At 75.1% G+C, this 56,387-nt stretch carries 52 protein-coding genes and 1 pseudogene (1 of these 53 running past the window's edge); 24 read left to right on the forward strand and 29 right to left on the reverse strand.

Going from position 1 to position 56,387, the window contains the following annotated elements; all coding sequences use genetic code 11:
- Positions 1-303: 303 nt before the first annotated feature.
- The 3 genes from QK440_RS18900 (at position 304) to QK440_RS18910 (ending at position 3,333) form a co-directional block, all read left to right on the forward strand.
- Complete coding sequence (locus tag QK440_RS18900) at positions 304-834, forward strand: response regulator (protein WP_282794306.1); 531 nt, start codon at positions 304-306, stop codon at positions 832-834.
- 515 nt (positions 835-1,349) lie between these two features.
- Entirely contained in the window at positions 1,350-2,645 is a 1,296-nt protein-coding gene (locus QK440_RS18905; protein ID WP_282794307.1) for a sensor histidine kinase, read from the forward strand.
- Positions 2,646-2,667: 22 nt separating this feature from the next.
- A complete protein-coding gene (locus QK440_RS18910) occupies positions 2,668-3,333 on the forward strand; it encodes a response regulator transcription factor (protein ID WP_282794358.1) in 666 nt (221 codons plus the stop codon).
- Here the strand turns inward: QK440_RS18910 and QK440_RS18915 are convergent.
- The gene (locus tag QK440_RS18915) at positions 3,294-3,632 is read right to left on the reverse strand and encodes a DUF6332 family protein (RefSeq protein WP_282794308.1); all 339 of its coding nucleotides are present in this window, start codon (positions 3,630-3,632) and stop codon (positions 3,294-3,296) included. The two genes, QK440_RS18910 and QK440_RS18915, sit on opposite strands and share 40 nt — an antisense overlap.
- Positions 3,633-3,724: 92 nt before the next feature.
- Positions 3,725-5,263 carry an MFS transporter gene (locus QK440_RS18920; protein ID WP_282794309.1) on the reverse strand — a complete coding sequence of 513 codons (1,539 nt, stop codon included), beginning with the start codon at positions 5,261-5,263 and terminating at the stop codon, positions 3,725-3,727.
- Between the two features lie 86 nt (positions 5,264-5,349).
- On the opposite strand from QK440_RS18920, the gene QK440_RS18925 reads away from it, so the two are divergent.
- Entirely contained in the window at positions 5,350-5,769 is a 420-nt protein-coding gene (locus QK440_RS18925; protein ID WP_282794310.1) for a MarR family transcriptional regulator, read from the forward strand.
- Between the two features lie 133 nt (positions 5,770-5,902).
- Here QK440_RS18925 and QK440_RS18930 read toward each other — a convergent pair whose 3' ends face one another.
- Together QK440_RS18930 and QK440_RS18935 are read right to left on the reverse strand one after the other, a co-directional pair.
- A complete protein-coding gene (locus QK440_RS18930) occupies positions 5,903-6,631 on the reverse strand; it encodes a maleylpyruvate isomerase family mycothiol-dependent enzyme (protein ID WP_282794311.1) in 729 nt (242 codons plus the stop codon).
- 450 nt (positions 6,632-7,081) lie between these two features.
- Positions 7,082-8,305 (reverse strand): MFS transporter, encoded by a 1,224-nt coding sequence (locus QK440_RS18935; RefSeq protein WP_282794312.1) that lies wholly within the window; start codon positions 8,303-8,305, stop codon positions 7,082-7,084.
- A 266-nt stretch (positions 8,306-8,571) separates the two neighbouring features.
- On the opposite strand from QK440_RS18935, the gene QK440_RS18940 reads away from it, so the two are divergent.
- A complete protein-coding gene (locus tag QK440_RS18940; protein ID WP_282794313.1) occupies positions 8,572-9,792 on the forward strand; it encodes an ROK family protein in 1,221 nt (406 codons plus the stop codon).
- A gap of 32 nt (positions 9,793-9,824) precedes the next feature.
- Here the strand turns inward: QK440_RS18940 and QK440_RS18945 are convergent, their stop codons facing one another.
- From QK440_RS18945 to QK440_RS18965, 5 genes are all read right to left on the reverse strand, one after another.
- On the reverse strand, positions 9,825-11,021 hold the full coding sequence (locus QK440_RS18945; RefSeq protein ID WP_282794314.1) for an MFS transporter: 1,197 nt from the start codon (positions 11,019-11,021) through the stop codon (positions 9,825-9,827).
- A gap of 141 nt (positions 11,022-11,162) precedes the next feature.
- The gene (locus QK440_RS18950; protein WP_282794315.1) at positions 11,163-11,762 is read right to left on the reverse strand and encodes a TetR/AcrR family transcriptional regulator; all 600 of its coding nucleotides are present in this window, start codon (positions 11,760-11,762) and stop codon (positions 11,163-11,165) included.
- A gap of 93 nt (positions 11,763-11,855) precedes the next feature.
- Positions 11,856-12,797 (reverse strand): phosphotriesterase, encoded by a 942-nt coding sequence (locus tag QK440_RS18955; protein WP_282794316.1) that lies wholly within the window; start codon positions 12,795-12,797, stop codon positions 11,856-11,858.
- Entirely contained in the window at positions 12,791-13,375 is a 585-nt protein-coding gene (locus tag QK440_RS18960; RefSeq protein ID WP_282794317.1) for a DUF4865 family protein, read from the reverse strand. Before QK440_RS18960 ends, QK440_RS18955 begins: the two co-directional genes overlap by 7 nt.
- Before the next feature lie 41 nt (positions 13,376-13,416).
- Positions 13,417-13,998 carry a TetR/AcrR family transcriptional regulator gene (locus QK440_RS18965; RefSeq protein WP_282794318.1) on the reverse strand — a complete coding sequence of 194 codons (582 nt, stop codon included), beginning with the start codon at positions 13,996-13,998 and terminating at the stop codon, positions 13,417-13,419.
- A gap of 243 nt (positions 13,999-14,241) precedes the next feature.
- Here QK440_RS18965 and QK440_RS18970 point away from each other — a divergent pair, with 243 nt between their 5' ends.
- The 3 genes and pseudogenes from QK440_RS18970 (at position 14,242) to QK440_RS18980 (ending at position 18,091) form a co-directional block, all read left to right on the forward strand.
- Positions 14,242-14,538 carry an SHOCT domain-containing protein gene (locus QK440_RS18970; RefSeq protein ID WP_282794319.1) on the forward strand — a complete coding sequence of 99 codons (297 nt, stop codon included), beginning with the start codon at positions 14,242-14,244 and terminating at the stop codon, positions 14,536-14,538.
- A pseudogene (locus tag QK440_RS18975) lies at positions 14,535-15,296 on the forward strand (ABC transporter ATP-binding protein); the annotation flags it as partial. The gene QK440_RS18970 and the pseudogene QK440_RS18975, both read left to right, overlap by 4 nt.
- A gap of 233 nt (positions 15,297-15,529) precedes the next feature.
- Positions 15,530-18,091 (forward strand): FtsX-like permease family protein, encoded by a 2,562-nt coding sequence (locus QK440_RS18980; RefSeq protein WP_282794359.1) that lies wholly within the window; start codon positions 15,530-15,532, stop codon positions 18,089-18,091.
- 198 nt (positions 18,092-18,289) lie between these two features.
- On the opposite strand, the gene QK440_RS18985 is transcribed toward QK440_RS18980, so the two are convergent.
- A complete protein-coding gene (locus QK440_RS18985) occupies positions 18,290-18,799 on the reverse strand; it encodes an ATP-binding protein (protein ID WP_282794320.1) in 510 nt (169 codons plus the stop codon).
- Positions 18,800-18,988: 189 nt separating this feature from the next.
- Positions 18,989-19,315, reverse strand: a complete 327-nt coding sequence (locus QK440_RS18990) for a hypothetical protein (protein ID WP_282794321.1) — start codon at positions 19,313-19,315, stop codon at positions 18,989-18,991.
- Positions 19,316-19,700: 385 nt separating this feature from the next.
- On the opposite strand from QK440_RS18990, the gene QK440_RS18995 reads away from it, so the two are divergent.
- Positions 19,701-20,828 (forward strand): PLP-dependent cysteine synthase family protein, encoded by a 1,128-nt coding sequence (locus tag QK440_RS18995; RefSeq protein ID WP_282794360.1) that lies wholly within the window; start codon positions 19,701-19,703, stop codon positions 20,826-20,828.
- Between the two features lie 17 nt (positions 20,829-20,845).
- On the opposite strand, the gene QK440_RS19000 is transcribed toward QK440_RS18995, so the two are convergent.
- Both QK440_RS19000 and QK440_RS19005 read right to left on the reverse strand, forming a co-directional pair.
- Positions 20,846-21,325, reverse strand: coding sequence for an SRPBCC family protein (locus tag QK440_RS19000; protein WP_282794322.1), 480 nt, complete (start codon positions 21,323-21,325; stop codon positions 20,846-20,848).
- Between the two features lie 86 nt (positions 21,326-21,411).
- The gene (locus QK440_RS19005) at positions 21,412-22,245 is read right to left on the reverse strand and encodes a DeoR/GlpR family DNA-binding transcription regulator (RefSeq protein ID WP_282794323.1); all 834 of its coding nucleotides are present in this window, start codon (positions 22,243-22,245) and stop codon (positions 21,412-21,414) included.
- Between the two features lie 312 nt (positions 22,246-22,557).
- Between QK440_RS19005 and QK440_RS19010 the strand changes: the two genes are divergently transcribed.
- Positions 22,558-24,834: a hypothetical protein gene (locus tag QK440_RS19010; RefSeq protein WP_282794361.1), complete on the forward strand. Its 2,277-nt coding sequence runs from the start codon at positions 22,558-22,560 to the stop codon at positions 24,832-24,834.
- Here QK440_RS19010 and QK440_RS19015 read toward each other — a convergent pair.
- From QK440_RS19015 to QK440_RS19025, 3 genes are all read right to left on the reverse strand, one after another.
- Positions 24,794-27,190, reverse strand: a complete 2,397-nt coding sequence (locus QK440_RS19015; RefSeq protein ID WP_282794324.1) for a right-handed parallel beta-helix repeat-containing protein — start codon at positions 27,188-27,190, stop codon at positions 24,794-24,796. The two genes, QK440_RS19010 and QK440_RS19015, sit on opposite strands and share 41 nt — an antisense overlap.
- A gap of 132 nt (positions 27,191-27,322) precedes the next feature.
- Positions 27,323-27,928: a hypothetical protein gene (locus QK440_RS19020; protein ID WP_282794325.1), complete on the reverse strand. Its 606-nt coding sequence runs from the start codon at positions 27,926-27,928 to the stop codon at positions 27,323-27,325.
- Positions 27,929-28,295: 367 nt separating this feature from the next.
- The gene (locus QK440_RS19025; RefSeq protein WP_282794326.1) at positions 28,296-28,757 is read right to left on the reverse strand and encodes a DUF6643 family protein; all 462 of its coding nucleotides are present in this window, start codon (positions 28,755-28,757) and stop codon (positions 28,296-28,298) included.
- Between the two features lie 314 nt (positions 28,758-29,071).
- On the opposite strand from QK440_RS19025, the gene QK440_RS19030 reads away from it, so the two are divergent.
- Positions 29,072-30,382: a TerD family protein gene (locus tag QK440_RS19030; RefSeq protein ID WP_282794327.1), complete on the forward strand. Its 1,311-nt coding sequence runs from the start codon at positions 29,072-29,074 to the stop codon at positions 30,380-30,382.
- Positions 30,383-30,422: 40 nt separating this feature from the next.
- Here the strand turns inward: QK440_RS19030 and QK440_RS19035 are convergent, their stop codons facing one another.
- A complete protein-coding gene (locus QK440_RS19035; RefSeq protein WP_282794328.1) occupies positions 30,423-31,637 on the reverse strand; it encodes a glycosyltransferase in 1,215 nt (404 codons plus the stop codon).
- A 58-nt stretch (positions 31,638-31,695) separates the two neighbouring features.
- On the opposite strand from QK440_RS19035, the gene QK440_RS19040 reads away from it, so the two are divergent.
- Both QK440_RS19040 and QK440_RS19045 read left to right on the forward strand, forming a co-directional pair.
- A complete protein-coding gene (locus tag QK440_RS19040) occupies positions 31,696-32,496 on the forward strand; it encodes an aspartate/glutamate racemase family protein (protein WP_282794329.1) in 801 nt (266 codons plus the stop codon).
- Between the two features lie 145 nt (positions 32,497-32,641).
- Positions 32,642-33,196, forward strand: a complete 555-nt coding sequence (locus QK440_RS19045; protein WP_282794330.1) for a hypothetical protein — start codon at positions 32,642-32,644, stop codon at positions 33,194-33,196.
- Between the two features lie 228 nt (positions 33,197-33,424).
- Here the strand turns inward: QK440_RS19045 and QK440_RS19050 are convergent, their stop codons facing one another.
- On the reverse strand, positions 33,425-34,468 hold the full coding sequence (locus QK440_RS19050; protein WP_282794331.1) for an O-antigen ligase family protein: 1,044 nt from the start codon (positions 34,466-34,468) through the stop codon (positions 33,425-33,427).
- Positions 34,469-34,679: 211 nt separating this feature from the next.
- Here QK440_RS19050 and lnt point away from each other — a divergent pair, with 211 nt between their 5' ends.
- From lnt to QK440_RS19075, 5 genes are all read left to right on the forward strand, one after another.
- Positions 34,680-36,272: an apolipoprotein N-acyltransferase gene (gene lnt / locus QK440_RS19055; RefSeq protein ID WP_282794332.1), complete on the forward strand. Its 1,593-nt coding sequence runs from the start codon at positions 34,680-34,682 to the stop codon at positions 36,270-36,272.
- Between the two features lie 10 nt (positions 36,273-36,282).
- Positions 36,283-36,798, forward strand: a complete 516-nt coding sequence (locus QK440_RS19060; protein WP_282794333.1) for an NUDIX domain-containing protein — start codon at positions 36,283-36,285, stop codon at positions 36,796-36,798.
- Between the two features lie 74 nt (positions 36,799-36,872).
- Entirely contained in the window at positions 36,873-37,646 is a 774-nt protein-coding gene (locus QK440_RS19065) for a hypothetical protein (RefSeq protein ID WP_282794334.1), read from the forward strand.
- A 12-nt stretch (positions 37,647-37,658) separates the two neighbouring features.
- Positions 37,659-38,816, forward strand: coding sequence for a methyltransferase (locus tag QK440_RS19070; protein ID WP_282794335.1), 1,158 nt, complete (start codon positions 37,659-37,661; stop codon positions 38,814-38,816).
- Positions 38,813-39,538: an alpha-ketoglutarate-dependent dioxygenase AlkB gene (locus QK440_RS19075; RefSeq protein WP_282794336.1), complete on the forward strand. Its 726-nt coding sequence runs from the start codon at positions 38,813-38,815 to the stop codon at positions 39,536-39,538. Before QK440_RS19070 ends, QK440_RS19075 begins: the two co-directional genes overlap by 4 nt.
- Positions 39,539-40,090: 552 nt before the next feature.
- Here QK440_RS19075 and QK440_RS19080 read toward each other — a convergent pair.
- Positions 40,091-40,768, reverse strand: coding sequence for a 2OG-Fe(II) oxygenase (locus tag QK440_RS19080; protein WP_282794362.1), 678 nt, complete (start codon positions 40,766-40,768; stop codon positions 40,091-40,093).
- A gap of 134 nt (positions 40,769-40,902) precedes the next feature.
- Positions 40,903-41,400 carry a methylated-DNA--[protein]-cysteine S-methyltransferase gene (locus QK440_RS19085; protein WP_282794337.1) on the reverse strand — a complete coding sequence of 166 codons (498 nt, stop codon included), beginning with the start codon at positions 41,398-41,400 and terminating at the stop codon, positions 40,903-40,905.
- Between the two features lie 362 nt (positions 41,401-41,762).
- On the opposite strand from QK440_RS19085, the gene QK440_RS19090 reads away from it, so the two are divergent.
- From QK440_RS19090 to QK440_RS19100, 3 genes are all read left to right on the forward strand, one after another.
- On the forward strand, positions 41,763-42,296 hold the full coding sequence (locus QK440_RS19090; protein ID WP_282794338.1) for a hypothetical protein: 534 nt from the start codon (positions 41,763-41,765) through the stop codon (positions 42,294-42,296).
- A gap of 360 nt (positions 42,297-42,656) precedes the next feature.
- Positions 42,657-44,687, forward strand: coding sequence for an NADPH-dependent 2,4-dienoyl-CoA reductase (locus QK440_RS19095; protein ID WP_282794339.1), 2,031 nt, complete (start codon positions 42,657-42,659; stop codon positions 44,685-44,687).
- A gap of 52 nt (positions 44,688-44,739) precedes the next feature.
- Complete coding sequence (locus QK440_RS19100; protein ID WP_282794340.1) at positions 44,740-45,318, forward strand: PadR family transcriptional regulator; 579 nt, start codon at positions 44,740-44,742, stop codon at positions 45,316-45,318.
- A gap of 59 nt (positions 45,319-45,377) precedes the next feature.
- Here the strand turns inward: QK440_RS19100 and QK440_RS19105 are convergent, their stop codons facing one another.
- From QK440_RS19105 to QK440_RS19120, 4 genes are all read right to left on the reverse strand, one after another.
- Positions 45,378-46,508: a Gfo/Idh/MocA family oxidoreductase gene (locus tag QK440_RS19105; protein ID WP_282794341.1), complete on the reverse strand. Its 1,131-nt coding sequence runs from the start codon at positions 46,506-46,508 to the stop codon at positions 45,378-45,380.
- On the reverse strand, positions 46,505-47,248 hold the full coding sequence (locus tag QK440_RS19110) for a sugar phosphate isomerase/epimerase (RefSeq protein ID WP_282794342.1): 744 nt from the start codon (positions 47,246-47,248) through the stop codon (positions 46,505-46,507). The genes QK440_RS19105 and QK440_RS19110 overlap by 4 nt, the downstream gene beginning before the upstream one ends.
- 248 nt (positions 47,249-47,496) lie before the next feature.
- Positions 47,497-48,036, reverse strand: a complete 540-nt coding sequence (locus QK440_RS19115; protein ID WP_282794343.1) for a hypothetical protein — start codon at positions 48,034-48,036, stop codon at positions 47,497-47,499.
- A gap of 196 nt (positions 48,037-48,232) precedes the next feature.
- Positions 48,233-49,231 carry a LysR family transcriptional regulator gene (locus QK440_RS19120; protein ID WP_282794363.1) on the reverse strand — a complete coding sequence of 333 codons (999 nt, stop codon included), beginning with the start codon at positions 49,229-49,231 and terminating at the stop codon, positions 48,233-48,235.
- A gap of 236 nt (positions 49,232-49,467) precedes the next feature.
- Here QK440_RS19120 and QK440_RS19125 point away from each other — a divergent pair, with 236 nt between their 5' ends.
- Positions 49,468-50,139, forward strand: coding sequence for a helix-turn-helix domain-containing protein (locus QK440_RS19125; RefSeq protein WP_282794344.1), 672 nt, complete (start codon positions 49,468-49,470; stop codon positions 50,137-50,139).
- Between the two features lie 11 nt (positions 50,140-50,150).
- On the forward strand, positions 50,151-51,503 hold the full coding sequence (locus QK440_RS19130; RefSeq protein ID WP_282794345.1) for an aldehyde dehydrogenase family protein: 1,353 nt from the start codon (positions 50,151-50,153) through the stop codon (positions 51,501-51,503).
- A 37-nt stretch (positions 51,504-51,540) separates the two neighbouring features.
- On the opposite strand, the gene QK440_RS19135 is transcribed toward QK440_RS19130, so the two are convergent.
- The gene (locus tag QK440_RS19135; RefSeq protein ID WP_282794346.1) at positions 51,541-51,993 is read right to left on the reverse strand and encodes a nuclear transport factor 2 family protein; all 453 of its coding nucleotides are present in this window, start codon (positions 51,991-51,993) and stop codon (positions 51,541-51,543) included.
- Between the two features lie 237 nt (positions 51,994-52,230).
- On the opposite strand from QK440_RS19135, the gene QK440_RS19140 reads away from it, so the two are divergent.
- Positions 52,231-52,812, forward strand: coding sequence for a PadR family transcriptional regulator (locus QK440_RS19140; protein ID WP_282794347.1), 582 nt, complete (start codon positions 52,231-52,233; stop codon positions 52,810-52,812).
- A gap of 138 nt (positions 52,813-52,950) precedes the next feature.
- On the opposite strand, the gene QK440_RS19145 is transcribed toward QK440_RS19140, so the two are convergent.
- The 4 genes from QK440_RS19145 to dhaK all read right to left on the reverse strand — a co-directional run.
- Entirely contained in the window at positions 52,951-53,874 is a 924-nt protein-coding gene (locus QK440_RS19145) for a fibronectin type III domain-containing protein (RefSeq protein ID WP_282794364.1), read from the reverse strand.
- Positions 53,875-54,224: 350 nt separating this feature from the next.
- On the reverse strand, positions 54,225-54,656 hold the full coding sequence (gene dhaM, locus QK440_RS19150) for a dihydroxyacetone kinase phosphoryl donor subunit DhaM (RefSeq protein WP_282794348.1): 432 nt from the start codon (positions 54,654-54,656) through the stop codon (positions 54,225-54,227).
- On the reverse strand, positions 54,653-55,270 hold the full coding sequence (dhaL, locus tag QK440_RS19155; RefSeq protein ID WP_282794349.1) for a dihydroxyacetone kinase subunit DhaL: 618 nt from the start codon (positions 55,268-55,270) through the stop codon (positions 54,653-54,655). The genes dhaM and dhaL overlap by 4 nt, the downstream gene beginning before the upstream one ends.
- A 145-nt stretch (positions 55,271-55,415) precedes the next feature.
- A protein-coding gene (gene dhaK / locus QK440_RS19160; RefSeq protein WP_282794350.1) for a dihydroxyacetone kinase subunit DhaK crosses the window boundary here: on the reverse strand, positions 55,416-56,387 show its 3' portion. It continues 21 nt past the right edge of the window; only the last 972 of its 993 coding nucleotides appear in the window; its start codon lies off the right edge, out of view; it ends in the stop codon at positions 55,416-55,418.

Genomic DNA, 56,387 nt, shown 5'->3' on the forward strand with positions numbered 1-56,387 from the left:
TGGGCGCAATCCGATCCCATGCCGCATCCGTCAACTCACCACGACCCACCACAAGATCAATTATCAGACAGGACCTAGCCCGGCGCGGGCCGCAGCGGGGGCGGCGGCCCGGCCGTCGCCCCGGCAGGCCGTGCCGGGCCGTGCAGGGCCGTGCCGAGCCGTGCCACCGGGCCGGTACGCGTGGGGCCGCAGTGACGCCCACGCCCACATGTGGTCAAAGAGGGACCCCCTTGCGCGGAGCATAAAGGTTTCTCCAACTCGCCAGGGGCATAGGCTGGTTACTCGGACGAGGGGACTCCATCCATGCCGTCGAACGCGAAGATCCTCGTCGTCGACGACCACGAGGACTACTTGTTCGCGCTCGAGAGCGCGCTGGCTCCGCTCGGGTACGAGACGACGTGCGTGACCAACGGGGACGACGCCCTCAAGGAGATCCTGCGGGGGCAGGTAGCGGTGGCGCTGCTCGACGTCCGCATGCCCGGCATCGACGGCCTGGACGTGGTGCGCTACGTCCGCGGCGTGGAGCAGACGCACCACCTGCCGATCATCCTCCTGACCGGCTTCGACGTGAGCCACGACCTGGCGATGACGGCCCTCCGGCTCGGCGTGGCCGACATCGTCGTCAAGCCCATCGACCCGTGGACCCTGCGCACCAAGGTGCGCTACCTGTACGACACCCAACTGCGGATGCGCGCGCTCCAGGCGGAGCTCGACGGCTACCGCAGCCACCGCGTGGACGGCGCGCCCGCCGCCCCGGCGGACAGGGGGCGGCTGCGCGTTCCGCCCCGGCAGCGGACGCCGTCACCGAGCCCGAGCGGACTGCCCGGGGACTGACGCCGGGGCCGGCCGGGGTGGGGCGTAGGGCGCGTGCTGCCGGGTGGCGGGGGTTGGTCGGCCCCGGCCCGGCCGGTCCGGTGTGGGGCTCAGGGTTGCCGGGAGGCAGCCGGGGTCCGGTCGCGCGGGCGCGGCCCGTCCGGTCCGGGGTTGCTGGGAGGCGGGCGGCCCGTCGCAGGGGCCTGTCCGGTCCGGTGCGGGGCCTGGGGCGCTGCGAGGCAGCCGGGGTCCGGTCGCGCGGGCGCGGCCCGTCCGGTCCGGGGTTGCTGGGAGGCAGGGGGCCCGTCGCACCGGCCCGCCGGGTCCGGGCCGGGGCCCAGGGTCGCTGCGAGGCAGCCGGGTTCCGGTCGCACCGGCCCGTCCCGTCCGGGGCCCAGGGTCGCTGCCAGGCGGGAGAGGCCCGGTCGCACCGGCCCGGCCCTCCTGGCCGCCCGCCCGCCTACTCCCCGGGGAGTACACCTGATCGCCACGTCCGGCGGACGCCCGGCGCCCGGCCTCCCCTTAGCGTGACCGGCATGGACGAGCAGCGCGGACGCGCGAGCACGGGAGCGCCCCCGGGCCGGACACCGGGGGGCTGGCAGGGCGCGCCGTGGTGGCGCTTCCCGGAGGGGGCACCGCGTCGCCCGCCCTGGCTGACGACCCTCGCCCTGGTGGCGTTCATCCAGGTCGGGACCGGCTTCGCGGCCCACGGCCAGCCCGAGCGGGAGCCGGTCGACGCCTTCGCCCGGGTGCTCCTCCTCGCCGCCTCGGGCGCCCTGCTGCTGCGCCACCGCCACCCCGTGGCCGTCGCCTACGCCACCGCTGGGACGACCGTGGTGTACCTCGGCGCCGGCTACCCGTACGGGCCGGTCCTGCTCGCGGTCGCCGTGGGCGTCTTCGCGGCGGTCGTCGCCGGGCACCGGCACGCCGCGTGGGGCGCCGTCGGCGTCTGGTGGGCCGGGCAGATCCTGGTCACGCAGGTGCTGTACCGGTGGCTGCCGCCCGGCGGGGACGGGGCGCGCGCCTGGGGCGAGGAACTCGTCGTCGCCGTCTGGGTGGTGGCCACCATGGCGGTCTCCGAGCTGGCCCGCACGCGCCGCGAGCAGGGGGCCAGGGAGCGCGCCGAGCGGGCGCTCGCCGCCCGGCGCCGCGCCGACGAGGAGCGGCTCCGCATCGCCCGCGAGCTGCACGACGTCCTGGCCCACAGCATCTCCGTGATCAACGTCCAGGCGGGCGTCGGCCTCGCCCTGCTCGACTCCGACCCCGAGCAGGCCCGCACCGCCCTGACCACCATCAAGGCCGCCAGCAAGGAGGCGCTCGGCGAGGTCCGCCAGGTCCTCGACACCCTGCGCCCGCCCGCCTCCCGCGACCCCGGGGGCGGCACCCCGCTCGACCCCGGGGCCGCGCCGCGCGCCCCCGCCCCGGGCCTGGCCCGGCTCCCCGAACTCGTCGAGCAGGCCGGGGCCGCCGGCCTGGCGGTCACCGTCGCCACGGAGGGCCGCCGCGCTCCGCTGCCGCCGGGCACCGACCTCGCCGCCTTCCGCATCGTCCAGGAGGCCCTGACGAACGTCGTACGCCACTCCGGCTCGCGGCGGGCCCGGGTCCTGGTGCGGTACGCCCCGGGGGCGGTGACCCTGCGCGTCGACGACGACGGACCGGCCACCGGCGCGGACGCGGGCGGCAGCGGCAACGGCCTCGCCGGAATGCGGGAGCGCGCCGCGGCCCTCCGGGGCACCATTGAGGCGGGCCCGCGCCCCGACGGCGGCTTCCGGGTCACGGCGGTGCTGCCCACGGCGGGCGCCGCGCCGCGGGACCGGCATGACGACGAGTGAACACCGCACACCGGGAGGCCCCGTGATCCGCGTCCTGCTCGCCGACGACCAGTCCTTGGTGCGCGCGGGTTTCAAGGCGCTGCTCGACGCCCAGGCGGACATCGAGGTGGCGGGGGAGGCGGCGGACGGCGAGGAAGCGGTGCGCGAGGTGCGGCGGCTGCGGCCCGACGTCGTCCTGATGGACATCCGCATGCCGCTGCTCGACGGCCTGGAGGCCACCCGCAGGATCACCGCCGAGGCGGACCCGGACGGCGTGCGGGTGGTCATGCTCACCACGTTCGAGCTGGACGAGTACGTCTTCGAGGCGATCCGCGCCGGCGCCTCGGGCTTCCTGGTCAAGGACACCGAGCCCGAGGAACTGCTGCGCGCGGTACGGGCGGTGGTCGCCGGTGACGCGCTGCTGTCGCCCGGTGTGACCCGGCGTCTCATCGCGGAGTTCGCCGCGCGCTCCAAGGAGCCGGCGGCCGCCGCGCCGCTCGCCCGGCTCACCGAGCGGGAGCGGGAGGTGATGGCGCTGGTCGGCATCGGCCTGACCAACGAGGAGATCGCGCGCCGCCTCGTCCTCAGCCCGCTCACCGCGAAGACCCACGTGAGCCGGGCGATGGTGAAGCTGGGCGCTCGCGACCGCGCCCAACTGGTCGTGCTCGCCTACGAGTCGGGGTTGGTGCGCCCCGGCTGGCTGGGCTGAGGGGGCACGCGCGCGGCGGCCGTGCGGCGCGCGCGCAGCCGGTCGGCGAACCGCCACAGGACGGTGACGAGGCGTACGAGGAAGACGACGGCGGCGAGGGTGACGCCCGCGCCCGTGAGCGTCGCGGCAAGACCGCCCGAGAGGCCGAAGACGAGGATGGGGCCGCCCGCCAGGGCCATGAAGACGAGGACGGCTGACGCCGTCGCGCTCGCGAGTGCGTACCCGATCTCCACCGTGATGGCGTCCCGCTCCGCCTGGCTTCGCCGCCCTTGCCCGGCGGTGGCCCCCATGTCGTTCATACGGGGAGTGTCACAAACCGGAGGCCCGGCGGGCAAGGCCCGACGGGCCGAGCGGGCCCGCCGGGCCTCCGGAGCCGTGGCTCAGCCGTGGCTCAGTCGCCGACGGCGACCTTCTCCCGGTCCGCGGCCGCCGACGGCGTCCCGCTGCCGAGGGCGTCCACCCGGGGCCGCGACCCGGTCACCGTCAGCGTGCGCCGGGCGCGCCGCCCCCGCAGTCCGGTGAGGTTGATGAGCAGGCCGGCGACCGCGAACACCGTCACCAGGACAAGGCCCGGGCGGTAGCTGTCCAGGACGGCCTGGGGCGAGGCGCCGGACTCCGCGGAGCCGTCGCCGGAGGCCGTGATGACGGCGGTGGTGATCGCCAGGATGACCGCGCCGCCCACCTGGATCGAGGTGTTGAGCAGACCCGAGACCATGCCCTGCTCGTGGTCGGCCACGCCGTTGGTGGCCTGGATGTTGAGCGAGGGGAAGACCAGCGCGCAGGCGAGGCCGAGCAGGATCATCGACGGCAGGATGACGGCGACGTACGCGGGGGTCAGGTCGATGCGCAGGAACAGCCCGTACGACGCCACGAGCAGCGCGAAGCCGGTCACGATGACGCGCGTGGTGCCGAACCGGTCGACGACACCGGCGATCTTCGTGGCGGACAGCGCCACGATCACGCCCGCGGGCAGGAAGGCGAGCGCCGTCTCCAGCGCGGACCAGCCGAGCAGCGACTGGAGGTACTGCGTGGCGATGAACTGGAAGGACACGTAGCCGCCGAAGAACGTCACGGCGCCGAGCTGGGCCCGCACCTGCGCGCCCGAGCGCAGCACGCCGAGCCGGATGAGCGGGCTTGCGGTGCGCAGCTCGATGGTGACGAACGCGGCCAGCAGCACCGCCACGGCCAGGAAGGACAGCAGCGTACGGGCGGAGGCCCAGCCGGCCTCGGGGGCCTGCACCACCGTGAAGACGAGCAGCAGCATCGACGCCGTGCCGGTGACGGCGCCCGGCACGTCGTAGCCGCCGCGGTTCTTCTCGCGCGGGGAGCGCGGGATGAGCTTGAGGCCCGCGAGCACGGCCAGTACGGCGATCGGCGCGGGCAGCAGCATGGTCAGGCGCCAGCTCACCTCGGTGAGGACGCCGGACAGGACCAGGCCGAGCGAGAAGCCGGCGGCGGCGCACGTGGTGTAGATGGACAGGGCACGGTTGCGGACCGGGCCCTCGGCGAAGGTCGTGGTGATGATCGACAGGCCCGCGGGCGCCGTGAACGCGGCGCTCAGGCCCTTCACGAAGCGGCTGGCGATGAGCAGCGGCCCGGAGTCGACGAGCCCGCCGAGCAGCGAGGTGACGGCGAAGACGGCCAGGGCGACGAGGAAGACCTCGCGGCGTCCGAGCAGGTCGGCGGCGCGGCCGCCGAGCAGCAGCAGACCGCCGTAGCCCAGGATGTAGCCGCTGACGACCCACTGGAGGGCCGAGGTGGACAGGTCGAGCTCGGAGCCGATGGAGGGCAGGGCCACGCCGACCATCGAGACGTCGAGCGCGTCCAGGAACATCGCGGCGCACAGCACGAGCAGCGTGCCCCACAGGCGCGGGGTCCAGCGCTCCGCCGACGGCGAGGCAAGGGGGACTGGGGAGACCGGAGAAGTCATGCGGAGCAGATTACATGCACGTGCATTGGATGCAAGGGCATTTAATTCCGATGCAATAAAGTTCCCTTTTCTGCTACCGTGCGGCCATGGCGGCGACGAAGGCCGGGCCCGCGGCACAGGCCGAACAAGGGCTCGTGGAGCAGTGGCGGGACATCCTCGCGGTGCACGCGCGCACCCTGTGCGAGCTGGACCGCGAGCTGCACCGGTTCGGCCTCGGCGCCAGCGACTTCGAGGTGCTCGACGTCCTGGCGGGCGGCCACGCGCCGGACGGCACGGACGGCTGGCGCGTCCAGGACATCGCCTGCCAGGTGCACTTGAGCCAGAGCGCCCTGTCCCGCCTCATCGGCCGCCTGGAGAAGGAGGGCCTGGTCGAGCGCGGCATGTGCGCGGAGGACCGCCGCGGCGTCCGCGTCTGTACGACCTCCAAGGGCCGCGCGCTCCACGCCGAGGTGCGGCCGGTGCAGCGCGCGGTGCTCGCGCGCACGCTCGCGGCGCCGGGCGCCTGAGCGGACTCCTTCCGTGTGCGTACGGCCCTCCGGTTCTGTGTGCCCGGCTCGTCGCGGCCTCCGGGCCCGGAGCGTCCGCCGTCGGCGCCGGGCCCCCGGCCCCGTCCGGCAGGCGCCTCGGACTTCCGACGTCTCAGATCCCCGACGCCTCGCGCCACAGCGTCGCGAGCGCCGTGTCACCTGTGATCTGCGGGAACGGCAGCCGGTTCCACAGGGCCAGGTAGAGGTACGCCGCCTGGCCCGCGATCTCGCAGTCGGCGGGCACTGTGTCGCCGTGCTCGGTGACGGGCGGCTCGGGGGAGAGCCGGACGGTCCACGACTCCTTCACGTCGGTGGCCCGGACGCGCAGGACGCGCGGCTCCGGCGTACGGACGCGGCTCTTGGCGCGCGCGTGGAACCCGCGCAGCAACTCGTCGATGCCGTCCGCCGCGAAGGCCGCGTCCAGGGCCGTCTGCGTACCGCCGCGCGCGGACTCGGCGTCCACGCGGTGCACGGTCGTCTCGTTCGCCTGCCGCCTGGCCCAGAACGCGAGGGGGGACGGGGCGGGCAGGAACGCCCAGCACTCCAGGTCGGAGGGGGCGGCGTTGAGGGTGCTGACGAGACCGGCGTGGCCCTCGCGGAACCACGCGACGAGGTCCGCGCCGTCCAGGTCGGGCGCCTCGGGCCAGGCGGGGCGCGAGGGGCGCGCGTCGGCGACGGTCGACGCGGCCCAGCGGTGCACCACACCGGTGTGCCGCAGCAGGTCGCGTACGCGCCAGTCGGGGCAGGTGGGCACGGCGGCTTCGGTGCCCGCCTGTTCGGCGGCGGCGGCCAGCAACCGGCCCTCCCGGTCCAGGATTTCGATGTGCTCGGCTATCTCCATGCGGGGATTGTGCAGGACGGGGGCGGGGCCGCGGGCGGGAACGGGACCACGCCCCGACCGGGGCGCTCATCGGTTCCTCCCGGCGGAGGAGTGCCCTCTTGGGGGCGCGGGGACTGCGCGGCCGGTTGGGGAGATGTCGCGGACGCGTCTGCGGGTTTGTGGTGGCTGATCGCGCAGTTCCTCGCGCCCCTGAGGGGGGGGCTGGAGTTGCGGCACGGGGATCCCGTGGGTTGCGCTCGGGGTGCCTGAAGTGGCGGCTCCCTTGGGGGCGCGGGGAACTGCGCGACCAGTTGGTGACGAGCCGCGGGCGCGTCTGTTCGGTGATCGGGCAGACGCGTCTGCGGGTTTGTGGTGGCTGATCGCGCAGTTCCTCGCGCCCCTGCGGGAAGCCGGAGTCGCGGGACGCGGATTCCGGGGGCTCTGCTCGGGGTGCCTGGAGCTGGGCGCGGGTCAGCGGGCGCTGCCCGGTGTGGGGTGGCGCCCCGTCGTGCCGGCGATGCACGCGGCCAGGGCGGCGAGTACGGCCACGCTGGTCAGGGCCACCGGCAGCGAGAACCAGTCCGCCATGAACCCGATCGCGGGCGGCCCCAGCAGCATCCCGCCGTACCCGAGTGTGGACGCCGTCGCGACACCGCTCGGCCCGGCGAAGGCGCCGGCGCGCTCGATGGCCACCGGGAAGATGTTCGCGAGGCCGAGGCCCGTCACCGCGAAGCCGGCGAGCGCGGCGCCGGTGGACGGGGCGAGCGCGCCCAGGACCATCCCCGCGGCGGCCAGCAGGCCGCCGCCCACGACGGTGCGGGTGCCGCCGAAGCGTTCGAGCAGCCTCGTGCCCGAGAGGCGGCCGACCGTCATCGCGAACGCGAAGCACGAGTAGCCCGCCGCCGCGACGCCCGGGTGCGCGTGCAGATCCTGTTCCAGGTGCAGCGCGCCCCAGTCGGCGAGCGCGCCCTCGCCGTACGCCGTGCACAGCGCGACGAGCCCGAAGATCACCACGAGGCCGTTGAGGCCGCGCGTGCCGCCGCCGGCGCGGCGCCGCCCGGTCGCCCGCGCGTCGGCGGCGGCCGGGGCAGCGGGCATCTCGTACCGCAGCAGTGTCGGCGCCGTCACCGCCGTGACGAGCAGCCCGATCACGGCGAGCCCGAGCAGGTGCCGGGTGGCGGACAGGTGCCCGGCGACCAGGCCGCCGAGCCCCGCGCCGATCATCCCGCCGAGGCTGAACGCCGCGTGGAAGCTGGGCATGACGGGCCGCCGCAGGGCGCGTACGAGGTCGACGGCCGCGCTGTTCATGGCCACGTTGATGCCGCCGTACGCCGCGCCGAAGAGCAGCAGGACCAGGCCCAGCGCGAGCGCCGAGTGCGTCAGCGGCGGCAGCGCGACGCCGAGCGGCATCAGGACCCCGCAGACCACGGTCACGGGCCTGCTGCCGAAGCGGGCGCACAGCCGCCCCGTCAGGGTCATCGTCACCACGGCCCCCGCCGAGACGCCGAGCAGCGCGAGCCCGAGCCCGCTCGCCGAGGCCCCGGTCTGGTCCTTGACGGCCGGGATGCGGACGACCCAGCCGGCGAAGAGGAAGCCGTCGAGGGCGAAGAAGACGGTGAGGGCGGCACGGAGCCGGGAGAGGTCGGGGGAGGGGGTCTCGGACGGCGCTGACGTGGTTTTGTTTAGTAGCGGCACAAAGTCAGCGTAGAGGCGCACCCCGGCCGGGGACAAGGTGTGCCGCCGCGTGGGTCCGGCGGGGCCGTCGAAGGGTGGAAGGCGGTGCCGCTGAGGGGCGCACGCCGTGCCGCGAAGGGCGGAAGCGGGGTCGCTGAGGGAGGAAGCGGGGTCGCTGAGGGAGGAAAGCGGACGAAGCTGCGGATCGCGGGCAGGCGAAGGGCGGGAGAAGGCCGGATGACGGCGGAACGGCGAGGGGGCGTACGGATCATGGGAGACTCGCCCTCATGAACGGGAAGGCTGCCACCCGGGGTGAGGCGCGCACGCGCCTGGAGCGAGGGCGTACCGCGCTCGGCCCCGCACTCGAACTCGTCCACACCGGGCGCGCCCCCACCCGAGCCGTCCTCACCGCCGAGTTGGGCGTCACGCGGGCCACGGCCGGTGCCGTGGCGGCCGAGCTGGAGGCGCTCGGCCTGATCAGCGTGGACGCCGGGCCGAGCGCGGCGGCCGGTTCGCAGGGCCGTCCCTCGCACCGGCTCTCCGTCGCCGGGTCCGGGCCGGTGGCGCTGGCCGCGCAGGTGCACGCCGACGGGTTCCGCGCGGCGCTCGTCGGCCTCGGCGGGCACATCGTCGCCACCGCGCCCGGCTGCGAGACCATCGACGCCGACCCGGCGCAGGTCCTCGGCACGGTCGTCGAGGAGGGCGCGCGGCTGCTCCGCGAGACCGGCAGGCGCTGTGTCGGCGCCGGGCTCGCGGTGCCCTCGGCGGTTGCGGAGCCGGAGGGGACGGCGCTGAACCCGCTGCACCTGGCCTGGCCCGCGGGCGCTCCGGTGCGGGAGATCTTCGCGGACTGCGTCCGGCGGGCGGGTGTCGTGGGCCCCGCGTTCACCGGCAACGACGTCAACCTCGCGGCCCTCGCCGAGTACCGGCACGGAGCCGGGCGCGGCGCGCGCGACCTGCTGTGCGTGGCGACCGGGCACCGGGGTGTCGGCGGCGCCCTCGTGCTCGACGGCCGTCTGCACACCGGGAGTTCGGGGCTGGCCCTGGAGGTCGGCCACCTCACCGTGCACCCGGAGGGCCGGCCCTGCCACTGCGGCAGCCGCGGCTGTCTGGACGTGGAGACGGACCCGCTGGCGTTCCTGACGGAGGCCGGTGTCGAGCCCGGCCCGGAGGGGCTGCTCAACCAGGCCCGGACGCTGCTGGCCGAGCACTACGCCGACCCGGCGGTGCGCGTGGCCGCCGAGGCCCTGATCGACCGTCTGGGGCTCGGCCTCGCGGGCCTGGTGAACATCCTCAACCCGGACCGGATCGTCCTCGGCGGTCTGCACCGCGCCCTGCTGGAGGCGGACCCGGAGCGGCTGCGGGCGGTCGTCGCGGACCGCAGCCTGTGGGGCCGCAGCGGCGGGGTGCCGATCCTCGCCTGCACGCTGGACCACAACAGCCTGGTGGGGGCCGCCGAGCTGGCCTGGCAGCCGGTGCTCGACGACCCCCTGGGGGCGCTGGCCTGACCCGCCGGGCCCAACCGGCCCGTTCGCGGGCCTCAGCCGACCTCGACGGCCTCCCGCGCGGGGGCCGTCGCGCCGGTCGCGGCCGGTGCCGTCGCCGGGCGCCGGCGCAGGTCCGGTACCAGGGAGAGCAGCCCGAGCACCGCGAGCCCCGCGCCGATCCACAGCGGGGCCCGCAGCCCGAAGGCGTCGATGGCGGGGCCCCCGACGGACGTGGCGACGACGATGCCGCCCGTGATGAAGGACGAGTGCACGCTGTTGACCAGGGGGCCGGTGGTGCCCGCGCGCTGGACGCGGGTCACCATCGCCGGGTTCATGGTGACGCCCACCAGGCCGATGCCCAGCATCATGGCCACGGCGGCGACGGGCAGGTCGGCGAGGAGCGCGAAGCCGGTGAGGAAGCCCAGGTTCAGGAGCAGGCCCGTGACCAGGACGGGCAGGGTGTACCGGTCGGCGAGGCGGCCGACGACCGTGTTGCCGACGAGGGTGGCGGCGCCGTACGCGACCAGCAGCAGCGGCACGGTGCCGGTGGCGAAGCCGGTGACCTCGGTGAGGATCGGGTTGAGGTAGCTGAAGGCGGAGAACGTCGCGCCGATCACGAAGGTGCTGGTGATCAGCACCAGCCAGAGGCGCGGGCTCCGGAAGGCGCTCAGCTCGGCGCGGAGCGCCCCGCCGCCCTCCGTCTGCTCGACGCGCGGTACGCCGGCGAAGGTCGCGAGCGCGGCGGCCGCGGTGAGCACGGTGATGGCCCAGAACGCGGCGCGCCAGCCCAGGTGTTCGCCGACGACGGTGGCGAACGGCAGGCCGAGCAGGGTGCCCAGCATCAGTCCGTTCAGCGCGACGGCCACGGCCCGGCCGCGGACCTCGGGGCGGGCCAGCCGCGTGGCCAGGGAGATGGCGACGCCGAAGAAGGCCTGGGAGGCGATGCCGGTGACCACGCGCGCCACGAGCATCGTCCGGTAGTCGGGTGCCAGGGCGGCCAGGACGTTGCCCGTCAGGAAGACGGCGAAGATCACCATCAGGGCCCGCTTCGGCTCGAGGCGGAGCAGCGCGGCCGTCAGGAACGGGCCGCCGAAGGCCATCGCGATCGCGAAGGCCGTGATCAGGTAGCCGATCTCCGGGATGGTGGCGTCGAGGCCTTCGGCCATCTGCGGCATGAGTCCGGCGACGACGAACTCGCTGGTCACCATGGCGAAGATGCCGAGGGCCAGGACGTATACGGCGCGGGGCATGGTGCTCCTTCGGATGGGCGGAACGTGGTATTGGATAGATCAGTACAAAATAAGCGCGTGAAAAGGCGCGCCGAAGCGCGGCGGTGGCGAACTCACCGCATGTGACGTCGGGTGGGAGTGGACTGTCGGGTAGGAGTGGACTCAGGGGCGCAGCGCGTCCAAGGCGGTCTCGGCGATGGATTCGAGGGTGGCGCGGTCGGCGCCCGCCTGGGCCGAGATCCGGATGCCGCCGATGGTGGCGTTGACGAACCGGGCCACGGACTCCGTGTCCCGGTGCGTGGTGATCGTGCCGTCGCGGCGGCCCGCGTCGATCGCTCCCCGCAGCAGCCGTAGCCGGATGCCGAGGTCGCGCTCGATCAGCGCCGCCGCCTCGGCGTCGTGCCGGGCGAGTTCCACCACCGTGTTGACGGTGAGGCAGCCCATGCTGCGCTCCTCGTCCTCGCGGTACTCGTACTCGGTGTCGACGATGCGGGTGAACAGCGCGCGGATCCGGTCGAACCCCGGCCGCTCGCTGTCCTCCAGGATCTCCGCCTGCGGAACGCTCATCAGGTCGATGTAGCGGTTCAGTGCCCGGCGGAACAGCTCGTGCTTGCTGGTGAAGGTGTTGTAGATGCTGCTGCGGCCCAGGCCCGTGGCGGCGCACAGGTCCTGGGTCGAAGTGGCCTCGTACCCCTTCGCCCAGAAGGCGCGCATCGCCGCGTCCAGGGCCCGCTCCTCGTCGAACGTCCTCGGTCGGGCCATGGGGGAACCGTAGCCGTTTTGGACTGCTCGATGCAATACGGGATTCCGGCTCGCCCGGCGTGACCGACCCGGGCAGTGAGTAGAACGCTCGTTTCAGCGGAGAGGTGTTCCCGGCCACTCCACCGCGAACGCCGTGGCGGGGTTCGCCGTGAGCATCCGGTTCGCCAGTTCCTCGCCGACGGCGAGGGCGATTCGGGGGCGGACGCGGCGCAGCAGGTACGGCATGCCCGGGCCGCCGTTCACCGACCGGGCGGCGGCCGCCGTGGTGTCGCCGCCGAGGAGCAGGCGGTCGCCGTACCCCGCGTCGGCCAGGGCCCGCACGGCGTCCGGCATGCGCCAGTCCGTGGTGTGGTGGGCGCGGGACGGGCCGTCGAAGGCGAGGTACGCGCCCGCCTCGGCGGCCTGGCGGTGAACGGTGAGGTCGGGGGAGCGGTTGAGGTGGCCGAGGATCACCTTGCCGGGCGGCACCGAGAGCTCCGCGCACAGCAGGTCGAGCACGTCGAGCGCGCCGGTGCCCAGCTCCAGGTGGACGGCGACGGGCGCGCCCGTCGCGTGGTGGGCCTCCGCCGCCGCGGTCATCGTCCAGCGGGCGTGCGCGTCCAGGCCGTGGAAGCCGCCCGCGACCTTGATGAGACCGGCGCGTACGCCGCTGTCGCCGATGCCGCGCGTGAGTTCCCGTACGAACAGCGCGGCCACGTCGCCCGCGCGCAGGGCCGCGAGCGTCTCGGGGGTGTAGTGCACGGCCTGGTGCAGGCCCGTGGCCGCCACGATCCGGACACCCGAGGCGCGGGCGAGCGCGGGCAGCTCGCCCGCGCGGCGGCCCATGCCGTACGGGGTCCACTGGACGAGGCCCTGACCGCCCGCCGCCCGGTACGCCGCCAGCTCACCGGCCGCCGCCTCCGCCGAGTCCAGTTCCTGGCCGGGGAGTTGGGGGCTGCGCAGGAACAGGTGGTCGTGCGCGTCGCAGACGCCGAGCTCGGGCGGGGCGATGTCGCCGAGCACGGTCCGGACGGCCGGTCCTGCCGCGGTCACCACGCCCTGCCCTGGACGAGCCGGTCCCGCTCGGGGGTCGAGCAGTGCAGCACCCGGAAGACCTCGCCGCGCTGTGCGGGCTCCTCGTGGGCCCACAGGGAGAACGTCACCGCTTCCCAGTGCCGCGGGTCGACGGCGACCACCGCGCCGACCGCCCCGTCCAGGCACGAGACGATCGCCGCCTCGTCGAGGAGGCCCGCGGCGATGTCGGTGGTCCGCGCGCCCTCCGGCAGCGGCGCGCGGTACCGCACGGCGGTCTTCGGCTCCGCGTCGACCGCGCCTCCGGCCTCGTACCCGAGCACCGTCCAGTGCCGCACGGCCGGCCGGCCGAAGTCGTCGCACAGCCCCTGGAAACCGGGCCCCCAGAGGAAGGAGTTCATGCCCTCGGCGGTGTTCCAGAGGTAGAAGGGCGCGTACTGGTTCACGGGGGAGCCGTCGAGGCCGCGCTCGCGGACGAGGTACGCCTTGAAGCCGAGGCCCGGGAAGTCGTCCAGGAGATGACCCTTGGCCGCCACGCGGTCGCGGATGACGCCCATGTCGTAGTCGGCGGGCAGGGTGATGTCGTACTGCAGGGCGTGCATGAGCTGCCTTCGGTCGGGGGGCGGGCGGAAAGAGCGGGGAGTCACCCGGCCCGGCGCGGCGCGAGGAGGGCGAGCAGGCCGCGGACGCCCGCGTCGAACGCCGTCGGGGAACCCGTCGACCGGGCGAGGACGTAACCGCCCTGGACCGTCGCGACGATCGTCGAGGCGATCTCGTCCGCGTCCAGGGACGGCGCGAACTCGCCGTGGTCCAAGCCCTCCTGGACGATTCCGGCCAGCCGCTCGCGCAGCCACTCCAGGGTCTCGGTGACCGGCGCGCGCAGCGCCTCGCTGGCGACGACGTCCGGGTCCATGGTCAGCCGCCCGACGGGGCAGCCGCGCAGCACGTCCCGCTCACGCAACAGATACGCGGCGACCCGCTCGTACGCCGAGCCGTCGCCGCCGAGCACCGCCTCGGCCGTCGCACGCATCTCCTCGGCCGTCCGCCGGATCGCGGCGAGCGCGAGGTCGGGCTTGCCGGAGAAGTGGTGGTACATGCTGCCCTGCCCGGCGCCGGCGTGCTGCTGGATCGCCTTGGGGCTCGTGCCCACGTACCCCCGCTCCCACAGCAGCTCGCGGGTGGACTCGATCAGACGTTCCGGAGTGCTCATGAGGACACTGTACATACTAATAGGTACAGGAGACTAGGGAGGGCGGGCGGCCCGGGTCTCGCGGCCCGCCGGGCGTCCGAAGAACAGGCAGCGCGCGCTCGGGGAGCAGGCCCCGGGCCCTCCCGTACTCCCGCGGGGGTACGCCCGCTGCCGCTGGCCGTACGACGACGCCAGGGCCGCGCCGGACCAGGCTCAGAAGCGACGGACAGCACCGATCCCGGGCTGTCCCGCACCCCTGCTTCCGAGGAGATGGACCTCATGCAGACCTTGGCAACGGCCCTGGCGTCCGACGGCGGGCCAGGCCCGTGGATCCTGCTCTTCCCGCTGGTCTGGGCGGCCGCGGCCCTGGGCGTCGGTGCCGTCCTGCGCCGCACGGTGTGGCGCGGCCGGGGCGGGCCGTGGCGGCGCGTCGCCACCGGCGTCGACGGCGCGTCGCCGATCACCGTGCTCGGCCACCGCTTCGCCGCCGGCGAGATCGACGAGGACGAGTACTGGCGCCGCCTCAGCGTCCTGACCGAGGTGTTCGGCCACGCCCCCGCCGGAGGCCGGTCATGAACACGGCCACCCCGCCCCGGCCCTCCGGGGTCCGGTACGCCGCGCGGGTCGAGCACGCCGTGAAGGTGTACGGCTCGGCCGGGACCGCGGTGAGGGCCCTGGACGGCGTGAGCGTCGGCTTCGCCGCCGGGCGCTTCACCGCCCTCATGGGCCCGTCCGGCTCGGGCAAGTCCACGCTCCTGCACTGCGCGGCGGGCCTTGACACGCTCACCTCGGGCTCCGCCCACATCGGCGGCACGGACCTCGGCACCCTGGACGACCGGCGTCTGACCCTGCTCCGCCGCGACCGGGTCGGCTTCGTCTTCCAGGCCTTCAACCTGGTGCCGACCCTGACCGTCGCCGAGAACATCACGCTGCCGACGGACCTCGCCGGACGCCGCGCCGACCCGGACCTCCGCGCCTGGACGGACGCGCTCGTCGACGTCGTCGGCCTGCGCGACCGGCTGCACCACCGGCCCGCCGAACTCTCCGGCGGCCAGCAGCAACGCGTCGCCGTGGCACGGGCGTTCGCGGGCCGGCCCGACGTGGTCTTCGCCGACGAGCCGACCGGGAACCTGGACTCGCGCTCCGGCGAGGAGGTCCTCGGGCTGCTCGGCCGCGCGGTGCGCCACATGGGCCGCACCGTCGTCATGGTCACCCACGACCCGGTGGCCGCCGCCCACGCCGACGAGGTCGTCTTCCTCGCCGACGGCCGCCTCGTGGACCGCGTGCGGGCCCCCACCGCCGACAAGATCCTCGACCGCCTGAAGACCTTCGAGGCCACGGGCGCGGCCCGCTCCGGCGTGGCCTCGTACGACGCGTACGGCGAGGAGGCGTACGGCGAGCGGCCGGACGGCAGCGACGCGGCACGAGCACGGCAGTCGTACGGGGGCGGCGCGGCACCCACCCGGCAGGCGGACGGCGCGGAACAGTCCCGCGCCGGGCGGACGACGCGTCGGTCCCGGTTCCGGCGTCGGGGCGCGGGCGGGGGAGGGGTGCCGTCATGACCTTTCTGACCCCGGTTGTGCGCATCGCCCGCACCTCCCTGCGCGGCCACAAGCGCCGCTTCGCCGGTACGTTCCTCGCGGCGCTGCTCGGCGTCGCGTTCCTGACGGGCACGCTCGTCATGGGTGACACGCTGCGCGCCGGCTTCGACACGATGTTCGGCACCGCGACACGCGGCACCGACGCGGTGGTGCGCTCCGAGAACGCCATCACCGCGCCCGGCGAGAGCCAGGGGGCGCGGCAGCCCGTCGCCGTCGGCCTGGCCGACCGGATCGCGCGCGTGCCGGGCGTCGCGGCCGCCGTACCGAACATCCAGGGCGCGGGCCAGCTCATCGGCGAGGACGGCGACCCCATTGGCGGCCAAGGGCCGCCCACGCTCGCGGGCAACTGGATCGACGACCCCGGGCTCAACCCCTACCGGCTCGCCGCGGGCCGTGCCCCCGCGGCCACCGGCGAGGTCGTCGTCAACCGCGGCGCCGCCGACCGCGGCGGCCTGGGCATCGGCGACACCACGACGCTGCGCACCCCCGACCCGGTCCGGGTGACCGTCGTGGGCCTGGCCACCTTCGGCGGCGAGGACGGGATGGCGCAGGCCACGTTCACCGGCATGACCCGCGCCGACGCGGAGAAGTACCTGGCGCCGAGGCCCGGTCAGGCCTCGTCCGTCCAGGTACGGGCCCGCCCCGGCATCGGGCAGGAGGAGCTCGTCGACGCGCTGGCCCCCGTGCTGCCCGCGGGGGTCGAGGCCATCACCGGCCGGGCGGCGGCGGAGGAGGACTCCGAGCTGGTCTCGGGGCGGTTCCTGACGCTGTTCACGACGTTCCTGCTGGTGTTCTCGGGAGTCGCGCTGCTGGTGGCGACGTTCTCGATCCACAACACGTTCGCGATCGTCGTCGCCCAGCGCACCCGCGAGAACGCCCTGCTGCGCGCGCTCGGCGCCTCCCGCCGCCAGGTCACCGCCGCGACGCTCTTGGAGGCCACCGCCGTCGCCGTCGTCGCCTCCGGCGCCGGCCTCGCGGGCGGCATCGGGGTCGCGGCCGGCCTCCAGGCACTGTTCCCGGCCATCGGATTCCCCTTCCCCGAGGGCGACTTGGTGGTCGGCGGGACGTCGATGCTGCTGCCGCTCGCGGTCGGTGTCCTGGTCTGCGGGGCCTCCGCACTGCTGCCCGCCGTACGCGCCGGGCGCACCGCGCCGCTCGCCGCGCTGCGCGAGACGGCGGTCGACCACGCGGGGACGTCGCGCGCGCGGACCGTGACGGGTGCCGCCCTGGGGCTCGTGGCCCTCGGCCTCACCCTGTCCGGGGTGCTCGTCGTGCCCTCCGTGTGGGCGGCGGGGGCCGGGGCCGTGCTGGCGCTCGCCGCGTTCGTGGTGCTCGGCCCCGTCGCCGCGTCACGGGCCCTGCGGATCATCGGCGGCCCGCTGGACCGGACGCGCGGCGTCACCGGCACTCTGGCCCGGCGCAACGCCCTGCGCAGTCCCCGGCGCACCGCCGCCACCGCGAGCGCCCTGATGATCGGCGTCGCCGTCGTCTCCCTGTTCACGGTCTTCGGCGCGTCCCTGAAGGCCACCATGGACCGGACGGTGTCCCGGTCCTTCGCGGGCGACCTCGCCATCAGCGTTCCCGCGTTCGGCGCCGGGGGCAGCGGCCTCAGCCCCCGCCTCGCCCCTGCCCTGGCCGAGCGCCCCGAGGTCGCCACGCCCGTCGGCCTCGGCAGGGGAGTGGCCGAGGTCAACGGCAAGGGCCGCGCCCTGACCGTCACCGACCCGCAGGCGCTCGCCGCGTCGTTCGACCTGGGCGGCGTCCAGGGCTCGATGGACGCCCTCGGCACCGACGGCATCGCCGTCACCCGCGCCGAGGCGGGCGAACAGCGCCTGGAGGTGGGCGACCGCGCCCGGCTCGCCTTCGCCGACGGCACGCAGGACACCTTCACCGTGCGCGCGGTGTACGGCCGTTCGGAACTCGTGGGCGACTACGTCCTCACCCGCGAGGCCTGGGCGCCGCACCGAGCGCAGGACTCCGACTCGCTGGTCTCCGTCACCTTCGCGGACGGGGTGCGCCCCGCCGACGGCGAGGCGGCGGTGTCCGAGGTCGCGCGCCGCTACGGCGACCCCGAGGTGCGGACCCGCGACGAGTACGCGCGGTCGTCGGCCGGCGGCATCGACATGATGCTCACGCTCGTCTACGCGCTGCTCGCCCTGGCCGTGGTCATCGCCCTGCTCGGCATCGCCAACACCCTCACTCTCGCGCTCCACGAACGCACCCGGGAACTCGGCCTGTTGCGGGCCGTCGGCCAGACCCGCGCGCAACTGCGGGCCATGGTCCGCTGGGAGTCGGTGCTGGTCGCCGCGTTCGGCACGGTGGGCGGCCTGGCCCTCGGCGGCTTCCTCGGCTGGGTCCTGGTGCGGGCGTCCGACGGGGCGTCCGACAGCACCTTCGCGTTCGCCCTGCCGCCGCTTCCCCTGGCCGTGGTGGCCCTGGTGGGCGTGGCCGCGGGTGCCCTGGCGGGCCTGCGACCGGCGCGGCGCGCGGCACGTCTCGACGTCCTGCGCGCCATCGCGGCGGAGTGAGAGGGAAGGGACGAGCGGAGTTCCGGCGGCCCGGGACGGGTCGACAAGCGACGACAAGAGGTCGACAAGCGATCGACAAGTGGGAGAGCGGGAGCGAGCTGACGCGCGCCGGAGAAGCGGAGGAAGGTGGCGGGAGGAACGGAAGGAAGAGAGGAAACGGAGACGGAGGGAACGGAGAGGGAGAAGGTCACCGCCCGGTCAGCCAGGAACGGCCGACCGGGCGGGAGCATGGGCGCGGACGGGCGTCGTGGTCACCAGGGACCGGGCGCTCGCGGCGTGGTACGCGGGATACGTCGGCAGGTCCACGGTGGGCGACGGGGCGGCCAGCGTGAACCAGACGACCTTGCCCGCCTCACCCTCCGGCCGCACGCCCCAGCTCTCGCTGACCGCGGCGACCATGGCGAGCCCGCGGCCGCAGGTCTCGAACGCCTCCACGTCACGCACCTCCGGCAGCCGGGGATCGTGGTCGTGGACCGACACCACGAGGCGGTCGAGCAGCAGCTCGATGTCCACGGTGCAGAGCTTGTCCGGTTCCGCGTGGCGGTGGACGTTGGTGAGCAACTCCGTCACGCCGAGTGCGGCGCGGTCTATCAACGGGTCGAGATGCCAGTAGCGCAACTGCGCCGATACGATTCTGCGGACTTGGCCGATCCGCGACGGCAGGGCTTGGAGCTCTACCGTGCACTGCCTGCTTGGCTGGCTGATCACGGTGCGACTCCCCGAAGTGAGGTCCGGAAGAGGACGGCGTTCCGATCCAGCAGGGGCCGCGCGCTGCCTGCCGCCTGCTGCGGGGCCGGCGGGCTGGTTCGCAGCGTTATCGCCGGTAAACCCAGAGTGATGTGACACCAGAGTGACGCAGGGGGTGCGGGCCTGCAACTCGCGCCCGGACCCGGCCGTCTAGACCCGTCGGCGGCCGCCCGCGGTGCGCAGGGCGTCGAGGAAGGCGCGCACGGTGGGCGGTCCCTGCTCCCCGGGCACCGGCTCGTGGTCGCCGAGCGTGAGCCGGTAGCGCGTGCCGTTGACGTCGGCGAGTGCCCGGTCGTGCGGGGCGAACCAAGGCTTGCCCGCGCGCACCGCCTGCACCGGCGCGCTGTCGATCTCCTTGCCGTAGCTGGTGAGCAGTTCCAGTCTGCCGTCGTTGATCCGGACCTCTCCGGCGCGGGTCAGGGAGCGCAGCCGCTTCCCGATCCGCACGCCTGTGGCCGTGAACTCCGGCTCTGCCATGAGGCTCCGCCCCCTCACTCGCGGTGGCGTACCGCGCTGCTCGTGTGCCGCGGCGCCCGGAGGTACCGCGGGGTGCCGTCTGCCCCCGTGCGGGCGCCGCCGCGCGGCGCCGCGTGTCCGGGACCCTACCCCTGTCCCGTGCGGTGCAGTGTGCACGGACCCGGCGCCGAGCACTAGGGCGCATGACCACGTCGCACATGCCACTTCGCCGCGTGCCCGGGGCGGGCCCGCGAGGGGGCCCGACGGCTGCGACAGTCGCGCCTTTGAGGTGCCAAAAGGACTGTTTATGCAGGTGGGAACGGAGTTATGGGTGTTTATCATCGAGGTGTCCGGCCGGATCGAAACCGCGTCCGGCACGATCCCGAGGAGCCACGCGGTGAGCACCATCCAGCACGACCCGGCCGGCGAGCCGGCCGTCACCCTCGACGTCGACCGGAGTGACCCGGACTACCGGTCCTGGCTCAAAGAAGCCGTACGCAAGGTCCAGGCGGACGCCAACCGCTCGGCCGACACGCATCTCCTGCGCTTCCCCTTGCCCGAGCACTGGGGCATCGACCTGTACCTCAAGGATGAGTCGACGCACCCCACCGGCAGCCTCAAGCACCGCCTCGCCCGCTCGCTGTTCCTGTACGGCCTGTGCAATGGCTGGATCCGCCCGGGCCGCCCGGTGATCGAGGCCTCCAGCGGCTCGACGGCCGTGTCCGAGGCGTACTTCGCGAAGCTGATCGGCGTGCCCTTCATCGCGGTGATGCCGCGCACGACCAGCGCCGAGAAGTGCCGCCTCATCGAATTCCACGGCGGCCGGTGCCACTTCGTGGACGACCCGCGCACGATGTACGCCGAGGCGGCCGCGCTCGCCGTCGACACCGGTGGCCACTACATGGACCAGTTCACCTACGCGGAACGGGCCACGGACTGGCGCGGCAACAACAACATCGCCGAGTCGATGTACCAGCAGCTCCGCCTGGAGCGCTACCCGGAGCCCGCGTGGATCGTGGCGACCGCCGGGACCGGCGGCACCTCGGCGACCATCGCCCGCTACGTGCACTACATGCAGCACGACACCCGCATCTGCGTCGCCGACCCGGACAACTCCTGCTTCTTTCAGGGCTGGACGGAGAACGACCCGGACGCCACGAGCGACTGCGGCTCCCGCATCGAGGGCATCGGCCGCCCCCGCATGGAGCCGAGCTTCGTGCCCGGCGCCGTCGACCGGATGATGAAGGTCCCGGACGCGGCGACCGTCGCCGCCGTCCGCGCCCTGGAGCAGGTCATCGGGCGCAAGGCGGGCGGCTCGACCGGCACCGGCCTGTGGAGCGCCCTGAAGATCGTCGCCGAGATGGTCGCGGCGGGCCGCACCGGCAGCGTCGTCACCCTCATCTGCGACCCCGGCGACCGCTACCTGGACAAGTACTACTCGGACGCCTGGCTGGCCGAACAGGGCCTCGACATCCGGCCGTACACCGCCGCCATAGAGACACTTCTCGCCACGGGCACCTGGGTGGGTGCCTGAGCGGAGCCGGGGCCGGGCTACGCCTTCGTGCCCGACAGGCGGCGGTCCAGGTTCCCGACCGCCGCCTCGAAGGACCTGCGCAGACCCCGGCCGCCGTGCCGGAACAGCGGACGCGCCAGCCTGCGGGGCTCGATGGCGAAGGTCCACCGCACCCGGGTGCCGGAACCCGCGGGCTCCAGGTGCCACTCCTCGGCCAGCGCGCGTACGCCCGGTGCGTTCGTGACGTCCACGCGGTAGGCGTACCGCTCGGGCGCGTGAGCGGCCAGGATCGTCTCCTCGAAGCGCACACCGCCCTGGAGGTGGACCACGCGGCCGGTGCCGCCCCGCGTGGGCCGCGCCCGCGTGACCGACGTGAACCACGCGGGCCACTGCGCCACGTCCACGGCCAGGGCCTGGAACACCGTCTCCGGCGGCGCGGCGACCTCCCGGGCGAACACGTGCCGTACGGGAGCGGTCGCGAGGAACTCCAGCTCCACGGGCCTCAGTTGACGTGGCATCGTACGCAGCCCCCAAGCGCCTCCGGGTGGTGGGACGAGCACGGACACTTTAAGCCGCGCACGGCCGCCCAGGGAGGGGGCGGCGCTCAGAGCTCCTCGGCGCCGCTCTCCGGCTCGCCCGCCACGATCAGCCGCGGCAGCTGCTCGGAGATCTCCGCCCGGGCGTCGGCGGGCATCCCCGCGTCGGTGACCAGCGTGTCCACCTGCCCCAGCGTGGCGAAGGAGCTGAGGCCCACCGTGCCCCACTTCGTGTGGTCGGCGACGACCACGACGCGGCGCGCGGACTGCACCAGGCGCCGGTTCGTCTCCGCCTCCGCGAGGTTCGGCGTCGACAGACCCGCCTCGGCCGCTATGCCGTGCACCCCGAGGAACAGCACGTCGAAGTGGAGGGCCGCGATCGCCTGGTCCGCGACCGGGCCGACGAGCGAGTCCGAGGGCGTGCGCACGCCCCCGGTGAGCACCACCGTCGCCGCCCCCGGCCGCTGGCCCGCGCTGCGCTGCGCGGTGTGGAAGACGTCCGCGACCCGCACCGAGTTCGTCACCACCGTCAGGTCCGGCACGTCCAGCAGGCGCTGCGCGAGCGCGTACGTCGTCGTGCCGCCGGACAGCGCGATGGCCGTGCCCGGGGCCACCAGCGCCGCCGCGGCGCGCGCGATGTCCTCCTTGGCGCTGAGCTCCAGGCCCGACTTGGCCTCGAAGCCGGGCTCGTGGGTGCTCGCCTCCGCCACCGGCACCGCGCCGCCGTGCACCTTCTCCAGGACGCCCTGGCGCGCGAGGGCGTCCAGGTCCCGGCGGACGGTCATGTCCGACACGCCGAGCTTGCGGGTGAGCTCGTTGACCCGGACCCCGCCGCGGCGGCGGACCTCGTCCAGGATCAGGGCGCGGCGCTGCTCCGCGAGGAGGTTCTGATTCTCACTCACGTCCGGTCCGGCCCTCTCACCTCGTCAAGCCCGTCATCAGGTCGCCTCATCCTCGCATGCGCCACCCGTGGACACCGAAGGGGGAGATTGCGTGACGGTACGTGCGTGAACGGCGCGCAGCGGCGATCCTGGGGCCCTTGCAGACACGGGACAGCGCACACATCGGGGGCAGCAGCAGTGGAGCGCGCCACGGCGGGACAGCCCGCCCACCTGAAGGACGCCGAGGAACCGACGCCCGGCACGGCCGCGCCCGGGGAGCGGATCGCCCTGGAGCTCCTCGTCCACGGCGTGGGCGGCACCACCCCGCAGGAGATGCTGGACGATCCCCGGACCGCGCGGATCTCCGGGGACGAGACCGCGGCCGTCTACCGCCGCGCCGACGACGCCGACGCCGAGGCCCGCCCGGAGGACTACCGCGGCCGCCCGGTCCCGGAGGCGTACGTCTGGTGCAACCTGACCTCCGGCAACGGCTCCCGCGCCCTGTGGCTCCTGCTGCTGCCGTTCATGGTCGTCAACCTCGCGCACTGGATGCGCCCCAGCGCCCGCCGCATGCGGCGCACGGTCCGCGCGTACGGGCTGCTCGTGCGGCTGGTCGCGCTGACCCTGACGGTGCTGCTGACCGCCGCCGCCTGCGAGATCGCGGTCGACCTGGTGGCCTGGCAGTGCGCGGGCACGCGCGCGTGCGTCGCCGACCACTCCTGGCTCGGCTTCCTCGCCCCGGAAGCGGCCGGGGGCGGCGGCTGGTGGTCGCAGCCCGGCCGCCGCCTCGCGCTCGCCGCGGTCCTGCCCGTCGCCCTCACCGCCCTGCTCTGGTACCTGTCGCACCGCACCTGGAGCGCCTACGAGTCCCAGCAGCCCCTGCCGCAGCGGCCGGACCCCGAGGAGGTCGGCCGCAACGCCCTGAACCAGCCCGGCTTCTGGTACGGTCGCCGGCTCGTCGCCCGGCTGCGCGCCGCCCACACCGCCGCCGGCCTGCTCACGGTCGCCGCCGCCGTGGGCGCCGCCGCCGCCCGTCACGACCGCCGCCCCGGCGGCCCCGCGCTCCTGGACGCCCTCGGCTGGACCCTGCTGACGGCCCTCGCGGCGGGCGGGGCGGGCGTGGTGTGGGTGGTGTGCCGTCGGGGCCGCTGCGAGCGCCGCGTCGACCAGCACCTCGACCGCGCCCTGGTGCGCGGACTGCCGCTCACCGCCCTCGCCCTGCTGCTGCTCGCGGTCCTGTACGCCGGGTGGTCGCGGCCCGCCTGGGCCTCCACCGGCCGGCTGCCGGGCAACACCACCTTCGGCGGCATCGCGCTGGCCCAGGGCCTCCTCGTCCTCCTCCTCGCGGCCGTCGCCGCCGTCATCCACCGCAGGTCGCCCGACGCGCGCACCGCCCTGCGCGGCCTCGGCGGCCCGGCCGCGGCGATGCTGGCCTGCGCCCTCGGCGGCGTGATGTCCGGCGGCGGCTCCCAGCGCGTCGCCGACTGGCTCGACGGCAGGGGCGGCACGATCGACGGCCCGCCGGCGCTGCTCACCTGGCAGGCCTCCGCCATCCCGCCGCTGCTCGTGGTCGTCGCCGTCCTGTGCGGCTGGCTCGCCGTGCGCACCGCGCGCCACCTGCGGCACGAGCTGGCCGCGGTGCCGCGCGAGTACGGCGTCGACCGGCCCGACACCGCCCGCACCCGCCGCATCGCCCGCAGGCGCGCGAGCGCCGCGCTCACCGACCACGCCCCCGTGATCGTCGGCGTCACCTCGGCCGCCACGCTGCTCCTCGGTGCCGCGGCGCTCGTCGGCGCCTGGGCCGGCGGCGAGGTGCCCGGCGAGGCCGCGCGGGGCGCGCCCGCGTTCGTCGAGGGCGCCGCGCAGACCGCGCAGGCGCTCGGCTCCTGGCTGATCGGTTTGGGCTTCATACTCCTCGTCACCTGGGGCCGGCGCGCCTACCGCGACGCGTCCGCCCGCCGCACCATCGGCATCCTGTGGGACGTCGGCACGTTCTGGCCGCGCGCCGCCCACCCCTTCGCGCCGCCCTGCTACGCCGAGCGCGCCGTGCCCGACCTGACCTGGCGCATGCACACCTGGACCCGCGCCACGGGCGGCCGTCTCGTCCTGTCCGGCCACTCCCAGGGCAGCGTCCTCGCCGCCGCGGCGGCCTGGCAGCTGCTGCCGTCGGTCCGCAAGCGCGTGGCGCTGCTCACCTACGGCTCCCCGCTGGAGCGCCTGTACGGCCGCTGGTTCCCGGCGCACTTCGGGCCCGCCGCGCTCAGCTCCCTGCACCGCGAGGTCGACTGCTGGCGCAACCTCTACCGAGCCACCGACCCCATCGGCGGACCCGTACGGCTGCACGGCGCCTGCGGCCCGCAGGTCGACCGCGCCGAGCTCCAGGACCCGCTGGCCTACGGCCGCACCCCCGAGCACCCGCTGCCCGCGCCCATCCTCGGCCACGGCGACTACCAGGCCGACCCCGCCTTCGCCGAGGAGCGCGCGCGGCTGCTCGCCCGGCTCAGGCCCGCCGTGCCCCGCCCGGCCGCGCCACCCGTGGCGCCGCCGGTGCCGCCTCCGGCAGCTCCGCCTACGGCAGCTCCGGAAGGTCCTCCGGATACAGCAGGGTGAGGTCGTCCGTGCTCGGCGCGGCGAGCTGGGCGACCCGGCCGGCGTGCCGCTCGACCATCGCCTCGAACGTCTGCCGCGCGGTGCGGCCGTTGCCGAACCCCGGCCCCTTCGGCAGCGCCGCGAAGTACTTCAGGAGCGCCTCGGCGGTGCCCGCGCCGAGCGTGTACTCGTGCTCCTCCGCCTGCTGCTCGACGATGCGGAGCAGTTCCTCGGCGTCGTAGTCCGAGAAGGTGATGGTGCGCGAGAACCGGGACGCCACACCGGGGTTGACGGACAGGAAGCGGTTCATCTCCTCCGTGTACCCCGCGACGATCACCACGACCGCCTCCCGGTGGTCCTCCATCAGCTTCACCAGCGTGTCGATCGCCTCGCGGCCGAAGTCGCGCCCGGAGTCCTCCGGCGAGAGCGCGTACGCCTCGTCGATGAACAGCACGCCGCCGCGGGCCTTGTCGAAGGCCTCCTGGGTGCGGATCGCCGTGGAGCCGATGTGCTCGCCCACCAGGTCCACGCGGGACACCTCGACGAGGTGGCCGCGCTCCAGGACGCCGAGCGAGGCCAGGATCTCGCCGTAGAGCCGGGCCACGGTCGTCTTGCCGGTGCCGGGGGAGCCCGTGAACACCAGGTGGCGGCGGACCGAGGCGGCCTTCAGGCCCGCCTCCTGGCGGCGCCGCCCCACCTCGATCATGTCGGTGAGCGCCCGGACCTCGCGCTTGACGCTCTCCAGGCCCACCAGCGCGTCCAGCTCGCCGAGCACGTCCTTCGACGTCCGCGCGGGCGGCACGGCGGCGGCGTCCGGCGCCTGCTCGGTGCCGCGCGGCCCGGGCACCGCGCCGAGCAGCCCCACGGACTGCGTGGCCGTCTGCACGGCCGGGGCCGGGGCCCGGGTGCTCGCGCTCTCGTCGCTGGTGCAGTCCTCGACGAGCGGGCCGTCCTCCGCGAACTCGTAGCCGCCGCGCGCGCACCGCTCCGTGCGGCACCGCTTCAGCGTCGTACGGCAGCCGTCGATGACGTGGAAGCCGTAGCCGCCGCTGCCGACGACCGTGCAGCGCTGGAAGCTGCCGCGGGCGCCCGCCGAGACGTAGAAGCCCGCCTCCGCCGGGGAGGTGACCGTGCACCGCTCGACGGCGGGGTCGGCGCCCTTGGTGACGATCACGCCCGTCTGCGTGCCGTCCACCGTGCAGTTCGCGAGGACGCCGCCGCTGCCGTGGTCGCGGAACCAGGCGCCGGTGGCGGCCTCCCGGATGCGCACGTCGTCCAACTGCGCGGTCGCGCCGTCGCTCACGGACACGGCCGTGTTGCGCACCTGCGTCAGATCACTGTCTATGACGTCGACGCGCGAGCCGCGGTCCAGGACGAACAGCGCGTCCGGCACGTCGTGCACCCGGCACGACTCCAGGACGGCCGTCGCGCCGTCGCTGACCCACACCGCCGGGTAGTCGCCGGTGCTGTCGTGGATCTCGCACTGGTTGGCGTCCACGCGGGTGCCCGGGTCCCACACCGACAGGCCGTTGCGGCCGAACTCGCGCACCGTGGAGCGCGTCAGCGTGAGCACCGAACGCGACCGCAGGTCGACGGCGTTCTCCGGGATGTCGTGGATGTGGCAGTCGGCGAGGGTGAGGACCGCGTCCGTGTCGAGCGTGACGCCGTCGGTCGTGGTGCGGTGCACCTGGCAGTCCGTCAGGTGCGCCGTGGCCCGGGCGGTGATCTGCACGCCCGCGCCCTTGACCTCGTACACCTCGCAGCCCACGGCCTCCAGACCGCTGTGCTCGCCGGTCACCGACAGGCCCGCGCCCGACGTGTGGTGCACCCGGCAGCGCTCCAGGCGCGGGTGCCCGCCGCCGCGGACCGCGACCCCGGACTGGCCCGCGGCGACGACCTCGCAGTCCTCGAACACGCCGCCCCCGCCGTCGAGTACGGCGATGCCGACGCCGCCCGCGTTGTCCACCGTGCAGCGGCGCAGGGTCGGACGGGCGCCGCCGCGCACCTCGATCCCCGCCGCCGAGCGCGTCCGCACCCGGACGTCGGTGAGCTCGGGCGCGCCGTCCTCGACGAGCAGCGCGGGCGCGGCCGCGTCCTGCCCCTCGATGTGCAGGTCAAGGACCAGAGCCGAGGCCCGCACGGTCAGCGGCACGCCGTCGACCGGCGCGATGCGCGCGGCGCCGGGGGCGCCCTCGGGCCCGCGCAGCGTCACCGCCCGCATGACGACGAGGTTCTCGCGGTACGTCCCGGGGGACACCGTCAGGACGTCGCCGTCGCCCGCGGCCTCCAGGGCGGCCGACAGCGACGGGTACTCGCCCGTGCGGCGCCGCCACCGCGACGTACCGGTGTGCGTCACCTGGACCGTGCCCTGTGCCATGGAGTTGCTCTGCCCCCACCTCGACGTTCGCGGGACCTCGCGCCCGCGCGCAAGGAGGCCGAAGAGTTCGCCCGGTCCACCGTAGCGCGCGCGGCGCGGCGGAGTTGACCCGATGGGCAGGCTCTCACCAGCTCAGGCGCCGGTGCCGGTCTTTCCCCAGTCGGGGCCCGCCTGCTCCCAGGCCCGGTCCCAGTGGGCGTAGCGGCGCTGGACGACGCGCCACAGGACCAGGCGCCGGGCACCCTCGACGAGGCCGGCGGCCGCGAGGCAGGCGCCGAACCCGGCGAGGGCGGCGTGCGTCGTCGCGGTGGCCGGGTCCAGGGGGCGGCCGACGACCCGGCCGTCGCCGTCGGTCCAGAGCGTGAACCGGTCGCCGGGCCGCGGCTTGTCGAGGTCGGAGACCACCGCGCCCTTGCGGTCCGACCCGTCCGGGCCGGTCCAGGCGGCGAGCACGCGGCGGTGCGCGTCCCGCGACGAGGCGGTCTCCGGGTCCGGGTCCAGGGGCGGCCGTTCGAGCCCGTGCAGGACGGTGGCGGTCACGGTGTGGCGGGCCGCGCGCTGCTCCTCGACCGAGCGCAGCAGCGCGTCGTTGGTCAGACTGCCCGTCACCGCACCGGCCACGGGGGCCGCCACGGCGATGAGGACGAGGGCGACGAGCGCCACCCAGGCCTCGGCGAGATCCGTCCCGCGACACAGTGGATTGCGGCGCCAGCGCCAGAGTCCGGCGATCGCTCGCACGGTCCTGCACCCCCTTCCGCGGCCGTCTCCCACGGCTCCCACCGCGAACGGCCTTGCCCCGCTCTCGGGTTCCCCGCGCCCGCGGCCTTCATTCGGGGATCCGCGGCGCGTTCACCGATACGGATGGTGCGGGCGGCCAAGGCACCGCACCGCGGTGCCGTATTCGCTACGGGGGACAGCAGGGGGTACGGGGGACAGCAGGGGGAGGGCGTGCGGGAACGCCAAGAGCCGCCGTGGCGCGTGGCACCACGGCGGCATCGCCTCGGGCGTTCCCCCCAACGCCCTTGGCGTGGACGTGCTCGTCACACAGCGGGGGACCGGCTGCGGCTGCCGCGCCGGTGGTCGCCGGCGTCGGGGCCGCGGCCCGTCAGTACCCCCGGTACTGCTGGCGGTTGTGCGGGTCCTCGTAGGGCGCGGGCGCCGGGCGGGGCGCCGCGGGGCGCATCGCCTCGTAGCCCGTGGTGTTCCCCATGGGCCGCTGCTGCTGCGGGCCCGGGTAGCCGCGGGGCGGCCCGGCCTGCTGCGGGATGTACGGCGCGGGAGCCTGCTGCAGCGGCGCGGGCTGCGCGGCGGGCGGGTAGCCGTACCCGGGGTTCGGGGGAGCGGACATCGCGGGGCCCGTCGGTGCCGAGGGCGCCGACGGCAGGGCGGGCAGCGCCGACGGCAGCGCGGGAAGGTTACTGCCCGAGTCGTAGGGAGAGGGGTTCACCCGGATCGGGGCGATCTGCGGGGTGCCCCGCTCGGCGACCAACGAGTCGTAGATCGGAGTGTCCGGGAAGGACGGCGCGGAGTAGTAACCGCCGCCATAGGTGGAGCGGGGGGAGGTCATACTCCATAAGTTAAGCCCTTGATGTGCTGGTTGGGGAGACCGATAAGCGGGTTGTTCGGCGTGTCGCCCGTGCTCCCTGAGCCGCAAAGCGAGCGAACCCGGGAAAAATCGGTCGCGCGACAGCGTACGAATCCTGTAAAAGACACCGTTCCCGGGGTTACGTGGGGTCGACCGGGGGTTGACGGGCTGTTGACCGGGGGTGACGCCGGACGTTCCCGGGGACGGCCCGTGCGCCGCCGCCCAGGCCAGGTAATAGGTTGGGCGGGAACGGAACGGCGGTCCTGCCGGACCCGGCACTGGTGATGGGGGCAGACATGTCTATGGCCAAAGGTTCGAACGTACCCGTGCAGGCGGCTGCCGTACGGGTCGAACTGGGCTGGAGTTCCGGTCCCGGCGTGCCGGACGCCGACGCGTCCGCGCTGCTGCTCGGCGCGTCCGGGAAGGTGCGCTCGGACGCGGACTTCGTCTTCTACAACCAGGCGGCGCACGCCTCGGGCGCCGTGCGCCACGAGGGCAAGCGGACCGCGGGCGGCTCGGTGACGGACACGCTCGTCGTCGACCTCGCGCGCGTGGAGCCCGCCGTGGAGACGGTCGTCCTCGCCGCCTCGGCGGACGGCGGCTCCTTCGGGAAGGTGCCCGGGCTGCACATCCGGGTCCTCGACGCCGCGAGCGGCGCCGAGATCGCGCGCTACGACAGCGCGGACGCGGGCGTGGAGACGGCGTTCGTCCTCGGGGAGCTCTACCGGCGCCAGGGCGCCTGGAAGTTCCGCGCGGTCGGCCAGGGCTACAGCAGCGGCCTGGAGGGCCTCGCGACGGACTACGGCATCAGCGTGGACGAGCCCCAGCAGGCGACCCCCGCGCCGTCCGCGCCCCCCGCGCCGCCGGCACCCGCCGCCGCTCCCGCGCCGCCCGTGGCCGCCCCCGCCGCTCCCGCCGCCCCCGCCGCCCCCGCGCCGCCGCCTCCGGCCGCCGCCCCCGCCCAGCCGGTGCGGCTGACGAAGGTCACCCTCACGAAGGAGTCGCCGACGGTCTCGCTGACCAAGCAGGGCGGCACCTCGGGCGCGCTGCGCGTGAACCTCAACTGGGAGGTCCGCAAGCAGTTCAAGGGCTGGGCGAGCAAGCTCGGGCGGGCCGTGGCGATGCACGGCGACCTGGACCTCGACCTGTGCGCGCTGTTCGAGCTGGCCGACGGCCGCAAGGGCGTCGTCCAGGCCCTCGGCAACGCCTTCGGGTCCCTGCAGCAGCCGCCGTACATCCTCCTGGACGGCGACGACCGCACCGGCGCGGTGGCGACCGGCGAGAACCTCACCGTCAACCTCGACCACGCGCAGGACTTCCGCCGCATGGTCATCTTCGTGACCATCTACGAGGGCGCCCGCAGCTTCGCCGACCTGAACGCGACGGTCACGCTCACCCCGCAGCACGGGGCGCCGATCGACTTCTCCCTGGACGAGTGCACGGTCCCGTCGACGGTGTGCGCGCTCGCGCTCATCACCAACCAGGGCGGCGAGCTCGTCGTCCAGCGCGAGGCCCGCTACCTGGTGCCCGAGCGCGGTGTGAGCCCCCAGCGCACCATCGACTACGCCTACGGCTGGGGCATGAACTGGACGCCCGGCAGGAAGTGACCGCCCCCGGCGCCCACGCAGGGCTCCGCCGGGGAACCGGTCACGCCCGGGAGTCGGGAGCCGTTTCCGGGTACGTCGTCCCCGGGGCGGCCTCCGCGGCCCCGGGACGGGCGTACGTACGCCCCTTCCACGCCGCGCCCCGGCCGCGGTGGTGCCGCACCGCGGAGTCCACGGTCATCAGCAGGTACAGGAGTCCGCTGACGGGCAGCGTCAGCGCGAGCCACAGCAGCTGGCGGTAGTAGCGCACCATCGGCACGAACGTGGCCGTCATGACGAGCCAGCCGAGGCCGCCCAGGAGCGCGGCGGCCCCGTGCCCCGTGGCCAGGCCCGCGGCCAGGGCGGCGGGCGGCACCAGGTAGACCACCACGAGGCCCGCCACCGTCCCGGCGAGCAGCGCCGGGTTGTGCCGGAGCTGCGAGTAGGCGCTGCGGGCCACCATCCGCCACAGGTCCGCCAGGCGGGGGTAGGGGCGGACGCTGTCGACGCGGTCGGCGAGCCCCAGCCAGATGTGCCCGCCGGCGCGCTTGACCGCCTTCGCCAGGGCCACGTCGTCGATCACCGCGTGCCGGATCGCGTCCGGCACGCGCGCCCGCCCGGCCGCCTCCGCGCGCAGCAGCACGCAGCCCCCGGCCGCGGCGGCCGTCCGCCCGCCCTCGCGCGCGATCCACCGGAACGGGTACAGCTTCGCGAAGAAGTACACGAACGCCGGGACCACCAGGCGCTCCCAGGTGCTGGCCACGCGCAGCCGCGCCATCTGCGAGACGAGGTCGTAGCCGCCGGTCTCGGCGGCGGCCACCAGCTCCCGCAGGCTGTCGGCCGCGTGCGCGATGTCCGCGTCGGTGAGCAGCAGGTACTCGGGCTCGCGCGCGCGGGCCAGGCCGATGCCGTGCCGCACCGCCCACAGCTTGCCCGTCCAGCCGGCCGCCGGCTCGCCCGGCGAGGTGACCGTCAGCGGCAGGCCCCCGTACCGCTCGGCCAGAGCGCGCGCGAGCTGCCCGGTGCCGTCGGCGCTGCCGTCGTCGACGAGGAACACCTCGGCCCGACCGGGGTAGTCCTGTGCGAGCAGCGACGGCAGGCTGTCGGGCAGCACCGCCGCCTCGTCCCGCGCGGGCACCACGACGGCCACCGACGGCCACCGCTCCGGGTCCCGGCGCGGCGGCAGACGCAGGTCCGTGCGCCAGAAGAAGCCCTGTCCGACCAGCAGCCACAGCCACGCGGCGAGCGAGGCGGCGGCGGTCCACGCAACGGCACTCATCCGCCGCAGTCTGCCCCACCGCGCCCGGGTCGTGCGGCTCATCGTCTAAGGTGACCGGGTGAAGATCGCGCTCATGGACTCCGGAATCGGACTGCTCGCCGCCGCCGCGGCGGTACGACGCCTGGTGCCCGAGGCCGAGCTCGTCCTCTCCTCGGACCCGGACGGCATGCCCTGGGGCCCCCGCGACACGGCGGACCTCACGGAGCGGTCCCTCGCGGTCGCCGGGGCGGCCGCGGCACACCGCCCGGACGCCCTGATCGTCGCCTGCAACACCGCGTCCGTGCACACGCTGCCCGCGCTGCGCGCCCGCTTCGAGCCGGACCTGCCCGTCATCGGCACCGTCCCCGCGATCAAGCCCGCAGCGGCCGGCGGCGGACCGATCGCCATCTGGGCCACGCCCGCCACCACCGGCAGCCCCTACCAGCGCGGCCTCATCGCGGAGTTCGCGGGCGGCGTCGAGGTCACCGAGGTGCCCTGCTGGGGCCTGGCCGACGCCGTGCAGGCGGCCGACGAGGACGCCGTCGCGCGCGCCGTCGCCGCCGCCGCCGCGCTCACCCCGCCCGACGTACGGGCCGTCGTCCTCGGCTGCACCCACTACGAGCTCGTCGCCGAGCGCATCCGCGCCGCCGTCCAGCAGCCCGGGCTGCCGCCGCTCGTCCTGCACGGCTCGGCCGGCGCGGTCGCCGCCCAGGCGCTGCGCCGGATCGGCCGGGCCGCGGGTGCGCGTACCGACACGGACGCGCCCCGGGGCGGTGTCCGGGTGCTCCTCAGCGGGCGCGAGGCCGCGCTGCCGCCCGCCGCCCTGGCGTACGCCGAGGGGCGCCTGCTCGCGGAGGGCAGCCCGGCCCTCAAGCACTGAGGCCCCGCCCGGGGCCGGTGCGCGCTGCCGGGTCCGTGCCCCGGCGCGGTCCGGCGAGGCGGGCCCGCCCGGCGTGTTCCGGCCTCGGGGCCCGGCTTCGCGCGACGCGGTGCCGATGCCGCGGAACCTGAGTAACCTCGGTTCCATGACGGACCACGCCCACGGCGACCGGGCCGCCGCCGAGGAAGAGCCCGAGATCTGGACTGGACGCGCGTCGAACCGCGTCCAGTGGCTGCTGGCCTGTGCCGGTGCCGCCTGCCTCGCGCTGGGGATCAACCTGGCCGTGGAGTCGCTGTGGCCCTCCGGCATCCTGCCGCTGGTCATGTCCGTCGTCGGCTGCATCGCGGTCGGCCTGCTCGTCCTGTTCGGCACGCTGGCCTTCGTGCACGTCGCCGTGAAGGTCGACCGGGAGTGCCTGGAGGTGCGCTGCGGCCACATCGGCCTGCCGCGCCGCCGCATCCCGCTCTCGCACGTCGTCGACGCCGCCTTCGCCCCGCTCGTCACGCCCCGGCACTGGGGCGGCTGGGGGTACCGCTGGCGGCCGGAGCAGGGCACCGCCGTGATCGTGCGCCGCGGCGAGGGCGTCGTCCTGCGGCTCGGCGACGGCCACACGTTCACGGTCACCGTGGACAACGCGGAGAGCGCGGTCCGCGTCATCCGGGACCGTCTGCGGCTGATGCGCCCGTCGTCGTCTGGTTGAGCAGTCGTCATCTGCCTGAGCGGTACGGGCGCCGCTCGGGGCCGGGCCACCGGGCTTGCCCGGGCGTGCCTTCCCCGGGTGAGGGACTTTCCGGAAGCCCTGCGTAGCCCTCCGCGCCTCCGAGAGCTCTCCACGCCTCCGCCGGGAGCCCTTCACGCCTCCAGGAGCCCTCCGCGCCTCCGCCGGGAGCCCTTCACGCGCCCGGGAGCCCTCCACGCGAGGGCCACCTCACGGCACCGGTGCGCCGCGTCTGCCCGTCCCGTCCTCCAGCGGCCGCGCCGTCGCGATGCCCGCGAGCAGGGCCGCGCCCGCGGTCACCGAGGTCGCGCTCAGCGCGTTGCCGAGCGCGGCCAGGGCGGCGACCGCCGTCAGGGCCGCACCCGCTGTCAGGACGACCTGGGTGGAGCGCGGCGAGTGCCACAGCGCGAACAGCAGCCACGCGAAGGCCGCCGCGAGCAGCGCCACCCCGACGACGCCCTGCTCGGCCGCCTGCTGGAGCAGCGCCGAGTGCGGTTTGCCGTCCGCGGGGACACCGTGGGTGACCGCCGGGGAGGCGTCGCCGAACCGCCCCGGCCCCACCCCGAACGCGGGATGCGCGGCCGCCAGGTCCTCCGCGTCCCGCCACACCTCGACCCGGTGCGCCCCGAGCCGGTCCTCCAGGGGCGCGGTCACCGCTCGCGGGAGGGCGTCGTCGGCGACGGCCCAGGACGCCGCGCCCACCAGGACGGCGGCGAGCGCGCAGCCCGCCAGCCCCGCGGCCCGGTGCCCGCCCGGCGCCGCCGCGAGCGAGCACAGCACGATCACGGCGCACCCCACGAGGCCCGCCGCCGAGCCGAGCAGCGCCGCGACCCCGACGACGCCGAGGGCGGCCAGACGCAGGCAGAGCCGGAGCGCCGGCGCGGGCGCCGCCCAGGCCGCGCAGCAGACCGCGCCGGCCGACAGGCACAGCAGCGCCGCGGTGGCGCCGACGGGGCCGAGCGGTGCGGGGCCCGCCGCCGGGTGTGGTCCCGCCACGGCGAGGACCACGCCCGCGAGCGCCCCGGCGCACGGCGCGGCCACCGGGAGCAGTGCCCCCGCGATGCGCCCGCCCGCGTACCCGGCGGCGACGGCGAGGACCGCGAGCAGCACCCCGTCCGGGCGTCCGCCGCCGAGCGCCGAAGTGACCAGCGCCCACGCCGCGCAGACCGCGAGCAGCGCCAAGCCGCTCGCGTCCGCCACCGCGTGCCGCTCCTCGGCCCGCCCGGCCGCCGCCACCGCCCCCGTCGGCCCCAACCCGCCCCCCTGATCCGTCCCCACGGGCCCCCGGCGCGGCGCGATCGGGCCGCGCGGCAGGGGCTGGGCACACCGTAGCGGCTGGTGCCCCTGGTTGTGGACATCGTGCGCAGAAACGATCTGGCAGATGTGTGGAACGGGCACTTCGGCCTCCTCCCGGAGGGCGCCGACCGCGGTGTCCGGCCCTGGTGACGGGCCGTAGACTCCCCGGGTGACCGCCAGCACCGCTCCCACCGAGACGCCGGAGCAGACACCGCCGCCCGCCGCACCGGAAACCCGCGCGGAGCGCCTCCGGCGACGGCTGCTCCCGGCCGCGGGCGCGGTCCTCTCGGGCGTCCTGCTCTACCTCGGCTTCGCGCCGCGCGAGCTGTGGTGGCTCGCGCCCTTCGCGTTCGCGCTGCTCGGCCTCGTCCTGCACGGCCGCCGGCCCCGCTCCGGGTTCGCCCTCGGCCTGCTCATGGGGCTCGGCTACTTCCTGCCGCTGCTGTCGTGGACGGGCGTCGACGTGGGGCCGCTGCCGTGGCTGGCCCTGTCCGTCGCCGAGGCGCTGTTCCTCGGCCTCGCGGGCCTGGGCATCGCCCGGGTGTCACGCCTGCCGGTGTGGCCGGTGTGGGCCTCGGGGGTGTGGCTCCTGCTCGAGGCGGCCCGGGCGCGCTTCCCGTTCGAGGGCTTCCCCTGGGGCAAGGTCGCCTTCGGCCAGCCCACCGGGGCGTTCCTGCCGCTGGCCGCGCTCGGCGGCACCCCCCTGCTGGGCTTCGCGGTCGTCCTGAGCGGCTTCGGGCTCGCCGACGTCGTGCGCCGCCTCGCGCGAGCGCCACGGACCCGGGACCGCGCCCTGGTCACCGCCGCCGTGCTCACCGTCGCGCCTGTCGCCGCCGGAGCGGCGGCGACGCCGCTGGTGTCCACGGAGGCCGAGCACGGCACCGCCACGGTCGCCGTGATCCAGGGCAACGTGCCCCGCATGGGCCTGGACTTCAACGCCCAGCGCCGGGCCGTGCTCGACCACCACGTGCGCGAGACCCTGCGCCTGGCCGACAGGGTCGAGCGGGGCGAGGTCCGCCGGCCCGACCTGGTCCTGTGGCCGGAGAACTCCTCCGACATCGACCCGTACACCAACGCCGACGCGTACACCGAGATCGAGAAGGCGGTGAAGGCCGTCGGCGCCCCCGTCTCCGTCGGCGCCGTCGTCGAGGCCGAGGACGGCAAGCCCCGCAACCGGCAGATCCTCTGGGACCCGGAGAAGGGCCCCGGCGCCTTCTACGACAAGCGGCACCTCCAGCCGTTCGGCGAGTACATGCCCTACCGCGGCTTCTTCCGCCTCTTCAGCTCCGACGTCGACCGCGCCGGAGTCTTCGAACCCGGTACGGAGCCCGCCGTGTTCGCCATGGCGGGCACCGGGGTGGGCCCGGTGACGTGCTACGAGGCCGCCTTCGACGACGTGGTCCGGGACCAGGTGAACGAGGGCGCGCAGATCCTGTCCGTGCCGAGCAACAACGCCACGTTCGAGCGCAGCCAGATGACCTACCAGCAGCTCGCCATCGACCGGGTGCGGGCCGTCGAGCACGGCCGGGCCGTCCTGGTCCCGGTCACCAGCGGCGTGAGCGCCGTGATCCGCCCCGACGGGACGGTCGCCCAGCGGACCGGGATGTTCACCGCCGAGTCGCTGGTGGCTCAGGTGCCCAAGCGCAGTTCGCGGACGCTCGCGACCCGGCTCGGGGTGTGGCCCGAGGTGCTGCTGGCAGGCCTCGGAGTGGCCGGAATCGGCTGGGCGATCGCCCGCAGGCGGGCCGTCACCGGCGGCTAGGGTGCTGATCATGGCTACTCCAGACTTCATCACGACCCTGCGCGCCGAGGTGGGCCACCACCCGCTGTGGCTGCCCGGCGTGACCGCGATCGTCTTCGACGACGAGGGCAGGGTGCTGCTCGGACGGCGTGCCGACAACGGCAAGTGGTCCGTGATCGGCGGCATCCCGGAGCCGGGGGAGCAGCCCGCCGCGTGCGCCGTGCGCGAGGTCCACGAGGAGACCGCCGTGCGGTGCGTGGCCGAGCGGGTCGTCCTCGTGGAGGCCCTGGAGCCCGTCACCTACCCCAACGGCGACGTCTGCCAGTTCATGGACGTCACCGTCCGCTGCCGGGCCGTGGGCGGCGAGCCCCGCGTCAACGACGACGAGTCGTTGGAGGTCGCCTGGTTCCCGCTGGACCGGCTGCCCGCCGAGCTGCACGAGACCGGTCTTTTCCGGATCAAGCAGGCCATGGCGGACGGCCCCACCTGGTTCGCCCGCGACACGGGCGCCCCGGAGCCCGTGGAGACCACGCCGGACAGCATGTAGCCTGCACGGACATTGAGGATGCTGTCCGCGCGGCCGCCCCGGCGCGCCGCCGAACCACGGAGGCGGGACGGGAGTTGAGCCGGAAGGCCTGCGGCGCCGCGGTGCGGGGGCTCGTCTGCGCGCTCCTGGCCTGGCCGGTCTGGCTCGTGTGGCACCTGAGCACGTACGACGCCACGAGCGTCGCCTGGTCCTGCTACGACGACGCGGGCTGCGGCAGCGACCAGCTCGCGACCCTGGCGCCGGAACTCGGCATCGCCTTGGCCGTGCTGCTCGGCCTCGCGGGCGCGCGGTTCCTGCACCGCGCGACGCCGGGCGCGGTGACCGCGTTCAGCGCCCTCGCCGCCGCCGTCGGCTGGTACGACGCGGTGGCCGACGGCCGCGTCTCGTACGGCACCCTCACGGACTACACCCTGCTCGCGCCCGTCGGCCGGCACACCGTGACGGCCTGGCTCGTCTTCCTGTGGTCGGTGGCGGCCGCGGGCGCGCTGGCCGCGGTGTGGGGCGGCGCCGTCAGCCTCCGCAGGACCGCCGCGCTGCGCCGGGCGCGCGCCGGGTTCACCACGGCCGCGGCTCGTCTGGAGGGCTGGCGGCCGGTGCGCGGCAGGCGCGGCGAGGTCACCGTCGTCTTCCACGACCGGCGCGGCGCCCGCCACGCGGTGCCGGTCGTCGTGGACCGCGCGGCCCTCGGCCGGCCCGTCCTCGCGGTGTACGACCCCGAGCGCCCGGCCGACCCCGGGCGCACCCGGGTGGCCATCCCCCGGCAGCGGCGGCGCCCGTCCGCGAGGCCGGGGCCGCCGCCCCGGACCCGGGCCCCGGGCCGGTCCGCGCCGCCGCGCGCCGACCAGTAGCCTGAGGGCACGATGAACCGTTTGAGCACGTCATGGGGCACGTACGACCTCACACGCTTTCCCGAGGACCCGCGCGATCAGCTACGGGCCTGGTCCGCGGCCGACGCCTACCTGCTGCGGCACCTCGCGGGGGAGGAGGGCGGCGACCCCGTCGCCCTGGACGGCACCGTGGCCGTCGTCGGCGACCGGTGGGGCGCGCTGACCACCGCCCTCGCCGCGCACCGGCCCGTGCAGATCACCGACTCCTTCCTCACCCGGCAGGCGACCCTCGCCAACCTGGAGCGTGCCGGGCACGAGCCGGACCCGGCCCGGCTGCTCACCACGCGGGACACCCCGCCCGAGCGCGTCGACGTGCTGCTGGTCCGCGTGCCCAAGAGCCTCGCCCTCCTGGAGGACCAGCTCCGCCGCGTCGCCCCGGCCGTGCACGCGGGCACCGCGGTCCTCGGCACCGGCATGGTCACCGAGATCCACACCTCGACCCTCGACCTCTTCGAGCGGATCATCGGCCCCACCCGCACCTCACTGGCCCGGCAGAAGGCCCGCCTGATCCTCACCACGCCCGACCCGGAGCGCACCCGCGAGCCCAGCCCCTGGCCGCGCAGGTACGTGCTGCCCGCCGACTCCGGCGCGGGCGCGGGCCTGACCGCCGTGAACCACGCGGGCATCTTCTGCGCCGACCGCCTCGACATCGGCACGCGGTTCCTCCTCCAGCACCTGCCGGACAGCCACGGCCCCGCCCACGTCGTCGACCTGGGCTGCGGCAACGGCGTGCTCGGCACGGCCGCCGCGGTCGCCAACCCCGAGGCCCGCGTCACCTTCGTCGACGAGTCGTACCAGGCCGTCGCCTCGGCCGAGGCCACCCTGCGGGCCAACGCCGCCACCGCCGAGGCACAGTTCCTGGCCGGGGACGCGCTCACGGCGGTGCCCGCCGCGTCCGTGGACCTCGTCCTGAACAACCCGCCCTTCCACAGCCACCAGGCGACGACCGACGCGACGGCCCAGCGCATGTTCCGCGGCGCCCGGGCCGCGCTGCGCCCCGGCGGTGAGCTGTGGGTCGTCGGCAACCGCCACCTCGGCTACCACGTACGCCTCAAGCGGCTCTTCGGCAACGTCGAGGTCGCCGCCAGCAACCGCAAGTTCGTGATCCTGCGGGCGGTCCGGCGGCGATGACCGACGCGCTGTTCCCGCGCGAGCGCGCCGAGGTGGCCCCGGGCGCCGTCCACGTGCCCGGTTGGCTCGGCCCCGACCGCCAGCGGGAACTCCTCGACGCCTGCCGCGTCTGGGCGCGCCCGCCCGCGGGGCTGCGCACCGTGCGCCTGCCCGGCGGCGGCACGATGACCGCGCGCCAGATGTGCCTCGGCCTCCACTGGTACCCGTACGGCTACGCGCGCACCGTCGTCGACGGCGACGGCGTGCCGGTGAAGCCGCTGCCCGCGTGGCTCGCGCGACTGGCCCGCGACGCCGTGCGGGACGCGTACGGCCCGTACGGCACCGGCGCGGACACCGGCGGGACGCACGAGGGCGGTCGCGCCTCCGGCCGTGACGACGGCGACCACGACGTCGCGGACAACGGCGACTACGACATCGCGCTGATCAACTACTACGACAGCGACGCCCGGATGGGCATGCACCGCGACAGCGACGAGAGGTCGCCCGCGCCGGTGGTCTCGCTCAGCATCGGCGACGCGTGCGTCTTCCGGTTCGGCAACACCGAGACGCGCTCGCGCCCGTACACGGACGTCGAACTGCACAGTGGCGACCTGATGGTGTTCGGCGGCCCCTCGCGCCTCGCGTACCACGGCGTCCCGCGGGTCCACGCGGGTACGGCCCCGCCCGAACTCGGTGTGACGGGGCGGCTCAACATCACGCTGCGGGTGAGCGGGCTGGACTGACGGCCCGCGGCCCGCTCACCGGTCGGCCGTCGCGCGCGTGCCCTCGACGAGGTCGCGGAGCTGGGCGCGGGCGGTGGTTCCGGTTCGGGGAGCTTGCTCCGGCCCGGAAACCGACGCCCTGACCGCGGAGGCCGGGGCGCACCGAACAGGCAGGCGACGGAGCCCCCACCGTTCTGGCCGGCCGGCCCGCAGGCTACGACGACCTGCCCGACCTGCCCTACACCCACCGGTTCCTGAACGAGACCATGCGCCTGCACCCCGCGGGCTGGATGACGTCCCGGTCCCTGAGCCGCCCGGCCGAACTCGCCGGACTCGGCCTGCCCGCCGGCGCGTCCCTGATCATCAGCCCGCCCGCCGTACAGCACCGTCCCGACGTCTTTCCCGTCCCCGACCGCTTCGACCCGGACCGCTGGGACCACGAGCGCACCCCACCGCCGCCGCGCGGCGCGTTCCTTCCCTTCGGAGTCGGTCCCCGCCCGCCGCATCGGCCTCCGGGTCACCGCCCGCGGACGGGAAGGCCATCGGGCTTGACCCGGCCGGTGCGCGGACGCGCTACGCGTCGTGGAACACCAGCCCGAGCGCCCGGCGCAGGCCCGAGTGGACCGTGCTCACGCCGTGCCGGACCGGGGCGGCCGACCAGCCGCGGGCGGAGCGCACCGGGCGGTCGCGGGTGGTGAACACCAGGCCGTGGCCCTGCGGCAGCACGGTGACGGTGCCCCGGGACTGGGCCCGCGGCCGCTGCTCGACGAGCAGGAACTCGCCGCCGGTGTAGTCGGCGCCGTGGACGTCGAGGCCGATGACGACCTGAAGGGGGAAGACGAGGTCGCCGAAGACGTCGCGGTGCAGCGCGTTCCAGTCGCCGCTCTCGTAGCGCAGCAGGATCTGCGAGGACTTGGTCTGGCCCGCGGCGTGGCACCGCTCGACCCAGGCGTCGAGAGTGTCCGGCCAGGGGGCGGGGCGGCCGAGCCGGGCGGCCCACTCCCGGGCGATGGGCAGCAGCCGGGGGTAGAGCGCGGCCCGCAGTTCGGCGACCGGCGCCGGCAGGTCGTGGCCGAAGTAGCGGTACCGTCCCGATCCGAAGCGGTGCCGGGCCATGTCGACGGTGGTCCGGAACAGGCCGTCGTCCTCGTACAGCGCGGCGATGCGCCGGCACTCCGCGGGGGTGAGCAGCGCGGACGTCAGGGCGCAGCCGTCGGCGTCAAGCCCGGCGGCGACGCCGCGCCAGTCCACGGCGCCGACCCGGGCGGCGGGACCGTCCGCCGTACGCGCTCCACCGCCACCGGCGGCCGTACGCGCTCCACCACCGGGCCCGGCCGTGGACTCCGCGCTCCCGGGGGCGCCGGGGCGGGCGGCCGGGGCGCGGGTCACGCCGCCTCCAGGTCCAGGAGGCGGCGCTTGCGGTCCAGGCCGCCCGCGTACCCCGTCAGCGACCCGTCCGCGCCGATCACCCGGTGGCACGGGCGCACCACGAGGACCGGGTTGCGGCCGATGGCGGTGCCGAGGGCCCGGACGGCGGCGCGGGACAGGCCGAGCCGGGCGGCGAGGGCTCCGTACGTGGTCGTGGTGCCGTACGGCACGGAGTCGAGGGCGGCCCAGACCCGGCGCTGGAAGTCCGTACCGGCGCCGGGGGCGTACTCGACGTCGAACCGCGTCAGCGTGCCCGCGAAGTACGCGCGCAACTGCCCGGCGATCCCGGCGAACGCCGCGTCGTCGCGGATCCAGCCGTCCTGGACGACCGCGCCGCCCTTCTGCCCGGGCACGGACAGGGACACGAGCGCCGTACCGCCCTTGGCGGTGGCCGAGGCCTCGCCGACGAGCAGCAGCTCGCCCAGTGGGCTGTCGAGGGTGGTGTGGACGGTCATCCTTCGCCTCTTTCGCTTCCTCTGCTTCCCTTGCTTCCTCTTGATCAGTCTGCGTCGCGCGCGGGCACGCGGCTGGCGGTTTTCGGACAGGGCGCTGACGCCGTCCCGGCGCCCGGACAGCCCCCGCGTACGGCGCGCGGCCGACGAGGCCCGCCCGGGCCGCGGTCACGGCGGGCGCAGGGGCCGCTCCGGTTCACGCGGGACCCGCGCGTGCGCGCCATAGGGGCCGGGCCGGCGGCGAGAAGTCGTCGGACACGCGTGCGCCCGTGGATAACCGGCCCCTCCGGCCGGTAATGATCACCTGGGGAATGGTCAGAGGGGCAGCTCGTTTCTAGCCTTGTGCCGACCGAAGGGTGGGGATGATGGACGTACCGAACGTCGTCGGGGACTGGCAGGACTACCGGTCCACGGAGTTGTCGGGGCTGCGCGTGCGCGTGCACGGCCTCAAGCGGGCCGTGCCCAGGCGGGGGCGGGACGAGGACGCCAAGGGCCTGACCTACGTCGCCTTCGACGTCACCTTCGAGAACCGCGGCCGCGCGTTCGTCACCATCGACCTGCACGACCATCCATGGCACTACGACGTGCGCGTGGGCCGGGACGGGCACGGCGCGTTCGTCGACGAGTACGGCTCGGTGGTGATCCGGGACTTCAACCTCTATCCGCAGCGGCGGGTCACGGCCACGCTGTACGCGGCGGCGCCGGTCGCCAAGCTCAACCAGGTGGACGTCCAGATCAGCCCGCGCATCGACGGCGAACCGTCGTTCGGCTACGTCTGGGTCGGCGGCCTCGGCGTGCACGAGGCGTCGACGCGGGTGGGGGCCCGGGCGTCGACGGCGAAGGCGGGGGTGGCCAGCGAGGTGGAGCGGTTCCTGCAGGAGAACGCGCCGGGGGAGTGAGGGGCTTTTCCGGGGGCGAGGGGCCTTTTCGGGGGTGAGGGGCAACCGGGAGTGAGGCATCCACCGGAGCCCTGCCCGGGCCCCGGCACGGGTCTCCTGCCTCCGCCCGGGCCTTGCCGGCGGGCATGCCGGTGAGGCCCCGCGCGCGGCCAGGCCCCGAGTCCGGCGGGGGGCCGTGAGCGGTTCCGGCCCCGTGTGGGGCGCGGCCCCCGGGCGCCCAGGCCCTACGTGCGGTGCGGGCCCGGTGTGAGGTGCGTCCCGGTTCTTGTGCAACTAGTTGCACAAAGGTGCGGGCTGCCCTACAACTGACCTGACGCCGCGCGGTCGCGCACCCGCGCACCCGCCTACGAAAGAGGCCGCATGGACTCCCCGAGCCGCTACCCGCACCTGCTGAGCCCGCTCGACCTGGGCTTCACCACGCTGCCCAACCGGGTCCTGATGGGCTCCATGCACGTGGGCCTCGAAGAGGCGCCCGACGGGTTCGCGCGCATGGCCGAGTTCTACGCGACCCGGGCCCGCGGCGGCGTCGGCCTCATCGTCACCGGCGGCATCGCGCCGAACGAGGAGGGCCGCCCCTGGGAGGGCGGCGCGAAGCTCACCACCGAGGCGGAGGCCGAGCGGCACGCGCCCGTCACCGCCGCCGTGCACCGCGAGGGCGGGAAGATCGCGATGCAGATCCTGCACTTCGGACGGTACGCCTACCACCCGGACCTGGTCGCGCCGAGCGCGCTCCAGGCGCCGATCAGCCCGCACCGGCCGCGCGCCCTGGAGGACGACGAGGTGGAGCGGACCGTCGAGGACTTCGTCCGCGCCGCCGTCCTCGCCCGGTCCGCGGGCTACGACGGCGTCGAGATCATGGGCTCCGAGGGCTATCTGATCAACGAGTTCGTCGCCGCCCCGACCAACCGCCGCACCGACCGCTGGGGCGGCTCGTACGAGAACCGCATCCGCTTCCCCGTCGAGATCGTGCGCCGCACCCGCGAGCGCCTCGGGGACGACTTCATCATCGTCTACCGCCTGTCCATGCTGGACCTCGTGCCCGGCGGCTCCACGCTCGACGAGGTCGTCCACCTCGCCCGGGAGATCGAGGCCGCGGGCGCGACGATCATCAACACCGGCATCGGCTGGCACGAGGCCCGCGTGCCCACCATCGCCGCGCCCGTGCCGCGCGGCGCCTTCGCCTTCGTCACCAAGAAGCTCATGGGGCAGGTCTCCGTACCGCTGGTGACCACCAACCGCATCAACACCCCGGAGATCGCCGAGCAGTTGCTCGCCGAGGGCGCCGCCGACATGGTCTCCCTCGCCCGCCCGCTCCTCGCCGACCCGGACTTCGTCGCCAAGGCCGCCCAGGGGCAGCCGGACACCATCAACACCTGCATCGGCTGCAACCAGGCCTGCCTCGACCACACCTTCAACCTCCAGATCACCTCCTGCCTGGTCAACCCGCGCGCCTGCCACGAGACCGAGCTGGTCCTCAGCCCCACCCGCCGCGCCAAGCGCGTCGCCGTCGTCGGCGCGGGCCCCGCCGGACTCGCCTGCGCGGTCTCGGCCGCCGAGCGCGGCCACCACGTCACCCTGTACGACGCCGCGTCCGAGATCGGCGGCCAGCTCAACGTCGCCCGCAAGGTCCCCGGCAAGCAGGAGTTCGACGAGACGCTGCGCTACTACCGCACCCAGCTCGACCTGCGCGGCGTCGACGTACGGCTGAACACGTACGTGACGGCGGACGACCTCACCCGCGCCGGGTACGACGACGTCGTCCTGGCCACCGGTGTCACGCCCCGCGTCCCCGACATCCCGGGCGTCGACCACCCGAGCGTCGTCGGCTACCTGGACGTCCTGCGCGACGGCGCGCCCGTCGGCGACCGGGTCGCGATCATCGGCGCGGGCGGCATCGGCGTCGACGTCGCGGAGTACCTCACCGACGCCGGCGACAAGGCGGACCTCGACCCCGCGACGTACTTCAGGCACTGGGGCGTCGACACCGACTACCGGGAACGCGGCGGCCTCGCCGAGCCCGAGCGGCCGCTGCCGCCGCGCGCCGTCCACCTCGTCCAGCGCAAGCGGTCCAAGGTCGGCGCGGGCCTCGGGAAGACCACCGGCTGGATCCACCGCGCCGAGCTGCGCCACCGCGGCGTGCGGACCGTCGCGGGCGCGCAGTACGACCGCATCGACGACGAGGGCCTGCACCTCACCGTCGACGGCACCCCGCGGACCCTCCCCGTCGACACGGTCGTGCTCTGCGCCGGCCAGGAACCCCGGCGCGAGCTGTACGAGGACCTGCTCGCCGCGGGCGTGACCGCGCACCTCATCGGCGGCGCCGACGTCGCGGCCGAGCTGGACGCCAAGCGCGCCATCAAGCAGGGAACGGAACTGGCCGCCGCGCTCTGACCCCACGAGCGGCGCCGGGCGCCGCCGCGCCCGGCGTCCCTAGGATGCCCGCATGTCACTCCCGCACGCCATCCTCACCGCCCTGCTCGAGAAGCCGTCCTCGGGTCTGGAGCTGACCCGCCGCTTCGACCTGTCGATCGGCTACTTCTGGTCGGCCACGCACCAGCAGATCTACCGGGAGCTGGGGAAACTGGAGCGTGCCGGGCTGATCCGGGCCCTGCCGTCCGAGCAGGCGACCCGCGGCCAGAAGAAGCGGTACGAGGTACTGCCCGGGGGCCGCGCCGAGCTGTCCCGCTGGACCGCCGAGGGCCAGGACCCCAGGCCGATGCGCGACGCCCTGCTGCTGCGGCTGCGCGCGGCCGCCGTGGTCGGCACCGACGGCATCGGGGCGGACCTGCGGCGCCACCTGGAACTCCACCGCGACCGGCTCGCGGAGTACGAGGAGATCGAGCGCCGGGACTTCCCGCCCGGTCTCGACGCGGTCGAGGACCGGCTGCGGCACGCGGTGCTGCGGGCCGGGATCGACCTGGAGACGTTCTGGACGCGGTGGCTGACACGGACGCTGACGGAACTCTCCGGGGACCTCGGCGAGGACACCGGGGACCGTGCCGAGGGCCGCGCCGAACCCTGAGGCCAAGGGCTGCCCGGATCCGGCGGCCGGATCCCGTACGCGGCCGGGCCCCCGCGCCCTCACCCCAGGGTGGCCGCCGTCGGGTCCCAGTCCTCGGGGAGCGGCGCCGGAGGGACGGCCTGGGCGGTGAGCGCCACGAACTCCGAGCGGGCGGCGGACTCCGTGACGGCCGTCATGGTCTGCAGGACGTGGAAGGCCAGGGCCCCCGAGGCGCGGTGGGTGCTCCGGGTGCCCGGCACGATCCGGCCGTCGGCGGCGCGGATCGCGCGGGCCATGTCCAGGACGCCGAGGCCGCGGCCCTCCGTCCGCCCCCGGACGGCGAGTTCGCGCCAGTCGGCGGAGCCGTTCGGGCGCAGCCGCAGCGGGCCGCGGAAGGTGTTCGGGTCCGGCACCGCGAGCGTGCCCTCCGTGCCGACGACCTCGAAGCGGACGCGCGGCACGGCGCTGTCGAAGCTGAACGTGGAGGCGGCGCTCGCGCCCGAGGCGAACTCCAGGAGCGCGGTCACGTGCGTCGGCACGTCCACGGGGAACGACTGCCCGGCCCTCGGGCCCGAACCGACCGTGCGCCGCGCCCGCGCCCGGGCCGCCGTCGCCGCCACCCGCGACACGCTGCCGAAGAGCGCCACCAGGGCCGTCAGGTAGTACGGGCCGAGGTCGAACAGGGGCCCCGCGCCCGCCTGGTAGAGGAAGGCCGGGTCCGGGTGCCAGGACTCGGGGCCGAGGCTCTGCACCACCGTCGTCGCCGCGACCGGGGTGCCGATGTGCCCCGCCCGGATGGCCCGCAGCGCCGACTGCAGGCCCGCGCCCAGGAACGTGTCCGGTGCCCCGCCCAGCAGCAGACCGCGCTCGGAGGCGTCGGCGATGAGCTTCTCCGCCTCGGCGGGCGTCGGCGTGAGCGGCTTCTCGCCGTACACGTGCTTGCCCGCGCGCAGGGCCGCGGCGGCGACCGGCGCGTGGGCGGCGGGCACGGTGAGGTTGACGACCAGTTCGACGTCCGGCTCGGCCAGGACGGTGGCAACGTCCCCGTGCAGCGGTATGCCGTGGGCGCGGGCCGCGGCGGCCGCCCGCCCGCCGTCGAGGTCGGCGACGGCCAGCAGCCGTACGTCGGGGAAGCCGCTCAGGGTCCGCAGGTACTCGGCGCTGATGACGCCCGCCCCGACGACGGCGACGCCGACCGGACCGGTGCTCACGCCGCCCCCAGCGCGTCGAGGTAGGCGCGGCTGGCCGCCAGCTCGCCGAACAGGTCACCTGCGCACGCGTCGAACTCCACCACCCGCCAGGCGTCCGGGGCCGCCGCGAGCAGCTCGGGCACCGGCATCGTGCCGCCGCCGACCGCGACGTTCGGGTCGTCCTTCGTGCCCGGGCCGTCCTTGAGGTGCAGGGCCTGTACGCGGTCCCCGAGGCGGCCGAGCAGGGCGGGCACGTCCGCGCCGCCGACCGCCGCCCAGTAGGTGTCGACCTCCAGGAACACGTCCGGGGCGAGCGACTCGGCGAGCACGTCGAGGGCGTGCCGGCCGTCGACGCGCGGCTCCAGCTCCCACCAGTGGTTGTGGTAGCCGAGCCGGAGGCCGTGCCGGGCGGCCGTACCGGCCAGGGAGTTGAGGCGCTCGGCGGTCCGGGCGAGCCCGTCGCGGGTTTCGAAGTCCTCCCGCGGGAAGCCCGCGGGGATCACGGCGAGGGTGGTGCCGAGCCGCGCGACCGCGTCGAGGGCGGCGTCCGGGTCCGCCCCGAGCGCCTGCCCGACGTGCGCGCCCGACACGGCGAGGCCGAGGCCGTCGGCGATCCGCCGGAGCCCCGCCGGGTCGTCGTCCACGTCGAACGCCTCCACCGCGCCGTACCCCATCGCCGCGAGGCGCTCCAGGGTCCCGGCACGGTCGGCCGCGAACGAGGCGCGCACGGAGTACAACTGGACGCTGAGCGGTCGTGACATGGCGGCCCTCCCGGTCGGCTGGGAGGACGCTATGGCGCGCGGGCGGGGCGGACAAGAGGGCCGTCACGGGCCCCGGCCCGCGAGGGTCCCGTACGCGCCGCCGCCGTCCCGCGGGCGGCGGGACGGCGGCAGCCGGAGGGGCCGGGGGCTCACGCCCCGGTCCGGTGCGACGGGGGCCGGTCCCCGAGAACCGGCCGGGTGGAGGGGAAGGGGAGCCGGACTGGCTGTCCGGTCCGGGGACGACGGGGTCAGAAGTGGCTGCGGACGGTTCGGCGGCGCAGGTACCACACGCCGCCGCCCACGGCCGCCGCCACCAGGGAGCCGCCCACGGCGAGCGTCACCGTGCCGTAGCTCTCGACCGCGCCGCCGAGGCCGCCGCGCACACCGCGCGCGGGGGCCGTCGTGGACGAGGTCGTCGGCGCGACCGTCGGTGTCGTCGGTGCCGTCGGTGTGGGTGGCGCGCCGCCGACCGTCACGGCCTGCGAGCCCGCCGTCGTACCGTTGGCGCAGATGACCACGACCGTATGGGTGCCCGGCGCCACGTTCTGCCAGGAGGCGTTGCCGCCCGTCAGGGCCGCCTGCCGCCCCTGGGAGAAGTTGGCGACGCCGTCGCTGAGCAGCGAGGCCTCCCCGGTGGAGCAGACGGTCGTGGTGGCCCGCACGGTGGTGCCGTCCACGGACACGCTGATCCCCTGGGCGGCGAGCGCCGAGGGGGCGCTCAGGGCCAGCGGCAGCGCTATGGCGGCGACGGTCAGGCCGGAGCGAAGGGATATCTGGGTCGTACGCATGAATCAGCCCTCCGGCGGCACGGGGGGCGGTACGTCCCATGCGCCGCCGCGATCGGGAAACACCCGTGCTACCTGACGACGAGCCAACGTGCCCCGGGACCCCACCGCATGCGGACCGCCTCCGGGCAGGTGACGGCGTCCTTCGTCCGGCCGACAGCGGCCCGCCGGCGCGCCGGTCCGCCGCCCACGGTCGGTGTCACCACGACGGGCCCGCCTGGAGCAGGTGGTCGCGGACGAGGCGCACGTGCGGGTTGTCCGGCGTGCCCGGGCGCTGCGCCAGGTAACCGGTGTTGATCGGCGGGTCCTCGGGCAGCAGCAGCGGCACCAGCGCCCCGGACGCCAGCTCGTCCAGGCACAGGTAGCGCGGCAGCACGGTGATGCCCGCCCCGGCCGCCACCGCGGCGCGCACGCCGCGCAGGTCCGGCACCGTCAGCGCGGGCCGGGCGGTGAGGCGCTCGCCGAAGACGTGCCACCAGTAGCGGCGGGCGATCGGCAGGTCGTCGGCGTACGCGACGAGCGGCGCCCCGCGCAGCGCGGCGGCACCGTCCGCCGCGACCCGGTCAGGGCCGATCCGCTCCGCCCAGGCGGGGGAGGCGACCAGCACGAACTCCTCGTCGGCCAAGGGCACCGCGCTGAGCGTGCGGCCGCGCAGCCGCATCGTGGAGATCACCAGGTCGAAGCGGCCGCCGCGGAGCCCGTCGAGGAGCTCGTCGGTCAGGCCCAGGGTGACCCGCAGCCGCACCCCTCGCTCGGTCAGCGGGGCCAGCGCGGGCAGCGCCCGCGTGCACAGCAGCTCGGCCGGGCCCGCCAGGTGCACCGGGTCCGGCGCCTTGGCGGGGGCGAGCGGGCCCCGGTCGGCCACCGCGGCGAGTGCGTCCAGCGGGCCCGCCACCTGCGAGGCCAGCTCGTCGGCGACCGACGTGGGCACGGCGCCGCGCGGCCGCCGCTCGAACAGCTCCCGGCCGAGCTGCTGCTCCAGGGAGCGGACCTGCGTCGTGACCGTCGGCTGCGACAGGCCGAGCAGCCGCGCCGCCGCCGTGAACGAGCCGGACCGGTGCACCGCGAGGAAGGTGCGCAGCAAGGACAGGTCGAGGGGCGGGCGGGGCGGCGGCTGCGTGACCGGCTCGGGCTCGGAGGCGCTGCCGGTACGGCGCGACGGTGTGCCATCGGAATCCCTATGGGGCATGCCGGAGATCCTATTGGCTTCCTATGGGAAGCGCGGTCTACCGTCGAGCGCGTGACGTCCTGACATTTCGAACGCAGAACGTCAGAGGCTCTCGCGGCAGGCCTTGTGCGGCACGCGCGAAGCCGGAGCCTCACTGTCACGCAGGGCGTTCGTGAAGGAACCGCCGCCGCAGCGCAGCACCCGAGGAGAGGACCGGCCGGACATGGTGAATCCGACATGGTGAATGCGCCAATGGTGAACGCGACATGGTGAAGGCGGCTGCCGCCGACCGTCTCCCCGAGGTGCTCGACGCGACGTACGCCTGCCTGAGCAGGTACGGCGTCCGGCGGACCACGATGGACGACATCGCGCGCGAGATGGGGGTGTCCCGCTCGGCTGTCTACCAGTACGTACGCGGCAAGGACGACGCGGTCCGCCGCCTCGCGCGGCGGCTGCACGACCGCGCCCTGGAGCGGGCCGAGGCCGCCGCCGTCCGCGCCGCGCCGCCCGCCGAGCGCGTGCACGGCATCCTGGCCGCGAAGCTGGACCTGGTCCTCGACCTCACCGGCCGCTCCCCGCACACCGTCGAGCTCCTCGACCCGAACGCTCGCCTGTCCGGCGACATCTGCAACGCCTTCACGGCCCGGCTGCGGACCCTCCTCGCGGAGCAGTTCGCGGCGGCGGGCCTCGGCGACCGCGACGGCGGGCCACCCGGTGCCCCGGCACACCGCGACGGCGGGCCCCCGCCGTCCGCTGACCCGGCAAACACGGCGGCCACCGACACCGACGTCCTGACCCCCACCCGGGCCGCCGACATCTGCCTCGCCCTGGTCATCGGCCTCGAAACCGCGCCCGACGCGGCCCGCCTGCTGCGGCCCGCCACGGACGCCCTGCTCACGGGGCTGCTGCCCCGCCCCACCCCACCGTCCCGCACTTAGTGGAGGACCCCATGAACCACCCCGCCCCCGCCCCCGTGACCGACTCCGCCGAGGCCGCCGCGCTCGTCGACCGCCTGCGCGCGACCTTCCGCACCGGCCGGACCCGGCCCCTCGACTGGCGCACGCGCCAGCTCACCCGGTTGCGCACGCTGCTCACCGAGCACCGCGAGGACCTCGCCGACGCGCTCCACGCGGACCTCGGCAAGCCCCGCGCCGAGGCCTACCGCTCCGAGATCGACTTCTCGGTCCGGGAGATCGACCACACCCTGGAGCACCTGGAGGAGTGGCTGCGCCCGCAGGCCGTCGACGTCAGCGCCACCTTCGGCCCGGCGGCCGGAGCCGGTACGCAGTACGACCCGCTCGGCGTCGTCCTCGTCATCGCCCCCTGGAACTACCCCGCCCAGCTCCTCCTCGTGCCCGTCGCGGGCGCGCTCGCGGCAGGCAACGCGGTCGTCGCCAAGCCCAGCGAGCTGGCCCCCGCCACCTCCGCGCTGGTCGCCGAGCTGCTGCCGCGCTACCTGGACACCGACGCCGTGGCCGTCGTCGAGGGCGGCGTACCCGAGACCACGGCGCTGCTCGCCCAGCGCTTCGATCACATCTTCTACACCGGCAACGGCACCGTCGGCCGCATCGTGATGCGCGCCGCCGCCGAGCACCTGACGCCGGTCACGCTCGAACTGGGCGGCAAGTCACCGGCGTTCGTGGACGCGGGCCTCGACGGCGCCGCCCTCACCGAGACCGCCCGGCGCCTGGCCCGCGCCAAGTTCGCCAACGCGGGCCAGACCTGCGTCGCCCCCGACTACGTCCTCACCGACCCGGCCACCGCCCGCGCCCTGGAGGACGCCCTGGCCCGGGCGGTGGAGGAGCTCTTCGGCCCGGACCCGGCGGCCTCCGAGGCGTACGGGCGCATCGTCAACGAGCGGCACTTCGACCGCCTCTCGGCCCTGCTCGACTCCGGCCGCCTCGTCACCGGCGGGCGCACGGACCGGGCCGCGAAGTACATCGCGCCGACCGTCCTCGCCGACGTGAAGCCCGACGAGCCCGTGATGCGCGAGGAGATCTTCGGCCCCGTCCTGCCGATCGTCGAGGTCGACGGCCTGGACGAGGCGATCGCGTTCATCAACGACCGGGACAAGCCGCTGGCCCTGTACGCCTTCACGGACTCGGCGGCCACCCGCGAGCGCATCGCCGCGGAGACGTCCTCGGGCGGCCTGGGCTTCGGCCTGCCGATGGCCCATCTCGGGGTGCCCGAGCTGCCGTTCGGCGGCGTCGGCGAGAGCGGCATGGGCGCCTACCACGGCCCCCACTCGATCGCCGTCTTCAGCCACCGCAAGGCCCGCCTGGACGTGCCGCTCGGAGCCTGAGCCCTCCCGGTCCCGGCCCGGCCCGCCTACCGCCCGGTCAGCGCCCGTCGGGCGGCGACGGCACCAGCCCGTCGGCAACCAGCCCGGCGTACACGGCCTGCCCGAGGGACTCGACGGCCGACCGCGGCCGCACCATCACTGTGAACTCCTTGATGAGGCCCGCCTCGTCGACGTGCAGCAGATCGATCCCGTGGATCTCCTTGCCGCCGACACCCGCCCGGAACAGGAGAACCGCCGACGGGGCCTCGGCCCCGTCGGCGCTCGTCCCGGCCGTGCCCTCGAACGATCCGACGTACCGGAAGTCCTCGAAGGTGCGCAGCAGCACGCCGAACAGGCCGAGGACCATCTCCCTGCCCTCGAAGGGCCGGAACGTGACCGGGCTGTACAGGCGTACGTCGGGTGTGAACAGCTCCGCGACGGCGGACAGGTCGCGCTTCTCGACGGCGGCGCGGAAGCGCTCGGCGGCGACCGCGGCGGGGTGGGCGGACATGGTGGACCTCCAGCGGGACGAAGAACCGACGGCATATACAGCGGATACGGCGCATACGGCACACGCGGCGCATGCGGCGTCTCATACGGTGCGTGCGCATACTCAAGGATCTGACTAGTCAGATTGATGACTATGATGGGGTACGCGGGCGTCCGAGGGAAGAGGGAACGTCCGAGGGAAGAAGAAGGAGCGGTCCGCGGGGCGCGGGCGGCGGAGGCTCAGGGGAGGCGGTGGCGCATGGCCTTGCGGCACGCGGTGCTCGCGGCGCTGCTGGACGGCGAGTTCAGCGGCTACCAGCTCGCCAAGGGCTTCGACATCGGCGTCGCCAACTTCTGGCACGCGCTGCCGCAGCAGCTCTACGCCGAACTGTCCCGGCTGGAGGGTGAGGGGCTCGTCGCCGGGCGCGAGGTGGTGCAGGAGGGGCGGCCGAACAAGCGGCTGTTCACGGTCACGGACGCGGGCCTCGCCGAGCTGGAGGCGTTCGCCGCGGCCGCCGCAAAGCCGTCGTTCATCCGCGACGACCTGCTGGTCAAGGTGCAGGCCGTGGACGGCGTCGACGCGGCCCCCGTGATCGCCCAACTGCGGGAGCGGGCGGCCGTCGCCGAGGCCAAGACGGAGGTCCTGGGCGCGCTGTTGCGGAGGTTGCGCGGGGGCCAGGACGAGGACGAGTTCCTGCGCACCAGCCGGCGGATCGGGCCGTACCTCACCTGCCAGCGCGGACTCGCCTTCGAACGGGAGACACGCGAGTGGTGCCTGCGGACCGCGGACCTGCTCACCCGGCGCCGGGCGGAGGCCACGCGGGGGCGCGCCGGAGGGTGACGGACGGCGCGCCTGCCCCGGCGGCCTGGGCGGAGACGGTCGACTCGGTGCGGGCGGATCGGCTCGGGACCCCGGGGACCCCCGGGGTCGGTGGACGGCCGGGGCCCCGGGGGCAGGGGAGTGGCGTCGCCTTCCGGCTCACCGGGTGGTGACGGTCCGTTCGGGGGAGTAGGCGCCCCACGTGCCGTCCGGCAGCTTGGCACGGAGCTTCACACGGTGGCTGACACCCGCCTCCTTGCCCACGTAGAAACTGTGCTCGGCCTTGTCGCGGGGCGCCGTGCCGCCGAACACCAGCGAGGTGGCGCTCTTGCCGTCGAGTGCGATCTGGTACTCGCTCACCGCGCCGCCGGTCCGCGGCGGCCGCCAGGAGAGGTCGACGTAGTACGCCCCGTCCTCGGTACGGGTGGTCGCGCGGAAGGCCGCCGGGGCGGTGCCGCGCCCGCTGTCCTTGCTGCCCGCGGTGGTCACGCGCACGGCGGGGCTCGCGGGTGAGAAGTTGTCGGCGGCGTCGCGCGCCTTCACGGTGAAGGTGTACGCGGTGCCCGGCCGCAGCCCGGTGAGGAGCGTGGCCGTGGTGCCGCCGCCCACGCTGTGGATCTTCGTCGGCCCCTGGTAGATCTCGTACGAGGCCACCCCGCGGTCGTCCGACGACGCGGCCCACGACAGGGACGCCGCGCGCCCGCCCTCGGCCTCGCCGCGCAGGGTGCGCGGGCGCGACGGCGCCTTGCGGTCGGCCGCCACCGCGGCGGGCGTGGTCACCGTCAGCTTCTTGCTGTCCGCGCTGACGCGCCCGTCGGCGTCACGGGCCCGGACGGTGAAGGAGTAGGTCGAGGACGGCTCGAGCCCGGTGACGTCGACCATGTGCCGGTCGGCGGGGACGCGCTTGACCCGGGTGGTGCCGCGGTAGACGTCGTACCCGCTGATGTCGGAGCCGTCGGCGGTCTGGTTCCACATGACGTGCACGGACGTGGCACTGCCCGCCTGTACGGTGACGCCGCGCGGCGCCTGGGGCGGCGGCGAGCTCTCGCCCCCGCCGTCGCCCCAGGCGCAGGAACTCAGCAGGCAGGCGGCGGTGACGGTGAGACAGGCGGACGTCCAGCGGAAAGTGTGGGGGGTCCGTCGCACGGGGGTGCCTTCCACTCGACGGCAATTGGTCCGGACCAATGTGGCAGTGCTGGCGGGGTCACATCAAGAGGTGCGGCGCCATGATCCTCCGCGCGCCTTCCTGTGGTCCTCCGAGCACCCCCTGATCCTCCGAGCACTCCCTGATGCTCCGGGCACTCCCTGATGCTCCGGGCACTCCCTGATCCTCCTGGACGGCCCCTGGTCCTGCCGAACGCCGCCTGATCCTCCTGGACACCCTTTGATTCTCTGACCGTCCCGGACGGCCGACATGCCCCCGCGGCACGGCCTCAGGTCTTGCGGTAGCTGTACGCCTCCTGCGCCGCCGCCTCCACGGCGGCCAGGTCACCGCCCGCCGACGCGGTGACGACCGCGGCGACGGCGCCCTCCACGAACGGCGCGTCCACCAGGCGGGTGCGGTCCGGCAGTTCGTCGCCCTCGGCGAGCAGCGCCTTGACGGTGAGGACGGCGCTGCCGAGGTCGGTGAGGACGGCGACGCCCGCACCCCGGTCGACCTGGCGCGCGGCGGTGGTGATGAGCTCGGAGCTGGTGCCGAGGCCGCCGTCCTCGGTGCCGCCCGCCGGGGCGACGGGGGCGGTGCCCCCGCCCGCGAGGCCCTGGGCGAGGTCCGCCACGGAGCGGGCCACGGCGGCGCTGTGCGAGACGAGCACGATGCCCACGCGCCGGTCGCCGCCGTCCGCGGGAGAGGTGCCGCTGGTCATGCGGAGGCCTCCTTCGTGGCCGCGGCGGTCTCCGCCAAGGCTTCGAACAGGAGCGCCGACGAGGTGGCGCCCGGGTCCTGGTGACCGATGCTGCGCTCACCCAGGTAACTCGCCCTGCCCTTGCGGGCCTGGAGCGGAACCGTCGCCAGAGCGCCCTCGCGCGCGGCCGCACGGGCCGCCGCGAACGACGTGGACAGCGCGTCGACGCCCGGGACCAGCGCGTCCAGCATCGTCTTGTCCCCCGGCGCGGAGCCGCCGAGCGTGGCCACCGCGTCGACCCCGGCCCGCAGCGCCTCCGCGAACTCCGCCTCGCGCACCTGCACCGCGTCGCCGAGCGCCTTGCCGGTGCGGCGCAGCAACGTGCCGTACAGAGGGCCCGACGCGCCGCCCACGGTGGAGATGAGCTGCCGCCCCGCGAGCGACAGCACGGCGCCGGGTGTGTCGGGGGACTCCTTGTCCAAGGTGGCGACGACGGCGGCGAAGCCGCGCTGGAGGTTGCTGCCGTGGTCGGCGTCGCCGATGGGCGAGTCCAGCTCGGTGAGGCGGCCGGCCTCCCGGTCCACGGCCGCCGCGGCCGTCGTCAGCCAGCGGCGGAAGAAATCGGCGTCGAGCACGGGGTCTCCTTGCTGTGAGGCGAAACCAAGGGACGAAATCAAGGGCGGAATCAAGGGTGCGCCTGAGGGGCGCGACTGCGGGCGGAACGTTCTTGGCGGTGAGGGGGAAGTCCGGTCGTGGGGTGGGGCGGGGGAGAGGGGGCCGTCACATGCCCCAGCGCAGGGCGGCTGTGCGTACCGGCGCGTCCCACAGGCGCAGAAGCTCCTCGTCGATCTGGCACAGCGTGACCGAAGCTCCGGCCATGTCGAGCGAGGTCACGTAGTTGCCGAGCAGGGTGCGGGCCACGGCGATCCCGCGCTCGGCGAGCACGCGCTGCACCTCCGCGTTGAAGCCGTACAGCTCCAACAGCGGCGTCGCGCCCATGCCGTTGACGAGGACGAGGACCGGGTTGCGGGGGTCGAGGTCGTCCAGGACGGCGTTCACGGCGAAGTCGGCGATCTCGCCGGACGTCATCATCGGGCGCCGCTCGCGGCCGGGCTCGCCGTGGATGCCGACGCCCAACTCCAGTTCCCCGGCGGGCAGGTCGAAGGTCGGAGAGCCCTTCGCGGGGGTGGAGCAGGCACCGAGGGCGACGCCGAAGCTGCGGGAGTTGTCGTTCACGCGCCGCGCGACGGCCTCGACGCGCTCCAGCGGCATGCCCGCCTCGGCCGCGGCGCCCGCGAGCTTCTCCACGAACAGGGTCGCGCCGGTGCCGCGCCGCCCGGCGGTGTAGAGGCTGTCGGTCACCGCGACGTCGTCGTTCACGAGGACCTTGGCGACCTGGATGCCCTCGTCCTCGGCCAGTTCGGCGGCCATGTCGAAGTTCAGTACGTCACCGGTGTAGTTCTTGACGACGAACAGCACCCCCGCGCCGCTGTCCACCGCGGCCGCCGCCCGCACCATCTGGTCCGGAACGGGCGAGGTGAACACCTCCCCGGGGCACGCGGCCGACAGCATCCCCGGACCCACGAACCCCCCGTGCAGCGGCTCGTGCCCGGAGCCGCCTCCCGACACCAGCGCGACCTTCCCGGCGACGGGCGCGTCCGCGCGGACGATGACACGGTTCTCGACATCCACGGTCAGCTCGGGATGCGCGGCCGCCATGCCCCTGAGCGCATCCGCGACCACGGTCTCCGC

Origin of the sequence: Streptomyces sp. CC224B (genome assembly GCF_030010595.1) — a bacterium.
Lineage (GTDB): Bacteria > Actinomycetota > Actinomycetes > Streptomycetales > Streptomycetaceae > Streptomyces > Streptomyces longispororuber.

Bases quoted from the DNA above. Each gene is read 5' to 3' on its own strand.
- QK440_RS18960 (WP_282794317.1), bottom strand. From the start codon at position 13,375: ATGCACGCCCTGCAGTACGACATCACCCTGCCCGCCGACTACGACATG.
- QK440_RS18965 (WP_282794318.1), bottom strand. From the start codon at position 13,998: ATGTACAGTGTCCTCATGAGCACTCCGGAACGTCTGATCGAGTCCACC.
- QK440_RS18970 (WP_282794319.1), top strand. From the start codon at position 14,242: ATGCAGACCTTGGCAACGGCCCTGGCGTCCGACGGCGGGCCAGGCCCG.
- QK440_RS18945 (WP_282794314.1), bottom strand. From the start codon at position 11,021: ATGCCCCGCGCCGTATACGTCCTGGCCCTCGGCATCTTCGCCATGGTG.
- QK440_RS19095 (WP_282794339.1), top strand. From the start codon at position 42,657: ATGGACTCCCCGAGCCGCTACCCGCACCTGCTGAGCCCGCTCGACCTG.
- QK440_RS18990 (WP_282794321.1), bottom strand. From the start codon at position 19,315: ATGGCAGAGCCGGAGTTCACGGCCACAGGCGTGCGGATCGGGAAGCGG.
- QK440_RS18925 (WP_282794310.1), top strand. From the start codon at position 5,350: ATGGCGGCGACGAAGGCCGGGCCCGCGGCACAGGCCGAACAAGGGCTC.
- QK440_RS19135 (WP_282794346.1), bottom strand. From the start codon at position 51,993: ATGTCCGCCCACCCCGCCGCGGTCGCCGCCGAGCGCTTCCGCGCCGCC.
- QK440_RS19110 (WP_282794342.1), bottom strand. From the start codon at position 47,248: ATGTCACGACCGCTCAGCGTCCAGTTGTACTCCGTGCGCGCCTCGTTC.
- QK440_RS19090 (WP_282794338.1), top strand. From the start codon at position 41,763: ATGGACGTACCGAACGTCGTCGGGGACTGGCAGGACTACCGGTCCACG.
- QK440_RS19025 (WP_282794326.1), bottom strand. From the start codon at position 28,757: ATGACCTCCCCCCGCTCCACCTATGGCGGCGGTTACTACTCCGCGCCG.
- QK440_RS19070 (WP_282794335.1), top strand. From the start codon at position 37,659: ATGAACCGTTTGAGCACGTCATGGGGCACGTACGACCTCACACGCTTT.
- QK440_RS18920 (WP_282794309.1), bottom strand. From the start codon at position 5,263: ATGACTTCTCCGGTCTCCCCAGTCCCCCTTGCCTCGCCGTCGGCGGAG.
- QK440_RS19075 (WP_282794336.1), top strand. From the start codon at position 38,813: ATGACCGACGCGCTGTTCCCGCGCGAGCGCGCCGAGGTGGCCCCGGGC.
- QK440_RS19030 (WP_282794327.1), top strand. From the start codon at position 29,072: ATGTCTATGGCCAAAGGTTCGAACGTACCCGTGCAGGCGGCTGCCGTA.
- QK440_RS18950 (WP_282794315.1), bottom strand. From the start codon at position 11,762: ATGGCCCGACCGAGGACGTTCGACGAGGAGCGGGCCCTGGACGCGGCG.
- QK440_RS19000 (WP_282794322.1), bottom strand. From the start codon at position 21,325: ATGCCACGTCAACTGAGGCCCGTGGAGCTGGAGTTCCTCGCGACCGCT.
- QK440_RS19100 (WP_282794340.1), top strand. From the start codon at position 44,740: ATGTCACTCCCGCACGCCATCCTCACCGCCCTGCTCGAGAAGCCGTCC.
- QK440_RS19060 (WP_282794333.1), top strand. From the start codon at position 36,283: ATGGCTACTCCAGACTTCATCACGACCCTGCGCGCCGAGGTGGGCCAC.
- QK440_RS19015 (WP_282794324.1), bottom strand. From the start codon at position 27,190: ATGGCACAGGGCACGGTCCAGGTGACGCACACCGGTACGTCGCGGTGG.
- dhaM (WP_282794348.1), bottom strand. From the start codon at position 54,656: ATGACCAGCGGCACCTCTCCCGCGGACGGCGGCGACCGGCGCGTGGGC.
- QK440_RS18930 (WP_282794311.1), bottom strand. From the start codon at position 6,631: ATGGAGATAGCCGAGCACATCGAAATCCTGGACCGGGAGGGCCGGTTG.
- QK440_RS18940 (WP_282794313.1), top strand. From the start codon at position 8,572: ATGAACGGGAAGGCTGCCACCCGGGGTGAGGCGCGCACGCGCCTGGAG.
- QK440_RS19115 (WP_282794343.1), bottom strand. From the start codon at position 48,036: ATGCGTACGACCCAGATATCCCTTCGCTCCGGCCTGACCGTCGCCGCC.
- QK440_RS19045 (WP_282794330.1), top strand. From the start codon at position 32,642: ATGACGGACCACGCCCACGGCGACCGGGCCGCCGCCGAGGAAGAGCCC.
- QK440_RS19140 (WP_282794347.1), top strand. From the start codon at position 52,231: ATGGCCTTGCGGCACGCGGTGCTCGCGGCGCTGCTGGACGGCGAGTTC.
- QK440_RS18905 (WP_282794307.1), top strand. From the start codon at position 1,350: ATGGACGAGCAGCGCGGACGCGCGAGCACGGGAGCGCCCCCGGGCCGG.
- QK440_RS18915 (WP_282794308.1), bottom strand. From the start codon at position 3,632: ATGAACGACATGGGGGCCACCGCCGGGCAAGGGCGGCGAAGCCAGGCG.
- QK440_RS18900 (WP_282794306.1), top strand. From the start codon at position 304: ATGCCGTCGAACGCGAAGATCCTCGTCGTCGACGACCACGAGGACTAC.
- QK440_RS19035 (WP_282794328.1), bottom strand. From the start codon at position 31,637: ATGAGTGCCGTTGCGTGGACCGCCGCCGCCTCGCTCGCCGCGTGGCTG.
- QK440_RS19085 (WP_282794337.1), bottom strand. From the start codon at position 41,400: ATGACCGTCCACACCACCCTCGACAGCCCACTGGGCGAGCTGCTGCTC.
- QK440_RS19125 (WP_282794344.1), top strand. From the start codon at position 49,468: ATGGTGAAGGCGGCTGCCGCCGACCGTCTCCCCGAGGTGCTCGACGCG.
- QK440_RS19130 (WP_282794345.1), top strand. From the start codon at position 50,151: ATGAACCACCCCGCCCCCGCCCCCGTGACCGACTCCGCCGAGGCCGCC.
- QK440_RS19010 (WP_282794361.1), top strand. From the start codon at position 22,558: ATGCTGGACGATCCCCGGACCGCGCGGATCTCCGGGGACGAGACCGCG.